The sequence below is a fragment of the Clostridium guangxiense genome (genome assembly GCF_021043395.1).
GTDB lineage: Bacteria > Bacillota > Clostridia > Clostridiales > Clostridiaceae > Clostridium_S > Clostridium_S guangxiense.
Genome location: NZ_JAJNKE010000037.1, coordinates 1 through 43303, shown reverse-complemented (window position 1 = coordinate 43303; position 43303 = coordinate 1). Strand labels below are relative to the sequence as shown.

The 43303-nt window shown below is 31.0% G+C and carries 40 protein-coding genes and 1 pseudogene; 34 read left to right on the top strand and 7 right to left on the bottom strand.

Translation table 11 applies throughout. From position 1 onward, the window contains the following. Positions 1–200: 200 nt before the first annotated feature. The 4 genes from LQK79_RS16825 (at position 201) to LQK79_RS16810 (ending at position 2977) form a co-directional block, all read left to right on the top strand. The gene (locus LQK79_RS16825; RefSeq protein ID WP_231017267.1) at positions 201–596 is read left to right on the top strand and encodes a pyridoxamine 5'-phosphate oxidase family protein; all 396 of its coding nucleotides are present in this window, start codon (positions 201–203) and stop codon (positions 594–596) included. 500 nt (positions 597–1096) lie between these two features. Continuing rightward, positions 1097–1471: a GntR family transcriptional regulator gene (locus LQK79_RS16820; RefSeq protein WP_231017266.1), complete on the top strand. Its 375-nt coding sequence runs from the start codon at positions 1097–1099 to the stop codon at positions 1469–1471. A 13-nt stretch (positions 1472–1484) separates the two neighbouring features. Continuing rightward, on the top strand, positions 1485–2357 hold the full coding sequence (locus tag LQK79_RS16815) for an ABC transporter ATP-binding protein (RefSeq protein ID WP_231017265.1): 873 nt from the start codon (positions 1485–1487) through the stop codon (positions 2355–2357). Continuing rightward, a complete protein-coding gene (locus LQK79_RS16810; protein ID WP_231017264.1) occupies positions 2345–2977 on the top strand; it encodes an ABC-2 transporter permease in 633 nt (210 codons plus the stop codon). The genes LQK79_RS16815 and LQK79_RS16810 overlap by 13 nt, the downstream gene beginning before the upstream one ends. Positions 2978–3050: 73 nt before the next feature. Here LQK79_RS16810 and LQK79_RS16805 read toward each other — a convergent pair whose 3' ends face one another. Beyond that, the gene (locus LQK79_RS16805; protein ID WP_331000764.1) at positions 3051–3839 is read right to left on the bottom strand and encodes an N-formylglutamate amidohydrolase; all 789 of its coding nucleotides are present in this window, start codon (positions 3837–3839) and stop codon (positions 3051–3053) included. Between the two features lie 201 nt (positions 3840–4040). Here LQK79_RS16805 and LQK79_RS16800 point away from each other — a divergent pair, with 201 nt between their 5' ends. The 6 genes from LQK79_RS16800 (at position 4041) to LQK79_RS16780 (ending at position 8640) form a co-directional block, all read left to right on the top strand. Next, a complete protein-coding gene (locus tag LQK79_RS16800; RefSeq protein WP_231017262.1) occupies positions 4041–4241 on the top strand; it encodes a hypothetical protein in 201 nt (66 codons plus the stop codon). 575 nt (positions 4242–4816) lie between these two features. Continuing rightward, entirely contained in the window at positions 4817–6607 is a 1791-nt protein-coding gene (locus LQK79_RS16795) for an endonuclease MutS2 (RefSeq protein ID WP_231017261.1), read from the top strand. A gap of 106 nt (positions 6608–6713) precedes the next feature. After that, complete coding sequence (locus LQK79_RS16790) at positions 6714–6893, top strand: GNAT family N-acetyltransferase (RefSeq protein ID WP_231017260.1); 180 nt, start codon at positions 6714–6716, stop codon at positions 6891–6893. A 9-nt stretch (positions 6894–6902) separates the two neighbouring features. Continuing rightward, positions 6903–7037 carry a hypothetical protein gene (locus tag LQK79_RS20950; protein ID WP_269144188.1) on the top strand — a complete coding sequence of 45 codons (135 nt, stop codon included), beginning with the start codon at positions 6903–6905 and terminating at the stop codon, positions 7035–7037. 109 nt (positions 7038–7146) lie between these two features. After that, entirely contained in the window at positions 7147–7803 is a 657-nt protein-coding gene (locus LQK79_RS16785) for a hypothetical protein (RefSeq protein ID WP_231017259.1), read from the top strand. Positions 7804–7944: 141 nt separating this feature from the next. Next, the gene (locus LQK79_RS16780) at positions 7945–8640 is read left to right on the top strand and encodes an aspartate/glutamate racemase family protein (RefSeq protein ID WP_231017258.1); all 696 of its coding nucleotides are present in this window, start codon (positions 7945–7947) and stop codon (positions 8638–8640) included. 458 nt (positions 8641–9098) lie between these two features. Here the strand turns inward: LQK79_RS16780 and LQK79_RS16775 are convergent, their stop codons facing one another. Next, on the bottom strand, positions 9099–10667 hold the full coding sequence (locus tag LQK79_RS16775; RefSeq protein WP_231017257.1) for a sensor histidine kinase: 1569 nt from the start codon (positions 10665–10667) through the stop codon (positions 9099–9101). A 5-nt stretch (positions 10668–10672) separates the two neighbouring features. After that, entirely contained in the window at positions 10673–11368 is a 696-nt protein-coding gene (locus tag LQK79_RS16770; protein WP_231017256.1) for a response regulator transcription factor, read from the bottom strand. A gap of 402 nt (positions 11369–11770) precedes the next feature. On the opposite strand from LQK79_RS16770, the gene LQK79_RS16765 reads away from it, so the two are divergent. The 20 genes from LQK79_RS16765 to LQK79_RS16670 all read left to right on the top strand — a co-directional run bounded on the left by LQK79_RS16765 (position 11771) and on the right by LQK79_RS16670 (position 37293). Then, positions 11771–12721: a glycosyltransferase family 2 protein gene (locus LQK79_RS16765; protein WP_231017255.1), complete on the top strand. Its 951-nt coding sequence runs from the start codon at positions 11771–11773 to the stop codon at positions 12719–12721. After that, the gene (locus LQK79_RS16760; protein WP_231017254.1) at positions 12711–13139 is read left to right on the top strand and encodes a GtrA family protein; all 429 of its coding nucleotides are present in this window, start codon (positions 12711–12713) and stop codon (positions 13137–13139) included. The genes LQK79_RS16765 and LQK79_RS16760 overlap by 11 nt, the downstream gene beginning before the upstream one ends. Positions 13140–13155: 16 nt before the next feature. Further along, the gene (locus LQK79_RS16755; RefSeq protein ID WP_231017253.1) at positions 13156–14853 is read left to right on the top strand and encodes a hypothetical protein; all 1698 of its coding nucleotides are present in this window, start codon (positions 13156–13158) and stop codon (positions 14851–14853) included. Then, positions 14849–17098, top strand: a complete 2250-nt coding sequence (locus LQK79_RS16750) for a glycosyltransferase family 39 protein (RefSeq protein ID WP_231017268.1) — start codon at positions 14849–14851, stop codon at positions 17096–17098. Before LQK79_RS16755 ends, LQK79_RS16750 begins: the two co-directional genes overlap by 5 nt. 439 nt (positions 17099–17537) lie before the next feature. Further along, entirely contained in the window at positions 17538–19166 is a 1629-nt protein-coding gene (locus LQK79_RS16745) for an ABC transporter substrate-binding protein (protein WP_053243240.1), read from the top strand. A gap of 250 nt (positions 19167–19416) precedes the next feature. Beyond that, positions 19417–20583 (top strand): M20 metallopeptidase family protein, encoded by a 1167-nt coding sequence (locus LQK79_RS16740; RefSeq protein WP_231017252.1) that lies wholly within the window; start codon positions 19417–19419, stop codon positions 20581–20583. 256 nt (positions 20584–20839) lie between these two features. Beyond that, entirely contained in the window at positions 20840–22462 is a 1623-nt protein-coding gene (locus LQK79_RS16735; RefSeq protein WP_231017251.1) for an ABC transporter substrate-binding protein, read from the top strand. A 222-nt stretch (positions 22463–22684) separates the two neighbouring features. Then, positions 22685–24301, top strand: coding sequence for an ABC transporter substrate-binding protein (locus LQK79_RS16730; RefSeq protein WP_231017250.1), 1617 nt, complete (start codon positions 22685–22687; stop codon positions 24299–24301). Between the two features lie 194 nt (positions 24302–24495). Beyond that, positions 24496–25122 carry a hypothetical protein gene (locus LQK79_RS16725; protein ID WP_053243104.1) on the top strand — a complete coding sequence of 209 codons (627 nt, stop codon included), beginning with the start codon at positions 24496–24498 and terminating at the stop codon, positions 25120–25122. Positions 25123–25306: 184 nt separating this feature from the next. After that, entirely contained in the window at positions 25307–26272 is a 966-nt protein-coding gene (locus tag LQK79_RS16720; protein ID WP_053243103.1) for a small ribosomal subunit Rsm22 family protein, read from the top strand. 588 nt (positions 26273–26860) lie between these two features. Continuing rightward, positions 26861–29611 carry a sigma 54-interacting transcriptional regulator gene (locus LQK79_RS16715; RefSeq protein ID WP_053243102.1) on the top strand — a complete coding sequence of 917 codons (2751 nt, stop codon included), beginning with the start codon at positions 26861–26863 and terminating at the stop codon, positions 29609–29611. An 81-nt stretch (positions 29612–29692) separates the two neighbouring features. Next, positions 29693–30163: a PTS galactosamine transporter subunit IIB gene (gene agaB, locus LQK79_RS16710; RefSeq protein WP_053243101.1), complete on the top strand. Its 471-nt coding sequence runs from the start codon at positions 29693–29695 to the stop codon at positions 30161–30163. Between the two features lie 15 nt (positions 30164–30178). Further along, positions 30179–30982 (top strand): PTS galactosamine transporter subunit IIC, encoded by an 804-nt coding sequence (gene agaC, locus LQK79_RS16705; protein ID WP_053243100.1) that lies wholly within the window; start codon positions 30179–30181, stop codon positions 30980–30982. Continuing rightward, positions 30969–31769, top strand: coding sequence for a PTS galactosamine transporter subunit IID (agaD, locus tag LQK79_RS16700; protein ID WP_053243099.1), 801 nt, complete (start codon positions 30969–30971; stop codon positions 31767–31769). Before agaC ends, agaD begins: the two co-directional genes overlap by 14 nt. 1 nt (position 31770) lies before the next feature. Continuing rightward, positions 31771–32208 (top strand): PTS sugar transporter subunit IIA, encoded by a 438-nt coding sequence (locus LQK79_RS16695; RefSeq protein WP_053243098.1) that lies wholly within the window; start codon positions 31771–31773, stop codon positions 32206–32208. A gap of 711 nt (positions 32209–32919) precedes the next feature. Continuing rightward, the gene (nagB, locus tag LQK79_RS16690; protein WP_053240755.1) at positions 32920–33645 is read left to right on the top strand and encodes a glucosamine-6-phosphate deaminase; all 726 of its coding nucleotides are present in this window, start codon (positions 32920–32922) and stop codon (positions 33643–33645) included. A 371-nt stretch (positions 33646–34016) separates the two neighbouring features. Next, the gene (locus LQK79_RS16685) at positions 34017–34433 is read left to right on the top strand and encodes a PTS sugar transporter subunit IIA (protein ID WP_053240756.1); all 417 of its coding nucleotides are present in this window, start codon (positions 34017–34019) and stop codon (positions 34431–34433) included. A 20-nt stretch (positions 34434–34453) separates the two neighbouring features. Next, positions 34454–34921: a PTS sugar transporter subunit IIB gene (locus tag LQK79_RS16680; protein ID WP_053240757.1), complete on the top strand. Its 468-nt coding sequence runs from the start codon at positions 34454–34456 to the stop codon at positions 34919–34921. A 17-nt stretch (positions 34922–34938) separates the two neighbouring features. Continuing rightward, positions 34939–36543, top strand: a complete 1605-nt coding sequence (locus LQK79_RS16675) for a PTS system mannose/fructose/sorbose family transporter subunit IID (RefSeq protein ID WP_231017249.1) — start codon at positions 34939–34941, stop codon at positions 36541–36543. A 27-nt stretch (positions 36544–36570) separates the two neighbouring features. Then, on the top strand, positions 36571–37293 hold the full coding sequence (locus LQK79_RS16670; protein ID WP_053240760.1) for a galactosamine-6-phosphate isomerase: 723 nt from the start codon (positions 36571–36573) through the stop codon (positions 37291–37293). Positions 37294–37450: 157 nt separating this feature from the next. Here the strand turns inward: LQK79_RS16670 and LQK79_RS16665 are convergent, their stop codons facing one another. Beyond that, complete coding sequence (locus LQK79_RS16665) at positions 37451–38029, bottom strand: TetR/AcrR family transcriptional regulator (RefSeq protein WP_231017248.1); 579 nt, start codon at positions 38027–38029, stop codon at positions 37451–37453. Positions 38030–38187: 158 nt separating this feature from the next. Here LQK79_RS16665 and LQK79_RS16660 point away from each other — a divergent pair, with 158 nt between their 5' ends. Further along, positions 38188–39378: a multidrug efflux MFS transporter gene (locus LQK79_RS16660; RefSeq protein WP_231017247.1), complete on the top strand. Its 1191-nt coding sequence runs from the start codon at positions 38188–38190 to the stop codon at positions 39376–39378. A gap of 15 nt (positions 39379–39393) precedes the next feature. After that, entirely contained in the window at positions 39394–39984 is a 591-nt protein-coding gene (locus LQK79_RS16655) for a hydrolase (protein WP_231017246.1), read from the top strand. Here LQK79_RS16655 and LQK79_RS16650 read toward each other — a convergent pair. Continuing rightward, a complete protein-coding gene (locus LQK79_RS16650; protein WP_231017245.1) occupies positions 39947–40213 on the bottom strand; it encodes an ABC transporter substrate-binding protein in 267 nt (88 codons plus the stop codon). The genes LQK79_RS16655 and LQK79_RS16650 overlap by 38 nt on opposite strands. Positions 40214–40215: 2 nt before the next feature. Continuing rightward, a pseudogene (locus tag LQK79_RS16645) lies at positions 40216–40335 on the bottom strand (iron-enterobactin transporter ATP-binding protein); the annotation flags it as partial. A gap of 854 nt (positions 40336–41189) precedes the next feature. On the opposite strand from LQK79_RS16645, the gene LQK79_RS16640 reads away from it, so the two are divergent. Then, entirely contained in the window at positions 41190–41576 is a 387-nt protein-coding gene (locus LQK79_RS16640) for a VOC family protein (protein ID WP_053240763.1), read from the top strand. A gap of 158 nt (positions 41577–41734) precedes the next feature. On the opposite strand, the gene LQK79_RS16635 is transcribed toward LQK79_RS16640, so the two are convergent. Next, a complete protein-coding gene (locus LQK79_RS16635; RefSeq protein ID WP_053240761.1) occupies positions 41735–42070 on the bottom strand; it encodes a rubredoxin-like domain-containing protein in 336 nt (111 codons plus the stop codon). A 367-nt stretch (positions 42071–42437) separates the two neighbouring features. Between LQK79_RS16635 and LQK79_RS16630 the strand changes: the two genes are divergently transcribed. Continuing rightward, positions 42438–42986: a GNAT family N-acetyltransferase gene (locus LQK79_RS16630; protein ID WP_053240764.1), complete on the top strand. Its 549-nt coding sequence runs from the start codon at positions 42438–42440 to the stop codon at positions 42984–42986. Positions 42987–43303: the final 317 nt, after the last annotated feature.

The following is a 43303-nucleotide window of genomic DNA, read 5'->3' as shown; positions in this document are numbered from 1 at the left end:
TTACAATTTTTAAGCCTTAGATTTATAGGATTTTTTTAACGCGACGAAGCATTATTACTTCACAACTTCCAGTTTGTTTATCTATAGTATTTCATAGGATACTAACTATTAAAAAAAATCGTACTTTTAAAAATTCATGTAACAAAATATAATATATATAGTTAAATTATATCATACATGAAAGAAAAGGAGTAAGTAAAGTGGAAGAAGTATTAAAATTTTTAAGGGAAAATCCAATATTTTATATTGCAACAGTAGAGGGAGATCAGCCACGAGTACGTCCTTTTGGAGCAGTAGCTGAATTTGAAGGAAAACTATATATTTGCACTAACAACACAAAAAATGTTTTTAAACAAATCGAAAAAAATTCTAAGGTTGAAATTTGTGCAATGGGCAAGAATGGAAGATGGCTTCGTATAGAAGCAAAATGTTTTGCTGACGAAAGAAAGGAAGCAAAGGAAAAAATGCTTTCTGATAATCCGGGTTTAAAAAACATGTATTCAGTAGATGACGGAATATTTGAAGTTCTTTATCTAAAGGATGCAACTGCAACCTTTGCAAGCATGAAAAGTGAACCAAAGACAGTTAAATTCTAAGGCTTAGCTAAAATTAAAGTTTTTGCGTGACTTATAAATAAGCTTGATGCAGGCGGCTTTCACACTAAATATAAAAAATTGCGAACTAATTAAGTGAAGTTAAAACCCTTCGCTATTATGATTACTTCGCAATTTTTTTAGTGCGACACCCCCCCTTTATTCATAGTAAAATATCTATATTTAGATTCTAATTTTCCATGGATTATAGTGAATATATAGTTTTTGTTAAGCTGGTTTTACTATAGGAGCTTGTAAAAAACATAGATATTCTTTTTTACGGGCCGCTCATAATGCTTTATGCGTGGTGTAGTAAAAAAACTATAGAATACATTTTTTCACAACCTCCTATATATAAATTAGGGCAATTATATTATTTTTCTATAGTTAAATAGAAGCACTTTACATAACATACATAAAATATATTGACAATACCACAGATACTGTATATACTGTTTATATACAGTATCTGTGGTATACTCGTTTGCAAAGGAGTACTAAAAATGAACATAATTATTTCAAACTCGTCTAATGAACCAATATATGAGCAAATTTCAAAGCAAATAAAAAATCTTATTTTTAATGGCGAACTTTCAGAGGGAGAATTACTCCCATCTATAAGAAGCTTAGCTAAGGAATTAAAGATAAGTGTAATAACTACTAAAAAGGCATACGAAAGGCTTGAAGGTGAGGGCTTTATAGACACTGTGCCAGGAAAAGGCTCATATATTGCAGGACAAAATAAGGAAATTTTAAGAGAAAAAAGAATAAAAGTAATTGAAGAAAAACTAATGGAAGCTGTTGAAGCAAGCAAAGTAATTAATTTGTCGCTTGAGGATTTAAAAGAAATTTTAGAAGTATTATATAAGAATCAGTAATTGGAGGATTAGAATGGAGAATATCTTAGAGATAAGCAATTTAAGTAAAGGATACAAAGAATTTTCACTGAAAGATATAAGTTTTAAGCTAAAACGAGGATATATAATGGGATTTATAGGTCCTAATGGAGCAGGTAAAAGTACAACTATAAAACTTATAATGAATTTAATAAAAAAAGATTCTGGAAATATAAAGATTTTTGGAATTGATAATATTAAAAATGAGAGAGAAATAAAGCAGAAAATTGGATTTGTTTATGATGAAAACTACTTTTATGAGAATTTAAATCTTATGGATATGAAGGATATAATAGCTTCGTTTTATAAGCATTGGGATGAAAAGATTTTTAAAAAGTATTTTTCAGATTTTGATTTGCCTAAGAAAAGAAAAATAAAAGAATTATCTAAAGGAATGAAGATGAAGTACTCTCTTGCACTGGCATTGTCTCATGGTGCTGAACTTATTATAATGGATGAACCTACTTCTGGATTAGACCCTATTTTTAGAAGCGAGATGCTGGAGATATTATGCTCTGTAATACAAGATGAGAATAAATCTATATTCTTTTCTACTCATATTACTTCTGATTTAGAAAAAGTTGCTGACTATATAACTTTTATAAATAAAGGGCAAATAGTGTTTTCAGAACAAAAGGATGATGTGCTGGAAAACTATAGCATTGTGAAAGGTAAAAAAGAGCTTTTAGACAAAGATACAAGAAAAGAATTCATTTCTATAAACGAGAATGCCTTTGGATTTGAGGCATTGACAAACAATACCAAGAATATAAAAAGATTATTTAGAAATGATGTTTTAATTGAAAAGGCAAATTTAGAGGATATTATGGTATATACAGTTAGAGGAGGAAGAGAATGTTTAACTTAATTTGTAAGGATGTGGTTATTCAGAAGAAGAGCATAGTTGGATGTATCTTATTTATAATTTTTTATAACATTCTAGCTCTTTTTTCAAAGGGGTATTCTGGAATATTTATATATGCTGGACTTCCCCTTGTTATTGAGTATTTGTTATTGACAAACACGTTTCTTTTTGATGATAAAAATAAATCTTATGTTATACTAAACAGCTTACCAATAGGCAGAAAAAATATAGTTATTTCAAGGTATTTATCTGTTTTTGTATTTTTTATAGTTGCAATAAGTTCTCAATTTATACTTTCAACTTTGGTGAATAGACATATTACTATGAAAATAGACTATGTGATAGCTGACTTCATCATTGTTAATATAATGAGTGCAGTTTGCTTACCTCTTTATTTTAAATATGGATATACGAAGTTAAAATATTTTTTTATGATGTTCTTTTTTGCTTTTTGGTTTGGAGTTCCATATGTTGTTGAAAAAATTGATATTGTTAAGCTAGTGGGGATTTTTAAAGGAATCTCATATCTAGGCTTATATACTATTAGTATATCTTGCGCTATTGCATTAATAATCATATCTTTAACTATTTCAATTGTCATTTATAATAACAGAGAATTTTAAAAAAGTAAAAAGAAAATTGATTATAAAGATTAAAATAACAAAAACCTGAGAAAAAATCTCGGGTTTTTGTTATTCAGTGTAGCTGATTTTTTATGGTGATAAAAACTTTATTTAAATGGTTTTTGGTGTCATTAAATAATTTATAATTTATTTTAGGCATAAATTCTTCATCAAAATACCTGTTTTCTATATATTTAGTATATCTTATTTCTATTTGTATGGCTTCAACATTTTCTATTGAACTGTAATGGTATGTAATATATCCACCTCTTAAGCCTATTTCATCGACCTTTACGCTGAAACCTTCATTTACAAAAGCGTTATATACAATATCTAAAAATTCTTTTGAACATGTTTTTCCATAGCGAGTTCCGAGTACTACATCTGCTGTAGAGTGAAGGTAAAAGCTGTGAAGATCAAATAGATATACTTTATTTTTACTATTTAAAGTATTATTTATTTCATTAAGCAAGCAAGAATGATATGGCTTGTATATTTTTTCTATCCTACTTTCTACTATATCGTTTTGTAATGGCTTGTCATAAATTTCTTTATTAAACGTGGTTTTAAAATAGACCAAGGATTCAGTATACTTTTCATGATTTTCTTTATATTCAGCTTTTCTATTAACATCTATTACATATCTACTGTAATTAGCGGATACTGCAGTTATATTTAGATTTGTTAAAAAATCATACAATTCATTTAAATACCAATCGTTATTTGCAAGTATTACACTTTGTTTCATGTTTTTTTTCATTTCTGAAGTTAATGTGTATGAGCTGTGAGGAAGGCTTGCAATTATATTACAACAACTTGTATATTTTTTTAACTTGAAGGGATTAATTGCCAATGGAATCACACCTTTTATATTTATAAATTTTTATAATAACTAAATTATACTTCCAATATAAAATTTTTACAAAGCTCACAATGTTTAAACCTTAAATAAATGGTTAAATTAATTAATGACGGTACAAATAATTGTAAATAGACCTCTTTTCCAAGTACCAAAATATGAGTGAATTGCAAAGCTAAATTCGGCAGGAAAAGAGGTGGTAGAATGAATTACACCTTTTTTGCATTAATAGTTCTATGTGTAACAGCTTTATCTATTGTTGCAATGCTCCTTGCTTTTTGCTATAAGCAGGAGAAAAGCATTGCTATGAGAAATAAAGCAAATGTTAATAAGGATGGAATTTCCACTGAATTAGCATTGTACGTAGATAATAAAAAAAGAAACAAAAAAGAAAATAACAAGTAGTTCTGCAAAACTACTTGTTAAGTAAACAATCTACAATTTACAATAATTAAGCCGATTACAAACTTTGCAATCCACTCACCTTATATTATGTCATACTTTAATAAGAAATATACAAAACACAATTATTTAAAACATAGTCTTGGTTTTAAAAGTTGCAATTTATAAAAAATTATTATAAAATCAAATTATAAATGAACCATTTTAAATTTAATGTGGTTTATATTTAAAAAAAGGAAGTGCATTTTTGTGAGTGTGGTTTTTAACTAAGTAAATTAAAATTAAATTCTTAAAAAATTTTAAAATACCTATTTAGTTAGGTTTATTTGTTGATGGATTTTTTAAGATGAACTTAGTTAAAAGAATTCACAATTAAATGCTCATATAAATTTGTAATTAAGGAAGTTATTTCATCTATTTTTTAGTTATAAATTTGTAGGTTTATTTTTGTTATAGTAAATTTAGGCTATAAGTGAAGAATTCTTTGCTTATGGCCTTTTTTAGTGCACAATGCACAGTGAATTTTAATGGGTTACTCTTAAAAGGTCCTTCAACCGGTGAATTGGAGGAGAAAAAAGTTGAATAATAAGTCAAAAGAAATATTAGAATTTTATAAAATAACAGAGGAATTAAAAAAGTTTGCTTTGTCGGATATTGCAAAGGAAAGGATTGAAAAGCTTGAGCCTAAGGTTCAGGAGGGAGTTATAAAACTTGCCTTAAAGGAAACTACTGAGGCTAGAAGGATAGTAGATATATCTTCAAGCATACCAATAAATAGTCTTAAGAATATGGGCAAAATTGTTTCTAAGATTGAAAAAGGGACCGTACTAGTCCCAGAGGAATTAGAAGCTGTAGCGAATTTGCTTCGTGATACAGCAAAGGTTAAAAGATTTATGAAGGATAAAGAATATGCAGCTCCAACTATATCTAGTTATGCTTATTCAATTTGTGAACTAGATAAAATAAAAGAAGAAATTGAAAGGTGTATAGTTCACGGTACAGTAGATAATAAAGCAAGCAGTAAATTGCAAAAAATAAGAAAGAAAATTTATATATTAGAAGATAGGATTAAGAGTAAGTTAGACAGTATTTTAAGAAGCGATAAATATAAGCCATACATTCAGGATACATTGGTAAGCCAAAGGGATGGAAGGTACATCATACCTGTAAAAAGCCAATACAAAAAATGTATCGATGGGGAAATTCATGATAAATCCCAAAGTGGTTCTACAGTGTTTATTGAACCTGCTGAAGTTAAAAGACTGCAAGATGAACTTAATGAAAATAAGCTTGAAGAGGAAAAAGAGGTTTACAGGATACTTTCAGAACTTACAGCGGCTGTTTATGACAATAAAAAGGAAGTTAAAATTAACATTGAAATTATGGCTAACTACGATTTTATTTTTGCCAAAGGAAAGTACAGTAAGGCTATATCTGGAACGAATGTGAGACTTAATACTAGAAATTATATAAATTTAAAACAAGGAAAACATCCTCTTTTAGATGATAATGCAGTGCCTTTGGATTTTACTATTGGTAGATCCTATAGAGGACTTGTTATAACAGGACCTAATACTGGTGGAAAGACCGTTACATTAAAAGCCATTGGGCTTCTTACAATGATGATTCAAGCGGGGCTTCACATACCTGCAGCAGAGGAAAGCGAAATGGCAATATTTCAAGATGTATTTGTTGATATTGGAGATGGTCAAAGCATAGAACAAAGCCTGAGCACATTTTCCTCTCACATAAATAATGTTATTTCTATTTTAGATTGCGCAGGAAGAAATGATTTGGTTATTGTAGATGAGATTGGACAGGGGACAGATCCAGGAGAGGGTATGGGAATAGCTATTGCAGTTCTTGAAGAATTGTATAACAAGGGAGCAACTATATGTGCTACAACTCATTATAGCGAAATAAAGAGATTTGCAGAGAAGCACGAGGGATTTATAAATGGTTCAATGGGTTTTGATATTAATACTTTAAAACCACTTTATAAATTAAGTATAGGAAAAGCAGGTGAAAGCAATGCTTTTCTTATAGCTCTAAGGCTTGGAATGAGCAAAAAAATAATTGAAAGAGCACATTTTGTAACTTATAAAGAAGAAAAAAGCTATGAGGATGTAAAATACGAAAAGCCTACGAAAAATGAAGAGGAAAAAGAAATGCATAAAAAGCAAGTTCGTGAATTTAAAGAAGGGATAAAAATAGAAGAGGAAAAACAGTTAGATAAGAAAGAATTGTACCCAGAGGATTATGATTTTGATATTATATTTAAAAGCAAGGAATACAGAAAAAAGAATAAGCTTATGAGCAAGCATCACGTAGAAGGAATGACGATAAGTGATAGTACTTCGGAACATTAAATAAAAACATTGTTGAAGTTTTGTGCATGGGACCGCTTGGAGTTTTGCCTTCTTATTAAGGTAAAGGAGTTGGGATACTTCTTATGAAACATTCGGAGGAAATATTATGATATTTAAAAGCATGGAAACAGAAAGATTAATTCTTAAAAATATATCTATGGAGGATAGAGAGTTTATATTTAGCCAGTTTTCAGACCCTGTAGTGACTAAATATTTATTTGATAGAGAGCCATTAACTGATATTGAGCGAGCAGATGAAATACTTGAGCTTTACTTGTCACAGTAGGAACCGCATTTGCATCACAGATGGATTTTAATCAGAAAAACTGATAAGATAAAAATAGGTACATGTGGAATTCACAGATGGGATGAAAAAGCTGGTACTGCTTTTAGAGAGGTAGTAACGTTAAGTTTAAAAGTGAAAAAATAGAATGACTATTATAAAAAAACAATTCACAAATTAATAGTGCAGTATCATATAAATGAATTGAGAAATTAAATTTATTTCTAAAGATAAAATTTGCAAAGGAGTAATTGCCGTGGCTATAATTGTTCCTTCTATAATCCACAGAGGAGAGCCTGTTGGGGTTTTATATAGAAATCCCAATTTAGGTCATAATGCATGTAATCAAAGTGATAGATGTTTGTATTCAAACAATCAAGGTGCTTGCTATTGCGTGCATAATGGAGTTCTTTATTTAGCTTTATATATAAGGAATGGAGTGTACAATTATTACCGTAATATAAATCCAGCTCATGGTACGCTTGTTCAAGTAGTTTTAAGGCATTGGAGATTTAAAACAGGCACGACGACACCTTGTCTTGAAAATCTGGCAATTGGCAGGATTGCAGAAATAAGAAGAACGCAGCCTATACCACCACCTTCTCAGCTAGGTTGTACTGCACATCCAGTTGCCGGTTTATTTATTGCTAGGACTGGTACTCCAGTAGGCGTTTTCTTTAATGAGGGGGGACGCAATATTAAAAATGGAGTATTCCTTTACTGGACAGATGGGAGTAATAAATACTGTAGGCTTTATAGCAATGATAAGCCAGTTACTGTTAGATATGCACATTGGATTGTGGTTACAAGTGGTAATGGAGTAGCTATGCATCTTGATGGGAAAACGAGAACAGGAATCATAAGAGTTCTTAGAGTTTCTATAGCTCAAAATATTCCAGTACCATGTAGTTAAAATAATATTGTAGAGAGTAGAGTAAACAGATACCTACTCTTTATTTTTTATTTCTTCAAGTTTATACTTGTAAATATCAAGCATTTAGAGGTAAGTGGTTTATCTATATATGAAGATTAGAGTTAAAAGGAGATGTTTTAATTGAAAACAATTGGATTAATTGGAGGAATGAGCTGGGAGTCGTCACTGGAATATTATAAAATCATAAATGAAACTGTTAAGTCAAAATTAGGAGATCTTCATTCTGCAAAGTGTATAATGTATTCTGTAGATTTTCAAGAAATAGAACTTTTGCAGCATCAAGGTAAGTGGAAGGAATTAACCGATATTATGGTTGCTGCGGCTAAAGCTCTTAAAGGTGCAGGAGCTGATTTTATTGTAATATGCACTAACACCATGCATAAAATGGCAGAGGATATAGAAATGGAAGCTGGAGTAAAGGTTTTGCATATAGCAGAGGTTACTGGAGAAAAATTAACTGAAAAGGGACTTAAAAAGGTTGGCCTTCTTGGAACTAAATTTACCATGGAGCAGGATTTTTACAAGAAAGTATTAAAAGATAAGTTTAATATTGATGTGATTATTCCAGAGGAAGCTGACAGAGAGGTTGTCCATAAAATTATTTATGAAGAACTTTGCAAAGGCATATTAAAGGATACTTCAAGAGAGAAATATAAAGAAATAATAAGCAAGCTGCAAGCAAAGGGTGCTGAAGGAGTAGTGCTTGGATGTACAGAAATACCGCTATTAATAAAGCAGAAGGATGTTTCTGTTCCGGTTTTTGATACAACAACAATACATGGAGTTTCTGCAGTAGAATTTGCGATTGCAGAGTAATAGTGTTTCGGAATGTTAAATAAGATTTATTAACTTTTATTTAAATCATTCCTTAAACACTATTACTCCACATGGGGTGGACTTTAGTTTTTAAAGTGACTGTATGTTTTGTGGGTTTGCTATTGGAGTCTATAGGTCATCTGAAAGGACAATGCATTATGCACCATCGGAAATAAAAAAAGTCATTGATGTAAAGAATGGTAAAGTGTTTTTGGATATGTAAATGATATATATCTTAGTGTTTTTAACACTGTACTTTTGGGATTATACAGCCCTAAGCATTGTAAACATTATTATTTTTATAATTTTATATATAATTGCACACTTGTTATTTTTAGCTGCAGAAAAAGAGAAGAGGAAAAATTAGGACATATTTCTAATCTCTCATGTAGATTAAAATTAAAGACCTTTGATGTATTATAAAATACACCAAAAGTCTTGTTTCATATTTTGTGATGTTAATTAGAATTGCATTTTATTGGAATTTCTATTGAAAATAATGCTCCTGTTTCTCCATTCCCAGCGGTAATAGTACCATGAAGTTTTTTAATAATGTTTTTGCTTATAGATAAACCAAGACCAAATTTACCTTTCTTACCTTTATAGAACCTATCAAATATATGAGGTAGGTCTTTTTCATCAAATCCTGGACCATCATCAGAAATTGTTATGTCAAGTTTATTATCAAAATTGATGTTTGAAACTACAGTAATAGTTGAACTTGCGTACCTTATGGAGTTACTTATTATATTAGTAAGTGCTCTTGAAAGTTTTTCTTCATCAGAATATATAATAATATCCTTATTTAGATTATTGACCGAAATTTTTACGTTGCTTTTAAGGGCGATAGCATTTAAACGTTCTGCACAGCTGTTTATGAGCTCTATAAAATCAATTTCAGTATAATTGTAATTTTCTTCTATAGAGTCAAGTCTTGACAGATAAAGCAAATCCTCAACAAGATGAGTTAGGCGCTTTGATTCACCTATTATAATATCTGCAGCAGAATTTCCATCAACTACCTCATATTTTATTCCTTCAGCATAGCTTTGGATAGACATGAGAGGCGTTCTAAATTCATGAGACACATTTTGAAGAAAAGTTTTTTGAGCTTTATCATAAATTTCTAGTTTTTCGGACATTATATTTATACCGTTAACAAGTTCACTAAGTTCATAATCTACAGGTAAATCAATTTTTTCACCAAAGTTTCTTTCTGCAATAGAGCGTATATGTTCATTTAAAGAAGAAAATGGCTCTGATATTTTTTTTGCTATACGAGAAGAAAATATAACTGTAATTAAGGCTGAAATAATTAAAATGATTAAAAGTATAATATTTATCCAAAATTGAAGCTGATTTATCTTTTGAACGCTTGAATAAATAATTATCCATCCAAGACCAAAGGTATTTTTATCGGACACTGGTCTTACTATAGCAACATAGTCTGTTCCAGATACAGAAAATCTTATTGAGCTTTTGTAGCTTTTACTTGATGAAGTGTCAATTTCACTTTTAAGCTTAGAAAGTAAATCGCTAGGTATTTTATTACTTTCCTCGGTAGATGGATTTATTGCATTTTTATTTTTGTCAATCAGTATAAAGTCAGCGCTTAAAACAGAAAGAGGTTTTCTTAAAGATCTGTCAAGCATAAAATAATATCTAAAAAGATCATTATTTTTGGTAGAGGTAGAATTTTTAGTGACTTCAGAAGAAGTTTCTGGTATAGTAGCATGCCTAGGTAAAAGGTTTGGTGGTGTGTGATTGTTATCATCTGGTTTAAAAAAATCTGGACCATGTTCAAGAGCTGCTCCTTCTACACTGGTTGCTAATTTGTTTAATTGACCAATAATTTCTTTTTGAATATACAAACGAATAGCAACGTTAAAGGTTATAGTTGTAATGGTAATTAGAAGTAATATTACAGCAAGGTTGTATTTGAAAATTCTTCCCTTTATTGTATTTCTGCTTATTCTTGCTAGAAGATTATAATCACAAATTTTTTTATTAATTGTACGTCTTTTCATTTGTATCACCCCTTGTCTTGAATTTTAAAGCCAAATCCCCAAACTGTTTCAATTTTTAAATTGGATCCTGCATCAGAAAGTTTCTTTCTTATTCTCTTTATAGCATCATCGGTGGCTCTAGTTTCAACTTCATTTTCAAATCCCCATATTTTGTCTAAAAGTTCACTTCTGCTCACGGCTCTGTTTTTATTGATTGTAAGATAGTATACAACCTCAAACTCCATTTTTGTAAGACCGATATCAGCACCGTTAAATTCAACTTGTTTTAAGTCTGGATTTATCGTAACATCTGAAATACTTAAATTTTTAGTTTCGGTACTGTTAGAATTGTCAAGTTCTATTCTTCTAAAAATACTTTTAATTCTTGCTATGAGTTCCATTGGGCTAAATGGTTTTGTAAGATAGTCATCGCTTCCAAGAGTAAGTCCTGCTATTTTGTCTGGTTCAGTATCTTTTGCAGATACTATTATTATTGGTACCGAACTTTTTTGACGTACAAGTGAACAAAGAGAATATCCATCCATATTGGGCATCATTATATCTATTACAAGCATATCTGCTGGTTTCCTATTGAAAGCTTCAAATAAAGCACTTCCATCATCAAAGGTTTCTACTTCAAAGCCTTCTTTTAAGAGAAAGGACTTTATAATATTTCGAATGTTAGTTTCATCATCAGCAATATAAATTAGTTTCTTATCCACATTAACACTCCCTAAAATTAGAGTAGAGAGTAAAGAGCAGAGAGTAGAGTGAAGGTTAATTTTCTACTGTGGCAGAAAATTTTAGAATTTAAGGCTGACGCTAAATCTTTAAAAATTATCATTCACTCTATTCTGTACTTTATACTCTGTACTCTTAGTTTTTTTTATTACTTGTAAACCTACAAAAAAATTGTAGATTAAAAAATTCAGCTGGTTTTGTACTACTAGTTATAGTTTACCATGAACAAATTAAACTATCATTTAAAAACTGATTATACCTCAATTTTGCCACAATTCTGCGGAGATTTGTAGAGAGCGTTTATTATAGAATAAAAGCATGAAAGAGATGCAGACATAAATTATGGCATAGCCAGTTCAATATAGGTATAGGAGGTTATGAAAATGAGTAAGTCAGAAATTCAGTATTCAATAGTAGTTCCGGTTTATAATGAAGAACTTGTAATAGGAGAAACCTACAAAAGGCTTAAAAAAGTTATGGATTCTACAAAGGAAGCCTACGAAATAATTTTTGTAAATGATGGAAGTAAAGATGGAACAGTAGAAATAGCAAAAACCATTTGCAGTATGGATAAAAATATAAAATTACTTAGCTTTTCGAGAAACTTTGGGCATCAGTTAGCAATTTCAGCAGGAATGGATTATTCAAGTGGAAATGCAGTAGTTGTTATAGATGCTGACCTTCAGGATCCACCAGAGGTTATATTAAAGATGATTGAAAAATGGAAGGAAGGTTATGATGTAGTTTATGGAAAGAGGGCTAAAAGAGAGGGAGAAACCTTCTTTAAAAAATTTACAGCAAAAGCTTTCTACAGAACTTTAAAAAGTATGACAGATATTGATATCCCTGTAGACACAGGAGACTTTAGATTAATAGATAGAAAGGTATGCGATAAGTTAAAGTCAATTCCAGAACATAACAGGTATGTACGTGGACTTGTTAGCTGGATTGGATATAAGCAGACAGGAGTTCAGTTTGTAAGGCATGAAAGATTTGCTGGTGAAACAAAGTATCCACTTAAAAAAATGCTTAAATTTGCTTCAGATGGTATAGCCTCATTTTCATACAAGCCATTGAAATTTCCTTTATACATTGGAGGAGTAGTTAGTGCAATTAGTTTTTTATACTTTATATTTGAATTATTAAAAGATGTTTTCACAAGCAATAGTGTTTCAGGATTAAGTTTAGCTATTGCAACGATTTTCTTTTTAATAGGGATTATATTTGTAGTGTTGGGAGTGATGGGTGAGTATATAAGTCGTATGAGTGATGAAGCTAAAGGAAGACCTCTTTATATTATAGGTGAGAAGGAGGGCTTCAAAGATGAAGATTAAGCAGCTGTATAAGAAATATAAGTCAATTATAAAGTTTGGAATTGTGGGATGTATTAATACAGGAGTGGATTTTTTCACTTTTACGCTTCTCTTAAGCATATTTGGCATTGATAAACTTGTATGTCAAGTTGGTGGCTACAGCATGGGTGTAATCAATAGTTTTGTGCTTAATAAATTATGGACTTTTAATGATAAGAAAGAAAAAGTAAATCCTATAGTGCAGTTTGCAAAGTTTGTAATTACCAACATAATTTCACTTGGAATTTCCCTTGTTGGACTTAATATTTTAAGCAACAAGTTTTATATAAATGTATATGTTTCAAAGGTTATTGTCACCTTGTTTCTGCAAGTATTTAATTATGTGGTATACAAATTGTTTATATTTAAGGGAAAAGCTAATAAGCAGTTGGCGGCATAAAGTAAGGAGAGGAAAAATGAATAACTATAAAAGAAGTATACTAATTAAAGCAAGTTTAATACTTGTCCTTGTGTTATTAATGTTTTCAAGTGGGTATGAAATATATAAGCTAAAAGGCAGTTCATCGTCTAATCAGTCAAGAGTTGGTTTTCAAGGAATGATGCCAAATAGCTCAGGGCAAAATAAAAACTTTAATGGTGGAATGTCGCAAGGGCAAAGTAATAATTCACAAAAACAGATGTCAAATGGAAATTCATCTAGCATGCCTAATGGAAAGAGCAGTAGTTCAAGTACACAGTCCACTAAGGCGCCCTCAAATTGGAATGGTAATAAACAAAGGACACCTAATTTTGGAGGAAATCAAAGTGGAAATAGGATGCCTTCAAATATGAGAAGAGGTGGAAATTCACAATCTAATAGCTACTCTGTAGAAGTCATTATATATTCAATCATATTTATAGTTTCTGCTATTTCATTATTTGTCATGGTAATTCGTAATCAAATAAAGGACTTTGAAGTTAGCACTAAATTTTTGGTTCCAGTTTTAGTTTTGATAGCATTGTTTTTAAGATTATTTATAGCAGTATTGTTACCAGAATACTCATCAGATTTAAATCTCTTTAAAAGCTGGGCAGTATCGGCTGCTAATGATTTGACAAAGGTGTATTCAAGTGCAAGAAATGCAGATTATCCACCATTGTATATGTATGTACTGGCAATTATAGGTAAGATAGGTGGTACATCGGTTTTTAGTTCATATTTTAATCTGTTTTTAAAGTTACCTTCAATATTTGCTGATATTTTAACATCGCTCATTATATATAAGTTAGCAAATAAGCGTTTATCTAGAGCTATGAGTATTATACTTGCAGCATTTTACTTATTTAACCCAGCTGTTTTGGTTAATTCAAGCGTTTGGGGTCAAGTAGATTCCTTCTTTACATTGCTTCTTGTTCTAGCAGTTTTTATGCTCTCAGAAGGAAAGGTAGGAATTGCATCGGTATTCTTTACAGCAGCGGTCCTTATGAAGCCTCAGGGAATAATCTTTTTCCCAATATTATTATTTGAACTCGTGAGACTTAAAAGTGTAAAGGAATTTGTAAAGGCAGCTTTCATTAGTTTATGTACGGCAGTATTGATAGCACTTCCATTTGTGATTACTAATGGATTTACATGGATATTTAAGTTATACTCTAGTACCGTGGGAGAGTATCCATATGCATCAGTTAATGGTTTTAATTTCTTTAGTTTAATAGGAAAAAATTATGTGAAAGATACTGGAACAATACTTGGAATAAGTTATCATAATCTAGGCATGGCGGCTATCGTATTAATAACAATATTAGCCTTTGTTATTTATCTCAAAGGAAATAGTAAAGAGTTAGCTCCAGCAGTTGCAATGCTTGAAATTTCAGGTGTATTTACATTTGCTAGTAGCATGCACGAAAGATATTTATTTCCAGCCGCTGCATTATCAATTTTAGCTTATATATATCTTAAGGATAAGAGAATATTAACACTTATAATAGGCTTTAACATTACAATTTTCTCAAATACGTATTATGTTTTAATGCAGGGGATAGGTCGTTCTAACTCCACAGGATACACACCAGTTTTAGCAGTTACATCTGCATTAAATATTTTATTATTTGTATATTGTGTCAAAATATTAGTAAACATTTCGAGAAATAGAGGAGGCGTCAAAGTTGATTGAAAAAATAAAATTTACCAAGGAAAGAATTGCAATAACCTTGATTTTAATATTGTCAGCAGTACTTAATTTTGTAAATATAGGAATAGAGGGATACGGAAATTCATACTATGCAGCAGGTGTAAAAAGCATGACCATGAGCTTAAAGAACTTCTTCTTTGTAGCTTTTGATCCAACAGGATATGTAACCATAGATAAACCTCCTTTAGGCTTTTGGCTTCAGGCAATTTCGGCTAAGATCTTTGGTTTTAGTGGCTGGAGTATATTGCTTCCACAAGCTGTTGCAGGAGTAGTTTCAGTTTGGGTTTTATATAGAATTGTAAAGAGATCCTTTGGAAGTCCAGCAGCATTAATTTCAGCTCTATGCCTTTCAATAACACCTGTTTTCGTTGCAGTAAGCAGAAACAATACAATAGACAATACGTTAGTTATGACATTATTATTTGCATGCTGGGCACTTTCTATAGCAGCTGAAAAAGGAAAAATGAAATATATAATAATAAGTCTAGCTTTGGTTGGTGTTGGTTTTAACATAAAAATGCTTGAAGCTTATATGGTGATTCCAGCAATATATATAGTTTATCTTTTATGCAGCACAGTTTCATTTAAGAAAAGAATAGTACATTTGTTTATAGGAACTTTAGTTTTGGTTTTAGTTTCATTTTCTTGGGCAACAGTTGTAGACTTAGTACCAGCTTCAAGCAGACCATACGTAGGAAGTAGTACTAATAATAGTGAGATAGAGTTAATAATTGGGCATAATGGAGTAGAAAGATTGAGCAGCAGCGCTTCTGGAATGGGCGGTGGCGGTGGAATGCCAAATAGTGCACGAGGTGAAAGATCAAGCGGGATGTCTGGTGGTAAATTTAATGGAAAACAAGGGCAATTATCAAATGGTCAAGCGAGTGGAGCATCAAGTGGAACACAAGGTCAATCGCCAAGTGGGCAGCCAGGTCAAGGACCAAACGGAAATCAAGGTCAGATGTCAGGTAATCAGAGTAGTTCAAGTTCGTCCAAGTCTGCATCAGGAAGCAGCAGTAAAGGAATGAATGGAGCGCCTCAAGGCTTTAATGGTGAAATGCCAAGTGGTGCACGTAATGGAAGTCAAAACGGTGGTGGCGGTGGATTCGGAGGTTCATCAGGACTTACAGGTACGTTTGGAGGTCAAACAACTGCAGGACTTCAAAGATTATTTTCTAAAAATATATTGTCTGATCAAATAATGTGGTTTTTACCTATAGCATTTATAGGATTTATAGTAGCAGCATTTAAGGAAAAATTAAAAATTAAACTTGATAATAGTAAAAAAGCATCTATAGTAATGTGGTTTATGTGGTTATTTCCTGAATTTATATACTTCAGCTTCACAAAGGGTTTGTTTCATAATTATTACTTGACTATGATGGCAGCACCAGCAGCAGCTTTAACAGGTATAGGTATTTGTTCTATGTGGAAGCTTTATAATGAAGTTGGATGGAAGCGCTGGATTTTACCTGCTGCTCTTATGATAAATAGTGCAGCTCAAGCGCTTGAATTATCATATTTTACAAGCAGTCTTTCAACTACAGTAAAAGTTATTGCAGAAGCTTCAATTGTTTTAACCTTTGTATTTTCAATAGGGCTTTGTGTATTAAGGCTTATTAAAAATCAAAGCATACAATTGAAAAAAGGAGCCGCAGCTCTTGCATTTATAGGAATTCTCATTATACCATTTATGGGCTCAGCAGCAACTTTAAAATATGCGGTATCAAACAATATGCCAGCTGCAGGATTAGAATTGTTGATGAATACTAGCAGCAGTAACGGTGGTAATAAACAAATGGGAGGCATGGGTCAAGGAAAAGAAGGAAATAGCAGTAGTAATTCAAAGTTAGTAACTTTCCTTAAAAAGAATATTACTGATGAGAAATATGCGCTTGTAGTTTCATCTTCTCAAAGTGCTGACAGTCTCATAATAAATAATAACTTAAAGGTAATGACCCTTGGAGGTTTCTCTGGTAGCGATAAAACAATAACTTTAGCTCAGTTTAAAGAACTAGTAAAAAAAGGTGAAGTAAGATATGTATTAAGTGGAGGCATGGGAGGCAGCAGCAATAACGAAATAATGCAGTGGGTTCAGAAAAATGGTAAAGTTGTAAGCTCAAGTGAATGGAGTAATTCAACTTCAAATAGCAGTAGTGGACGTATGCAGGGAATGGGTGGTTCAAGCAGTGAACAATTGTATGATTTGAAAGGAGTAGTTAAATAAAAACATTGCGAAGTAACAGTGTCTTGTAACATTAAAAAGTAATCCATAAATCTAAGGTGAAAAAATCGTAAAATTTTAAGATATTTCAATAACTAGCTGAATGCTCAGACAGCTTGAAATATCTAAATATTTTACGATTTTTTTATCAAGATTTATTGTAGGCTACCATTTCATAATGTTAATTTTAATGGTGAAAGTTATGTATTTATTTTACATAGGAGTGTGTTTTTGCTTCGCAATAATGCAAATTTATGAATATCAACCATAATAAAAAATAAATTTATCAATAAAATACAAAATATATTGACAATATTATTTTTATAAAGTAATATTATTATAAAATATTAACGAAATAGATTAAAAAAATATAAAATTTATTTTTGTGCACTTGGGGCTCTGTGCATTTAAAAATATCTTAAAAAAATAGGGGGGGCTAATAATGAAATCAAGAATTTTAAAAACGCTGGTAATTGCAATAACTTGCACAGCTACTATTGGATTATCAGCATGTGGAAGCAGCGGAGGAAGTAGTGAAAGTAAAAAAACTACTAGTTCAGCAAAAAAAATAATAAACGTTGGCATAATGAATGCTCCAAGTGGATTTAATGCCATTGATTCTTCTGACGTAGCACAGAATGACATGACACAAATTCTATTTAAACCTCTTGTAGAGCTTGACAGCAGCTTTAAATTTGTATCATCACTTGCAGATTCTATTGAAACGACTGATAACAAGACTTTTACTGTAAAATTGAATAAGAAGGCGAAATGGACAGACGGAAAGCCAGTAACAGCAGATGACACCATGTTTACACTAGCACTTATAACAAATCCTAAAGTATCATCTACTATTGCATCTAAATTTAATATACTAGCAGGATTAAATGATGCAGGAAAAAATACAAATGGTACAGATAACTTTGACGGAGCAAAAAAAGTGGACGACCATACAATACAGATTATTACAAAAGATCACGTTGATAAGACAGTATTTGAAGATTTAGTTGGACAATATTTAAAAACTGTTCCCAAACATATACTTAAAGATGTACCAGTTGATCAAGTATTCAAAGCATCCTTCTTCCAGAATCCTACTGTAACAGATGGACCATTTAAACTTGTTACATATAAGAAAGATCAATATGTTCAAATGGCAGCAAACAAAGATTACTTTAGAGGAGCACCTAAACTTACTCAGCTTAATTTCAAAATAATGCAAGGAACTGAAATAACTGTACAGCTTCAAAGCGGCGAAATTGATATGAATGATCCTCAAATAGGTTTAATTCCTAACGATGATGTTGATAAGGTTAAAGCAATGAAAAATATTAAGGTTGAAATAGATAAGGTGTCAAGTGGTGTTCAAACATTACAGATAAATGTAAAGAGTATACCTGATGCAAAAGTAAGAAGAGCCATTTCTTACGCAATAAACAGGAAACAGATAATAAAGAACTTGCTAAAAGGAGCAGGAGAAGAGTTTATTGGAGCATACGCACCATCAAGCCAGTTCTTTGACAAGGATATCGATTATGCAAGCTATGATCCAGCGAAGGCAAAGGCTTTGTTAAAAGAAGCAAATTGGGATTCAAGCAAAGTATTAAAATTTAATGTTCCTGTTGGAAACACAGCTCGTGAGCAAGCAGCTAACGTTATAGCTCAAAACCTTCAAGATGTCGGAATAAAGGTTCAGATTCAAAAATATGACTTTGTTACAAGTTTAGCGCTTGGTAAGAAACATCAATTTGATTTATATATAGTTGGACTTACATCAGATCCAGTTAATCCTGATATTTCAGCATATATAGGTACTGGTCAGGCTTTAGACCTAAGTGGATATAGCAATCCAGAATTAGATGCTCTCCTTCAACAAGGAAAGACAACTGTAGATAAAACAAAACGTACTGAAATTTATAATAAAGTTCAAGAAATATATTCTACTGATTCACCAAGTCCAGGTGTTTATGCACCTCTTGGCGTAGGAGCTGTTAACAAGAGAGTAACATATGGCTCTCCAAAAGGAATAGGAATGTATGTAGATATTGAAAAATGGGATGTTTCAAAGTAACAGTATTTTGGAGTATTAAATAAAATCAATAAATCTAAGGGTGATATCTTTAAAATTCTAAGAAGTTTCAATAACTCACTATCGTTTAGCTAGATTAGAATTCCAAAGCCTTTTAAAGATATTATCCTGAGGTTTCTAAGATTTTATTTAAATGTTCCTTCAATACTGTTAATTTGCTTCAACGGATAAGATAAGAGAAAAATTGCTATACATAATTTTAATTAATTGTTAAATAAGGAGATATATTTATATGAACACATTAGATGAAGCAAAAAAGATTGAAAAATGGATAGTTGAAATAAGAAGAGATTTTCATATGAATCCAGAACCATCATTTAAGGAAATACGAACATGTAAAATTGTTAAAGAGAAGTTGATAGAGCTCGGAATAGAAGTAAGTTCAATTGGAAAGACAGGAATTTCGGGGATTCTCAAAGGAAAAAATCCTGGAAAAACAATAGCTCTTCGTGCAGATATGGATGCGCTTTCGGTTGCGGAAGAAACTAATCTTTCATTTAAATCTAAAAATCTAGGGTTTATGCATGCATGTGGGCATGATGCACATATGGCTATGCTTCTTGGGGCAGCTAAGATATTAACGAATATGAAAGATGAAATTGATGGAAATGTTAAATTTATTTTTCAGCCAGCAGAAGAAGCAAGTGGAGGGTCGACAACAATGATTGAAAATGGAGTGCTTGAAAACCCTAAGGTAGACATGATTTATGGAATGCATATATTTTCGCTTTTGGAATGTGGAAAAGCGGCAGTTATGGAAGGAAGTGTAATGTCTGCAGTGGATGCATGGGAACTTACTATAAAAGGTAAGTCTTGTCATGGATCAACTCCTTGGGATGGTCACGATGCAGTAATGTGTGCTGTGGCAGTAATAAGTGGACTTCAAACCATTGTAAGCAGGGTTAATGATGCTAGAAATCCCATAGGAATTAATGTTGGAACAATAAATGGCGGTGAAAGATCAAATGTAATTCCAGGTAAGGTTAAAATTACAGGCAGCAACAGAGCGTTTACACAAGAATCCCATGATATGCTTCCAACATGGATGGAAAAAATAATTAAAAGCACTTGTGAGGCATATGATTGCGAATATGATTTTATGTATAAAGTTGGGTGTGATGCAGTTACTAACCATAAGAATGCAGTTGAATTTGTAAGGGAATCTGTAAAAAAGGTTATGGGAGATGAAAATGTAGTAAAAATTCCACAAAGAATGTCTTCTGATGATTTTGGAATGTACCTTAAGAAAGTTCCTGGTATGTACATGTTTCTTGGAGCAGGAAATCAGAAAAAAGGTTGCTGCCATCCTCATCACTCAAATAATTTTATGATAGATGAAGACAGTCTTATAAAAGGAGCTGCATGTCATGCGCAGGTTGCTATTGATTTCCTTAAATAATAATATTTAAAATTGATAAAAATACAGCATATATAACTAAAAATTGTTAATTAATTGCGTTTGCTAATTTTTTATAAAAATCCACTTTAAAACGAAAAAGTTTTACATTTAACACTATAAAGTATAAAAAACAATAAAAATACGACAATTAAATTGACAAATGTGTTATATTAATATATTATTGTTAATATGATAATTAATAAGTGATTTATTAATTATATTAAAATATTGCAAATTATACAACGGGGGGCTAATAATGAGATCAAGAATTTTAAAAACATTAGTAATTGCAGTAACCTGCACTGCTACTATTGGGTTGTCAGCATGTGGAAGCAGTGGTGGGACAGGCAATAGTAAATCTGCTGGTTCAGCGAAAAAAATAGTAAATGTGGGGATAATGAATGCGCCAAGCGGATTTAACGCATTGGATTCTTCCGATGTAGCACAAAATGATATGACACAAATTTTATTTAAACCACTTGTAGAGCTTGATGGGGATTTTAAATTTCAGCCATCATTAGCTGATTCTATTGATACAACGGATAACAAGACTTTTACTGTAAAACTAAATAAAAAGGCAAAGTGGACGGACGGAAAGCCAGTAACAGCAGATGATACTATGTTTACACTTGGGCTTATAACAAATCCCAAAGTTGCTTCTACAATTGCATCTAAGTTCAATATATTAAAAGGCTTAGATGATTCTGGTAAAAACACTTCAGGACAGAATAGTTTTGAAGGAGCTAAAAAAATAGATGATCATACTATACAACTTGTTACAAAAGACAATGTTAATAAAGCAATATTTGAAGATATGGTTGGTCAATATTTAAAAACTGTTCCACAGCATGCGCTTAAGGATGTACCGTTAGATCAAATGTTTAAGGCATCATTCTTCCAGAATCCTACTGTGACAGATGGTCAATTTAAATTAGTTACATATAAAAAAGATCAATATGTTCAAATGGCAGCTAATAAAGATTATTTTAGAGGAGCACCTAAGCTTACACAACTTAACTTTAAAATAATGCAGGGAACTGAATTAACTGTACAACTTCAAAGTGGCGAAATTGATATGAACGATCCTCTTATAGGTACAATACCTAACGATGATATCGAAAAAGTTAAAGATATGAAAAATATTGATGTTATAAAAGAAAAGGCATCAGTTAATGCTCAAACTTTACAAATGAACGTAAAAACTATACCTGATGCTAAAGTAAGAAGAGCTATTTCTTATGCAATAAATAGAAAGCAAATAATAAAGAATATAATAAAGGGTGCGGCAGAAGAAATTATTGGAGTATATCCACCATCAAGTCAGTTCTTTGATAAGGATATAGATTATGCTAGCTATGACCCAGCAAAAGCAAAAGCTTTATTAAAAGAAGCAAATTGGGATTCAAACAAGGTATTGAAATTTAATGTTCCTATTGGAAATACCGGTCGTGAGCAGGCTGCAAATGTTATAGCTCAAAATCTTCAAGATGTAGGAATAAAAGTTCAAATTCAAAAATATGATTTTGTTACAAGTTTGTCTCTTGGTAAAAAGCATCAATTTGATTTATATATAGTTGGACTTCAAGTAGATCCTGTTAACCCAGATGTATCGGCATATATAGGTACAGGTCAAACTTTAGACTTAAGCGGATACAGTAATCCAACAGTAGATGCACTTTTACAACAAGGAAAAACAACTGTAGATTCTGCGAAGGTTACAGATATTTACAACAAAGTTCAAGAAGCATATAGTAATGATGCACCATCAATTGGGGTGTATGCACCACTTGGTATGGGAGCTGTTAATAAAAGAGTAGTAGGCGTAACTCCAAAATCAGTTGGAATGTACGTGGACATTGAAAAATGGGACGTAAAATAAAAAAATTAGAAACATTAAAAATAAGGTGTTAATAGTTTAAAAGGCTATTAATGCCTTATTTTTTTAAAATTAAATTTATTGGATGTAATATTCAATTTGTCGAAAATTTACCTAGAAAATTGACATATCTATCAAATTACAGTATTATAAGCAATAAGGTAGTTAACAAATAGTTAATTTTATTAAAAAATTTTTACAAATGAAACATTAGGGGGCAAAAAAATGAAAAAGAAACTTGTTAGAGCCGTAATTTTAGCTTTAGTATGTACTACTAGTTTGACTTTGTCAGCTTGTGGAAGTTCAAATGGTAGTGCTTCAAAAAGTGGAAATGCAAAGAAAGTCGTAAATATTGGTATAGTTAATGCACCAAGTGGATTTAATGCACTTGATTCATCAGACCAAAGCCAAAACAACATGACAGAAGTTTTATTTAAACCGCTTGTTGAGCTTTCAAATGATTTGAAATTCGTTCCAGGGCTTGCAGATTCAATAACTACAACAGATAACAAGACGTTTGCTGTAAAATTGAACAAAAATGCAAAGTGGACAGACGGAAAACCTGTAACAGCAGATGATGTTCTATTTACCTTAAACCTCATAACAAATCCTAAAGTTGCAGCTACAATTGCATCTAAATTCAATATGCTTGCTGGATTAAATGATGCAGGAAAGAACACAAATGGTACAGATGCTTTTGATGGGGCTAAAAAAGTGGACGACCATACTGTAAATTTGATAACTAAGCAGCCTGTTGATATAGTTGTATTTGAGGATTTAATAGGACAATATTTAAAAACAGTGCCAAAGCACATTTTAAAGGATACTCCACTTGACCAGATGTTTAAAGCAGCATTTTTTCAAAATCCTAATGTAACAGATGGGGCATTTAAACTTGTTACATATAAAAAAGATCAATATGTTCAAATGGCAGCTAATAAAGATTATTTTAGAGGAACACCTAAACTTTCACAACTTAACTTTAAAATAATGCAGGGAACTGAATTAACTGTACAACTTCAAAGTGGTGAAATTGATACAAATGATCCTTTGGTAGGTCAACTTCCAAATGACGATATTTCAAAGCTTAAAAGCTTGAAAAATATAGCAGTTACAAAAGGCGATCCTAGCGGAATACAGGTTATGGAAGTCAATGTTAATAGAATTTCTAACGCTAATGTAAGAAAAGCTATTTCATATGCGATAAATAGAAAACAAATAGTTGATAATTTACTTAAAGGTGCTGGAGAAGAAATTGTAGGACCTTATCCTAAATCAAGCAGTTTCTTTAATAAGGATTTAGATTATCCAACTTACGACCCAGCAAAAGCTAAAGAATTATTAAAAGCAGCAAATTGGGATTCAAGTAAGGTTTTAAAGCTTAACGTTCCTACTGGCAACACTGTTCGTGAACAATCTGCTAACGTAATAGCACAAAATCTTCAAGAAGTTGGTATTAAAACTCAAATTCAAAAATATGATTTTGTTACAGCTTTAAATCTTGCTAAAAAGCATGACTATGATTTATTCTTAGCTGGTTTTACTTTTGATCCTGTTAATCCAGATATAACAGCCTATATAGCAAGTGGTCAAATTCTTGACTTAAGTGCATACAGCAACAGTCAAATGGATTCAATTCTTGCACAAGGTAAAGTTACTGTAGATAAAGCAAAACGTACAGAAATTTATAACAAGGTTCAAGAGCTTTATGTGAATGATTCACCGGTAATTGGAACTTATGCACCAAGCAGCATGACTGCTGTTAATAAAAGATTAACATATGGTGGAGCAACAGCATTTGGAATGTATGCTAATCTTGAGAAGTGGGATGTTTCTAAGTAAGAGCCTTACTGAAACGATAAATAAATTTATAAATCTAAAAAGCCTAGTTGTTAGCCTTTTAACAACTAGGCTTTAAAGTTTTATTTAATATAATTTATTTTTGTAACTAAGGATACCGAATGAAAAAAAGGCTAATTATATAATTAGATTATGTTTTAAAAGAATATTGATAAAAATTTAAGGAGGCTAATCAAATGAGTGCATTTTTAGGTAAGATTCATTATTGGTTGTTTAATAAAATTCAGCTGCATGAAAAATTAATAGAAAATATAACAGAACTAGCTGAAAGAAATGGTTATAATAGCAAGGCTATGCTAAATGAGAGCTATTCTAAATATGGAACTCCTGTAACAGGTTCACTTGAGGACAATATAGAGCATGATAATATTCATGGATGGCTTCAGCAAAGAATAATAAGTGTAGAAAGCCGATTAGCATATATAGTAACTGAATTGTTAAGGAATAATGCTGTTAAAAAAGAAGATATTGCTGATATCTTTTATCAAAGTGGAGTAGATACGATGAAAAAACTTGAAATAAGCGGTGGCTCACCACAAGAACTTTTCAATTTAGTTTTTGATTATATGCTTGAAGGAATGCCATGCGATAGGGTAAATGAAATAATTGAAGATAATGAAAATGTTATCGCATGGAAAACTACAAGAGATCTCCATAAGGAATATTGGGATGAGGCTCATGGAGATGTTAATAATTTTAATTATTTTGTAGATTCGTGGATTAATGGATTTTTAAGTGCCAGTGATACAGGATACAAGTACTTTAGAGAAGAAAATGACATAAGTACAATAAAAAAACTGTAATTTTATAGATGAAATTATTTTAATAATTAAAAAATATGTAAGGAAAAATAACTCATATTAAAGCTGCATTAAATATGAGCTATTTTTGTTTTCAAAGAAAAGTTTTTGGCATTGTAGTTCACACAATCTAATTTCAAATGATATAATTATAAATATTTAAAAGCAAAGAAAGAGGTTAAAATAAATGGAATTACCTATTGAGCTTAAGCTAGCTATAGAAAATCAGCTTGTTGGCATTAAACATTCAAAGCTAGCGCAAGATGCACAAACACTTAGTAAAAAATATAGAACTGAAAGTGGTCATGGAAAGCGCCTTCTTACAGAAAGTAATGAAGCAGTAGCCTATTCAGTTGTAAGAATGCCAGCAACATATGGAGCAGTTTATTCGGCGCTTAAGTATACTTTAGATTTAGCTGATTGCAATATAGAATCATTATTAGATGTTGGAGCAGGAACAGGAGCTGCTTCGTGGGCTGCAGATTCTCTTATTGATTTAAAAAGTATTGTATGCTTAGAAAGAGAAAATGCAATGCGCGAGGTTGGTCAAAAAATGATGTCAGAAGGAAGCCAGTTTTTAAGAAGAGCAAAATGGATAGAGTATGATTTGACAAAGGCTGATATCACTGAAAAGGCTGATTTAGTTATTGCATCTTATGTACTAAATGAGCTAGATGACGATGAAAGAATGAAGGCAGCCTACAAGCTGTGGAAGGCAACTAATAAAATAACTTTGATTATAGAACCAGGAACTCCTGTAGGGTATTCACATTTAAAAAAGATACGTGAATATTTATTAGGAGAAGGAGCACATATAGTAGCACCATGTTCACATGAAAATAATTGTCCACTTGAACAGGATGATTGGTGCCATTTTACCTGTAGAGTACAAAGAAGTAAATTACATCGCCAATTAAAAGAAGGAGAAGTTCCTTATGAAGACGAAAAATTTGCATATTTGGCTATATCACGTGAGCCGTATAGAACTGCAGATGCACGTATCTTGAGGCATCCTATTACTGGAAAAGGTAGAATAACTCTTGATATTTGCAGCATAGATGGAATAAAAAAAGTAAACATTTTTAAAAGAGATGGTGATTTATATAAAAAGGCGCGAAAAGCACAGTGCGGAGATGAAATACTAATTAAATAAGTCTTTAAAGGGGCTGTCGCACTAAAAATTGTTAAATTATGATTTATAAATATTGAGAACAAATTTAAGTGAAGGGTTTTAACTTCACTTCGCTTGTTAAAAGACTAAGGTTTTCGTTATGCGAAAAGTGAAGGGTTTGACTTTGTTCTACTTGTCAAAGGTGAAGGGTTTTGCCACGGCAAAAGGTTAAGGAATATTTTTCTCCGTTTCTCTACGAAAAATAAATAATTTAAATAAGTTAAAGATTTTTCGTAGTAAAACGGAGGAAAATCAACCTTAATCTTTTACAGAAGGTAAAACCCTTCACTTTTTACGTGCACGGCATCGTAAAACCCTTAACTTACTATTATAGTTAGTTTGCGATATTTAACAATTGCGACTAAATATATTTTAGTGCGACATCCCCTTTATAAGCTTTTATACTTCTCATCAGTTATTTTCTGTGGATTACCTATTTATATTATTGAATAATAAGATTAGTAATGTTATTATGGTATAAATGATAAACTGAAAAATATAGAACGTTTTCATAATGATGATAGTAAAATTGAACCACGTATGAAAAAGTAACTGGAAGGTTGAAATGCAATGACTAATAAAGAAAATATTGTGAGAAGGTTAAGAGAATGTTCTCTTAAAATTGATGGACAAAAGGAATATGGAGTTACAGCAAAAAATATTGCTGATAGTTTAGGTATTCAAAGAAATATGGTTAGTCATCTTTTAAATGTCTTAAATAAAGAAGGAAAGGCAATAAAAATAAATACTAGACCTGTTTATTTTATAGATGCGGATGTATACAATAAGAGGAAAGGAGACTTAAAGTTAGTATCAAATTATTTAGATAATAAGAAAAGTGACTTTAAAGAAGGAAATACTAATGAAGTATTTAAAAAATTAATAGGATATAATGGAAGCTTAAAGTATGTGGTGGATCAGTGTAAATCAGCAGTTTTATATCCCCCAATGGGTCTTCCTATACTTCTTATTGGCAGTTCTGGGGTTGGAAAAAGCTTTCTTGCACAAATAATATATGAATTTGCAAAAGCATCAAACTCTATAGAAAACCCTGAAAGGTTTGTTATATTTAACTGTGCAGAATATGCCAATAATCCAGAACTTCTTTCAGCAACTCTATTTGGCTCAGTAAAAGGCGCTTATACTGGAGCTGAAAGGGATAGACCGGGACTTATAGAAGGAGCAGATGGAGGAGTACTATTTTTAGACGAGATACACAGACTGCCACCTGAAGGGCAAGAAAAATTATTTCTATTTCTGGATAAAGGTATTTTTAGAAGACTCGGAGAAGCAGGAAGATGGAGAAATGCCAAGGTAAGGATGATTTTTGCCACTACTGAAAGTCCAAAAGATAATTTTCTTCAAACCTTTTTAAGAAGAATACCTCTTATAGTTAATATACCTAATTTTCAAGAAAGACCTCTTAGTGAAAAACTTGAAATTATTCAAAGTATTTATAAAAAAGAAGCTATAAATATAAAGAAAGACATACTTGTAAGCAATAAAGTTGTAAACATTCTTCTAAAAAGCAAGAGTGGGGGAAATATAGGAGGGCTTATAAATGCAATAAAGCTAAGCTGTGCCAGTGCTCTTGAAAGCTCAAATTATAAAAGCATAAAGGTTCTTAAAATAAAAATAAATAATTTGCCAATTGATTTCATGGAAAACTTTGATGGAATTTTAAGTAATGTGAATTTTGCGGATATGTTTATATCCTGTTCTGGTACGGAGGATACCAATTATTTTAATAAAAGTTCCGGCAGCATATCAGATTTAACCTCAGAAATTTTAAAATTTGTAGAGGAGCTTAAAGAAAATGAAACTACGCAGGAAGAATTTTTTAGAAAGTGTTTAGATAACTTTAATAAGTTAGTTGATGAAATAATATTTAATGAAATTGATAAGAAGAGAAATGCAGTTATGTTCAATTCTATGAAAAAAATTACTGAAAATATTTTAATGTACATAGAATGTGAATATGGAATAAAATGTTTTGCCAATAGCTCAGAAATAATAACTTACATAATAATATATTTTATGGAATATTATAATGAAGATGAAGAAAATGTAGATGAACTAATAGATTATATGAGTATAAAATATCCAAAGGAATATAAAATAATAATAAAAATAATTGAAACTATTGAAGCGAACTTAGATATAGCCTTAAATAAAATATTAAATTTATATATGCTAGTTTATATTAAGTCTTTTAACCAAAAAAGAAGAAGTGACAGGACAAATGCAGTATTAATTGCACATGGATATTCAACAGCAAGCAGTATTGCAAGTGTTGCAAATAGAATGCTTGGGGAATATATTTTTGAGGCTTTTGATATGCCATTAGAGCTATCTAGTCCTGAAATTGTGGCTAAACTAAATTCTTACATAAGAGAAACCAATATTTCAAATGGTTTAATAATTTTAGTGGATATGGGCTCCCTAGAAGGAATACATAAAGGTATAACCAAGGAGTTTTATGGCGATCTTGCTATAATTAATAACATATCTACGCAGCTTGCACTAGACGTTGGAAATAGAATATTAAATTCAGAATCTGTTGAACAAATTGCAAAAGAGGCAGTTAAGGGTAATGTATCAAAATATAATTACATACCTTTAAGTAAAACTAGAAAAAATGCTATAATAACTACATGTCTTACAGGTATAGGAGCGGCTAAAAAAATTAAAGATTTGATGGATAAATGTCTTGCAAATAATGAAGTTGAAGTTATTGCCTATGACTATGAAAGTCTTAAGGGAAATGGAAAAGAAGGAAATATATTTAAGCAGTATGATGTGAGGCTTATAATTGGAACAAGCGATCCTAAAATAGAAGAAGTTCCATATATATCTATAGAAAATTTTATAATGAAAAAAGGAGAAGCTTTGCTGAAAAACGCCTTAAGAGATGTAGTGGATATTAAAATAATAGATAAGATTAATAGAGAAGTAGTAAAGCTATTTACACTTGAAAATGTAATTAATTATTTAACCATATTAAACCCTTCTAAGATAATAGATCAAGTGGAATGTGCCCTTTATAATCTTGAAATAGGAGTTTGTTTTAAGTTTCCTAATGATCTCAAGATAAGTTTATATATACACATATCTTGTATGATTGAAAGATTAGTAATAAAAGATCCTATTATGAATTACAATAAATCAGAAGAATTTCAAAAGTATCATATACACTTTATAGAATTAGTAAAAAAAGCCTTTAGTGTAATAGAACAGTTTTATAAAGTTGAGATACCAATATCGGAAATAGGATTTATTTATGACAGTATAAAAAACAAAGTCAATGATTTCAATCTCTAAACCATGCCAAATAGTTATGTACACTATTTGGCATGGTTTTTGCTTTTATTATTTATATAAAAAAATAAAGGGGGATAAATTATGAAACCAAATATCTTATTAGTTCGTATCGACAATAGACTTGTACATGGTCAGGTTGGAGTTACATGGACATCTTCACTTGGAGCTAACCTACTAGTTGTAGTGGATGATGAAGCTGCAAACCAGCCAGTTCAGCAGCAGTTAATGACAATGACAGCAGAAAGCTCTGGAGTAGGAATCAGATTTTTTACAGTAGAAAAAACTATAAATGTAATAGGAAAAGCAGCACCATCACAAAAAATATTTATAGTTTGTAAGACACCAGAAACAGTTAAAAAGCTTGTGGACGGCGGCGTTCCAATTGAAAAGGTTAACGTAGGAAATATGCACTTCTCAGAAGGAAAAAGAGCAATCACTAAAAAGGTATATGTAGATGACAAGGACTTAGAAAATTTAAAGTATATAAAATCAAAGGGCATAGATGTATATATACAAGATACACCTGGAGATATAAAGCACGATATTGAATAAAAGGGAGGAAAGGCAATGCATAGTATTACACTAATTCAAGGTATTTTACTATCTATTATGGCTATCATATGTGGATTTGATTTTTGGCTTGAAGGTTTATATATATTCAGACCAATAATAGTTTGTACATTATCAGGACTTATTTTAGGAGATCTCCATACAGGACTTCTTGCAGGTGCATTAACAGAATTAGCATTTGCAGGTTTAACACCAGTAGGAGGAACTCAGCCTCCAAACCCTATTTTGGCAGGTGTTATGACTACAGTTATAGCATATACAGCTAAACTGGATGTCAAAGCAGCAATTGGACTTGCGCTTCCATTTAGTTTTCTTATGCAGTATATAATATTATTCTACTATTCAGCTTTTTCAGTATTTATGGGAAAAGCACAAAAATATGCTGAAGATGCAGATACAAAAGCTTTTGCAAGGCTTAATATTTTAACTACTTTAATAGTTGGAATAACTTATGGAGTTTTGGTTTTTTTATGCGCATATGTTGCCCAAGAACCAATGAAAGCTTTAGTAGCTAGTATGCCTACATGGTTATCTCATGGTTTTGAAATAGCAGGAAACATTTTGCCAGCTGTTGGATTTGGTCTTTTATTAAAAGTAATGTTAAAAGTAGAATTTATTCCTTATTTAATAGTAGGTTTTGTAACAGCATCCTTTTTAAACTTTACAAATTTACTTCCAGTAGCACTTATTGGAATAGCTTTAGCACTATATCATTTCTTTAATGAAAAAAATGCTAGAGATAGAGATGAAGAATTAAAGAAAAACATGAAAGTTGGTGAAGATTACAGTGAAGGAATCTAATAAAAAATTAACTAAACAAGATATTACCAAACTGGGATTGAGAACAGTTTTACTTCAGGCAAGCTTCAACTATGAAAGAATGCAGGCCGGTGGTTGGACTTATGCACTGCTTCCATTTCTTAAAAAAATCTATGGAAATGACAAAGAAAAATTATCTCAAGCTATGAAAGATAACTTAGAATTTATAAATACTACACCTACTACAGTTGGCTTCTTAATGGGACTTATAATATCCCTAGAAGAAAATAATGAAGAAAGAAGTCTTATAAAGGGCTTAAGAGTAGCTTTATTTGGACCACTAGCTGGTATTGGAGATGCTATATTTTGGTTTACAGTACTTCCTATAGTGGCAGGTATTTCAGCATCGTTTGCAAGTCAAGGAAGTGTACTTGGCCCAATAATATTTTTCGCTTCATATGTATGTATTTTTGCATCACGTATTTTATGGACACGCCTTGGCTATAATTTAGGAGTTAAAGCAATTGATACCATACAGAAAAATTCAAAACTTATTTCTAAATCTGCTACAATACTTGGTGTAACAGTAATAGGAGCATTAATAGCTTCATATGTTCACATAGATGTTGTATATAAGGTGGCAATAAGTTCGGGACATTCAATTTCAATACAAAAGGATTTTCTTGATAAGATATTTCCTAATCTTCTTCCAATGGGATATACACTTTTAATGTTTTTCTTCTTAAAGAAAAAGAATATAAATCCAACAATACTTATTTTATTTACATTCATATGTGCAATTTTATTATCAGCTTTAGGGGTGCTATAAAATGGAAAATATCTTAGTTATAACAGGTCACGGTAGATATGCAACTATGGTAAGAGGGTCAATAGAATTTTTGGCTGGAGGAAATGAGGGAATAGAATATATAGATTTCACAGAAGATGATAACGATGTTACATTAAAGGAGAAAATGAAAAAAACCATGGATAGGCATAAAGAAGATACAGCTTTATTCATATGTGATATTTTAGGTGGAACTCCTTTTAAATGTGCAGCTGAACTCTCTATTGAAAATAAAAATATAGAAGTAATAGCAGGCTGTAATGTGGGCTCTATTATAGAAGCTATATTTCAAAAGGATAACATGAGTATATCAGAGCTTGCTGATTTCGTGGTGAATTCTAGCAAAAATTCTACAGGAAGATTCATTAAGAATTTAACTAGTAACAATTCTAATGATGAAGAAGATACCATAGGTATTTAAAAAATATTGCGAAGCAATACTGCTTTGCAACATTAAAAAAATTCTATAAATCTAATGTAAAAAAATCATAAAATACTAAGATATTTCAATAACTCGCTATAGCTCAGACAGATTGAAATATCTAAGTATTTTATGATTCTTTTACCAAGATTTATTAGAATTTTTTTAAATCGTTTCTTCAGCAGTATTGCTTCGCCTTCACAGTAGTACAAGGAAAAAATTCCTCCGTACCTACGGAATTTTAGGCATTAATCTTTGTAATTAATTAAATTTTTATACAATATATTGCCATTAATTTCTATTGATTAACCATGTTTACAGTAAATTTTTCGTAGGGAAACGGAGAAAAAGTTACCTTGTATTTCCTGGTTAGCGAAGTAACAGTATTGAAGAGATGATTTAAATGAAAGCTAATAAATCTTAGGTGATGATTGTTAAAAGGCTTAGAAATTTCAATCTGTTTGAGCCACAGGCGAGTAAACATACACGAGGTTTGGGCTAATATATATATGCGTAATACAAGTTAAAGAAGGATAATGGGATTACATCCCAAACTCCGTATATGATCGTTATCCTTCTAGAGCCTAAAGCAAGCACTCTCTTAAAATTTTTATAGCTTTAATTTAACATCTCAAGATATTGTTACTTCGCAATATTTATATAATCCGGCAGTCCTGTACTTTGCAATTAATATATTAGGAGGTGTGCTTAATGAGAATAGTTATAGTTAAGGATTATGATGAGATGAGTAGTAAAGCTGCAAGGAGTTTATCAAGTCAAGTTACTTTAAAACCAGATAGTGTTTTAGGGCTCGCGACTGGCAGCACCCCTATAGGGACATATAAAGAATTAATTAACTTATATAATAAAAGGGAAATTGACTTTAAAAGCATTAAGACTTTTAATTTAGACGAATATTACGGAATAGATAAAAATAATGAGCAAAGTTATCATTATTTTATGATGAATAATTTATTTAAACACATAAATGTACCTCTAGAAAATGTGAATATTGCTAATGGAAATGCAAAGAATATAGAGGAGGAATGTGTTAGATACGAAAGTGCAATTAAAAAAGAGGGAGGAATAGATATCCAAATTCTTGGAATAGGAGCCAATGGTCATATCGGTTTTAATGAGCCAAATGTAAACTTTGAAACTAGAACTCATCTTGTTACACTAGATGAGAGGACAATAGAGGCAAATTCGAGGTTTTTTAAAGGTAAAGATAGTGTACCTAAAAAAGCAATAAGTATGGGAATAAAAACTATCATGGATTCAAGAAGAATTTTGCTTATAGCAAGTGGAGAGGAAAAAGCTGAAGCAGTGGAAAAAACTATTAAAGGAAAAGTAGATCCGAAGGTACCGGCTTCAATTCTTCAGCTTCATAAAGATGTTACATTTATTATTGATAAGGCAGCGGCAAGTAGACTTTAGATTATGAGTGATTAGGCATGTGGAATACTAAAAAGATTTACAATTATTCATAGTAGATTTAATATATATACAGTGAAATTAATATATGAATTGGTTTCACTATGACAGTTTACTTATAATTTATATAGTGAAACTAGCTAACTACAAACTATATATGCACCATAATGCCTTGAAAATTGGTATTTTGGTACATATATAGTTTAAGTTTCGCAGTAGTTTCACTATAGATAAACCGTTTCAACTATTGAAATTCATGTGCACCATAATGACCAGAAGACGGCATTTTGGTACAAATAAATTTCAAGTCTCAGGGTGGTTTATCTTTATTAATTGACTTAATTTAAACTCGATAAATAGGAGTGTATTAAAATATGATTGGAATAATTGCAATATCTCACGGTCCATATGCAAAGTCACTGATAGAATCAGTAGAAATGGTTTATGGAAAGCAGGAAAAAGTTAAGGCTATTTGTCTTGGACAAGATGAAAGCTTAGAAAGCTTGCAAATTAAAATAAATGATGCGGTTAAATCTTTAGGTTTAGAAAAAATACTTATCATTGTAGATTTATTAGGAGGTACACCTTACAATGCGACCTCAATGCAGCTAAATGATCCCAATATAAATGTTATCACAGGCTTAAATATGCCTATGCTTTTACACGTTTTACCGCATATAAATGAAAGTTTAGAGGAAGTTTCTAAAATAGCTATAGAAAGTGGTAAAAACGGTATTGTAAATGTAAGTGAGAAATTTAGATCCTTGAATGAAGCTAAAGGCAAAATTTAAGGAATAGGGAGAGGATAAGTTTGCTAAAAATAGTAAGACTAGATGATAGATTAGTGCACGGACTTATTATAAATAATTGGTGTACTATTGAGAATATAACTGAAATAATGGTAGTTGATAAAGAAGCAGCTAATAATGAAATGAGGAAAACTGTCATTGAAATGTCTACACCTGAAAATATAAAGGTGCTATTTTGCGATGCTGATAGTGCACTTGAAATTTATGAAGAAGAAGCTGAATATGAGGATTTAATGATGATTTTTGGAAATCCTTTTGAATTACTTCAATTTATAGATAAAGGTGGCGTATTAAAAAGTGTGAATATAGGAGGAATGTCTTTCAAAAAAGGAAGTAGGCGATTAAGTACTTCAGTCTATGCAGATGAAATGGAAATTGATGCCCTAAAAAAGATAACAGACAAGAATATCTTGCTTGAAATAAGAATATTACCTACGGATCTAAGTACAAATTTACTAAAGTATATTTAGTCAGAGGAGAGGGTGTAATGTCTACCTTACAAGCGATTCTTTTATTTATATTTTCCTCTATTTCTGGCATCGATTCTTCATGCGAAGAGTTTCAAACGCATAGACCATTAATCGCAGGTACATTAACAGGAATTGCTCTTGGAAATTTAAAGGTAGGGGTTATGGCTGGTGCCTCTATGGAATTTATTGCCTTAGGATGGATGACCATAGGTGCTGCAGTACCTCCAGATCCAGCTCTTGCAGGAATAACTATTGCAATACTTGAAATACTAGGAAAACAAAATGCAGGAGTGGCAATAAGCATAGCAATTCCATTAGCAGTAGCAGGCCAGTTTTTACAGATAATTGAGAAGGGTACCATTGATATTGCTCTAATGCATTTTGCGGAAATAGGAGTAGAAAAGGGAAAATTCTCAAGAGTCACAACAGCACATCTTTTAGCAGCAATTCCAAGTGCTTTAAGAGTAGCTATTCCAGCCTTAATTATAGGATATTTTGCAGACGCATCTTTGGTACAGCAGCTTTTAAATGCAATTCCAAAACAAATTACTTTAGGTTTACAAATTTCATCGGGATTTTTAGTTATTGTTGGATATGCCATGATTTTAAATCTCTTAAATGTCAAAGAATTGCTTCCATTCTTTTTTATAGGTTTCATAATAATAACTTTTTCAGATGTAACTATATTTGCATTAACACTAATAGCAATAAGTTTTGCTGTAATTTACTATCATATAACCTCTTTAATTCTAAAAGAAGATAAGAGAAGAATAAAAAAAACCGAAATTTCAAACCAAATTAGTGAAAACAGTATTAAAGTATCCAAAAAGGATTTAATAAAGGTATTTTTAAGAACTCAAGTTTTTCAAATATCTTGGAATTATGAAAGGCTTCAAAACTTGTGTTATTGTTTTTGCATTATGCCTGTATTAAAAAAATTATATAAAAAAGAAGAGGAGCTTAAACCTGCAGTAATGGCTAATATGGAATATTACAATTCGCATCCATTTTTTGTTTCTATTATATTGGGTGTGAATATTGCAATGGAAGAGGTAAGAGCTAGAGGGGAAAAGTTAGATGAAAGAGACATAGCACAGGTTAAGATTGCTTTAATGGGACCACTTGCCGGTATTGGTGATCCTATATTTTGGGGTACCATAAGACCAATTTTAGCAGCAATTGGGGCTGGAATATCAATTAAAGGAGATGTGTCTGGAGCTATAATATTTTTTTTGTCAATAAATGTAATTAGATTATTTATAAGATATAATTTTTTGATGTTTTCCTATAAAAAAGGTGTAAACACTATAACAAATATAAAGAGTTTTATGCCGAGGCTTAAAAATATAATGACTGTATTAGCCTATACAATTATAGGTGGACTTGTGGCTAAGCTTACTAAGATTAATATTATAGTTACAATGTATAGTTATTTAAAGGATGGAAAATTCATAAAGGTTACGGCTCAGCAGCAGTTAGATGCTATAATGCCTAATCTTGTGCCTTTAATTATGACTTTTATAATATGTTGGCTTCTAAAGAAAAAGGTTTCTCCATTAGTCTGCATGCTTATACTTATGATACTTGGAATAGCAGGATATAGTTTCGGTATGTTAGGGTAATAAAAATAATTATTAGGGGGAATTAATTTGAAAAAAGGTATTGAAGTTGTTGAAGCAGAAAATTACAAAAAACTTAGTGAGATAAGTGCAGAAGCTATGCTTGAGTGCTTAAAAGAGAAGCCAGATGCGTTATTTTGCATAGCATCTGGGGGATCTCCTACTCTTGCTTACAAGCTTTTTGTAGAAAAAGCTCATAAAAAAAATGTTGATGTTACAAAATTAAGAATAATAAAACTAGATGATTGGTTTGGAGTAAGAGGAGAGGACCCTTGTACCAGTGAAGCTTATGTAAGAAAGAATTTTTTAGAACCGCTAAATATTCCTGCTGAGAACTATATAGGCTTTAATAGCGGCGCAGAAGATGGAGAAAAAGAGTGCCAAAGAATTAATGAATTTCTAAAAGAATATGGTCCTATTGATTTATGCATACTTGGTCTGGGTAAAAATGGACATCTTGGTTTAAATGAACCAGGGGGATATCTTGAACCTTTTTCTCACATAGTAAAGCTAGATAAGAAAACAAAAACTCACGATATGTTAAAGGCTACTAAGGCATCAATAAATTATGGGATTACTATTGGTCTTTCTCAAATTATGGCTTCTGAAAAGATTTTATTTATAGTAGCAGGAGATGAAAAAACTGAAGCTTTTAATGGATTCTTAGAAAAGAAGGTAAGATGCAGTTTACCAGCTTCGATTTTATGGCTTCATCCAAATACTTTATGTGTTTTTGAAAGTAGATGCAAGTAGTGGTAGACATTATAAGATGTATGAAAGATTAAAAATATTATTACTAAGAACTTAAAGTGTTTGTTTCAATAAAATATATTTATGCTTCAAAAAATTAAAAAATAATCTGTACTGTTTATAAAGGTAATACAGTAAATTATCTTTGCAGCGGTACAGGCTATTTCTTTTTTTTGTCGCTGTTTTTTGAAATTAATAAAATAAAATCTTCAATCATCAATTTAAAACTGTCTTCTAAATCTGCTTTACCTTGAAAATACCCAAAAGAACTTAGGGAAACAAAACCGTGCAAAAGACTCCTTAATGCGCGATTTTTATGGATTAATTCGGTTTTATCTTTGACATAAAAGTTTAGAATTTGATTAATAATATCAGTAGTTTGTTTTGCTAAAAGATAGATTTCTTCATTTTTTGTACTTTTTATATTTAAAAATAATTCGTAAGCAGTTTTGTTTTCAAAGGCAAAATCTCTATAGGCAAAAGCGAATTCTCTTATGGCAGCTTCACCACTTTTACCAATTAATCTTTGCATTATTTGTAAATTTAACTTATTCAAAAAGTATATTGTCATTTTGATTTTAAGATCATCCATATTGTTGAAATGATTATATAAAGATGGGTACTTTATGCCAAGTTTTTCTGCGATTTTTTGGAAGGTGACTTGATCAAGACCTATTTCATCAGCCAATGAAAAAGTAACTTGTATAATTTTTTCTTTAGTTAGATTTCTTTTTTGCATTCGTATATCACTCCTTGCAACCTTGCTTTAAAGATAGTTTAACATTATAAGACGTGTTTATCAAACTATAATTTGTAGTTTACAAACTATAGTTTGTAGTTTATAATTATATTATGAAATATATTGCAATATAATTTATATAAGAAAGGAGACAGCTTATGAATTTGTGGAAAAGAAATCTAATAGTTTGTTGGTTTGGAATGTTTGTAACTGGCATCGGAATGAGTCAGCTTGCACCAATATTACCGCTTTATATAAAGCAGCTGGGAGTTAATAATACGGCTTCAATTGCTCAATATTCTGGAATTGCTTTTGGCATCACATATGTTATTTCTGCTATTTTTTCACCAATTTGGGGTCAGGCTGCTGATAAATTTGGAAGAAAGCCAATGCTGCTTAGGGCAAGTCTGGGGATGGCAGTAGTTGTAGGAGCCATGGGTTTTGCACATAATGTATATGTACTTATAGGCCTGAGATTATTGCAAGGGACTATTACTGGCTACAGTACAGCTTGCACAACATTGATTGCAACTCAAACGGATGTGGAACATGCAGGGTATGCGTTAGGTACGCTTTCAACTGCAAATATTGCAGGCTCTTTACTTGGACCAACCATTGGTGGTTTTATAGAGGAGAGATTAGGGTTACAAAGTGTATTTTTTATAACAGGAGGATTGCTTTTGATTGCATTTATTACAACAGCTTTATTTGTGAAGGAACATTTTAAAAGAGAAGATAAAAAAACACTTAGCATTAAAGAAGTATGGAATGATGTTCCTGAAAAAAGTTTAACTCTTACAATGTTTGTCACTTTCTTTATATTGATGGTAGCATTATATTCAGTTGAACCAATAGTTACAGTATATGTAAAACAATTATCATTAAATAGTAGTCATATTGCTTTACTAGCTGGAATAACTTTTTCAGCTTCGGGATTAGCAAATATTATTGCTGCTCCAAGGCTTGGTAGGTTATCTGATAAAATAGGAGCTCATAAAGTTATATTGGCTGCTCTTGTAGTAGCAGGAATTGTTTTTATACCTCAAGCTTTTGTAAAAAATGTCTGGCAACTAATGATACTTCGATTTATATTAGGATTAACAACTGGTGGACTAAATCCTTCTGTTAATATTATTGTAAAAAAAATTACACCACCTTCTCTTACAGGTAGAATTTTTGGCTTTAATATGTCAGCAGGATATTTAGGTGCGTTTGGAGGTGCTGTATTAGGGGGACAAATAGCTGCTTATTTTGGAATTAGATATGTATTTTTTATTACCAGTGCATTGCTGATAATAAATGCTGTATGGGTTTATTTTAAAGTATACAAAAGATTAATAATCAATTGATGAGGAGGAGAAAAAATGGAAAATTCAAAATTAATAGGAACCGAATTTATTAAGGCAGAAAGGACAGCACTTGTAGTTATAGATTTGCAGAATGGAATTGTAAATAGTGAACGTTCACCTTATACTAGTGCTGAAGTAATTAAAAACGCTAGCAGGTTAGTTGATGCATTTTCAGATAAGGGAGCTTTTGTGGTTCTTGTAAGAGTTTCTTCTGCAGATGGAAAGGATATGCTAAGACCAAGTGTAGATTTGAAACGCAATTTAATAAAATTTTTAAAAGGCTGGGATGATTATGTGCCAGAAATAGCAAGTGGAAAAAAGTTTTATGCTATTACAAAAAGGCAGTGGGGAGCTTTCTATGGAACTGATCTTGATCTGCAGCTTAGACGCAGAGGAATTGATACTATTGCATTATGTGGTATTTCTACAGGAATTGGTGTTGATACTACAGCAAGAGAAGCTTATGAGAGAGGTTATAATCAAATTTTTATTGAAGATGCAATGACAGCTTCAACGAAGGAAGAGCATGATTATGTTTGTAAATACATTTTCCCTAGAATAGGTAAGATCAGAACAAGCGAAGAAGTAATTTCATCATTAAAATAGTTGACACACCAACAATGTTACCTACAAGAGCCATAACATGCCCTGATATAGCAGAATTTAAAACGACAATACGTTTTGGCTTGGACGGTACTTTGACAGGACCATTTTCGGCTTGATATGCAATTGTTTGAACTTTATCATCTATATTGACTGATTTGCCTTCTTGTTTGCCACAAGCGCTAGTAATTATTATAAGTATTAGGACACTTGGAATTAATATTTTTTTCATTGCTTCTCTACATTTAGTTTTTGTAAAAGTTCTAAGACTTCTAATTGATGAGCCATATCTAAGTAAGTAGTAGGCTCATCAAGAAAAATAATATCTGTCTCTTGAGCTAAGGCCATTACAATCTATTATTGTAGTGATTTTTTTATCAGGAAGTTCTGCACTAAGATTTTTAACAATTAAATTATTATTATCAATAAATAAAAATAATTAAGGACTTACCCCATAAATTAAATATAGTATAATTATAATAGGTTATTTAGTATAACATGTATATTAGAATATCTTGATAATGGAGAAAAAGTTATAATACACAAAAGACTTATTGTTATTCTTTAAAACTATATTTTGAATATCTAAATGAAATTGATGTAGATTATAGGAAAGTTAATATAAACATTCTTTCTGACCTTGTTGGATGGCTTAGAAATCAGTTTGGGAATATTAAAACTATTGGAATAACTCCTACTAAGGCTAAAAGAACTGAGAAAACAGTAGATCTAACAATAACAGTTGTAACTAATTTTTATGACTACTTATTTAGAATAGAAGAAATAGATAACGATATGATTGAAAAACTTATGAAGCAAGTATTTACAGGTGGTCATACTTCATATAAAGATTTTTTATATCATGTTAATAAAGACAAGCCTTCAAATAGAAATATTTTAAAAATTAAAGAACCTCGAAGAAAAATAAAAGTTTTAGATTACAATAATCCAAAGTTCCTACGCCATTTCAAGTTAAAAGAGAAATGGATGAAAATAATAAAGATGCTATTATCGCAAGTTTAAAGAGAAGAATTAAAAAATTAGAAGAAGAAAATAAAGAACTTAAAGAACAAGTTAAGATAAATTATGCAGATATATAAACAAATATAATTTTATAGAAAATAATGGTATAATTTATACATGAATTGTTTCGTACTCGTAAATTAAAGCGAATTATATGTTAAATTAAGAAAGGGGAAGAATATATGATGAAAGCACAGATTAATCTTATTACGATTTGGACAAATAATATAGATAAAATGAAAAATTTCTATAATCAAGTTCTAGGATTTAGAATTGAAAATGACCTTGGTAATTATGTTGAATTTGAAAACGATGGAGCAAGGTTTGCTATTTGTATGAGAGATGTTATGTATGTGTATAGTAGCGAATATAGGAAAGAGTCATTTGGACAGGGCTTTGAACTTGCTTTCCCATGTGAAAATCCTAATGATGTTGATGAATCATTTAAGGAGCTAATCTCTAAAGGAGCAGCTTCTGTTCATGAACCACAAGATATGCCTTGGAATCAAAGAACAGCACTATTTGCTGATCCAGATGGAAATATACATGAAATTTTTGCGGAAATTAAATAATACGTAGTTTTCTTTTATTACGAAACAAAACCAGCAAATTATTTGCTGGTTTTTATATTGCTTACAAATTATACATATATAGTTTGTATAAAAAAAGTAATATTAATATTTTTTTAAATTAGGTCTTGATAAACATAAAAGTAAGTCTTTAATTATTATCACCATTTACCTAATTTCATATGTCCAGCTAACTCTGTTTTTGATCTTTGCTTTATTATCCAAGCCTCATCCTTTGCTTGCTTAAAGGCAGCTACACATTTTGGATCTAAATTGTCTTTAATGCCTTCTTGGCTTAAAGCTATTATTTTTGCAGCTAAAGCTATAATTTCCATGTGTATATCATTTGTTCTGTCAGAACGATATATCTTTTCTGCATCTTCACTGCTAAGTTCTTCAAATTTGTCTGCGCCAACTCCACATTTTGGGCACTTTTCTGGAGCGGCATCTCCTTCATATATATAACCACAAACACTACATTTAAATAATTTTTTCATATTCTTTCACTCCTATTTAATTTAGTAAGTAATTTTTCTTTATATTCAATATCTAGGGGGATATATTTTTCATTTGTGTTCTTTATGTTTATATTATAATACAGTATAAATAAATAATCAATACTATTTATTAAATAATAATTACTATTTAATAGGCAAATGAAAATATAAAGTATTTTCATTTATAAATTAGGCTATATTTTAAAAGAAGGCTGATAAAAATTTAGGTTATTAACAGAAAATAAGGAATTGCTAGTTTATGATTTACTATTTGTTTAAGATAAAGCTATAAATTAAAAATGAGGTTGTCTTTAGTAGATTCCTAATGATATTATTAATGAATAACGTTGACGGAGTTGATATAAATATGAATTTAATTATTGAATTAGGAAAAGTAAGTGATATTGATGAATTAGAACAGCTTTATAATGATTTGAATGATCATTTAGCAAGAGAGATAAATTATCCTGGGTGGATGAAAGGGGTATATCCTGTTAGGCAAAATGCGATTGATGGAATTGAAGCTGGCAATCTTTATGTAGCAAAGGATAATGGAAAAATAGTTGGTTCTCTTATTTTAAGCCATAAACCTGAACCTGCATATTATAACGCCAAATGGGGTTTTGAAACTGACTATTCCGATGTTTTTGTTGTTTACACATTTGCAGTGCATCCAAGCTTTTTAAAATGCGGTGTAGGAAAAGCTTTAATGGATTTTTCTTTTGAACACGGTATTAAATTTCACGCTAAATCTATTCGATTGGATGTTTATGAAAAAAATATGCCTGCCATTAAATTATATGAAAAGTGTGGTTTTAAATATGTTGACACAGTTGATTTAGGGCTTGGAAACTACGGACTTGATTGGTTTAAATTATATGAAAAGAAGCTGAGTAATGAATTCTTGGAACATTAAATAAGAGGGTCTGTCTGTTGAATTAACAATCATCACCTAAGATTTATTAGCTTTCATTTGAATCATCTCTTCAATACTGTTACTTCGCTAAACCGGAAATACAAGGTGAATTTTTCTCCGGTTTCCTACGAAAAATGCGCTGTAAGTATGGTTAATCAATAGAAATTAATGGCAATATAATATATTGTACAAAAATTTAATTAATTACAAAGATTAATGCCTAAAATTCCGTAGGTACGAAGGAATTTTTTCCTTGTACTACTGTGAAGGCGAAGCAATACTGCTGAAGAAACGATTTAAAAAAATTCTAATAAATC

Coding starts and splice junctions, on each gene's coding strand:
- LQK79_RS16820 (WP_231017266.1), top strand. CDS start 1,097: ATGAACATAATTATTTCAAACTCGTCTAATGAACCAATATATGAGCAA.
- LQK79_RS16815 (WP_231017265.1), top strand. CDS start 1,485: ATGGAGAATATCTTAGAGATAAGCAATTTAAGTAAAGGATACAAAGAA.
- LQK79_RS16810 (WP_231017264.1), top strand. CDS start 2,345: ATGTTTAACTTAATTTGTAAGGATGTGGTTATTCAGAAGAAGAGCATA.
- LQK79_RS16800 (WP_231017262.1), top strand. CDS start 4,041: ATGAATTACACCTTTTTTGCATTAATAGTTCTATGTGTAACAGCTTTA.
- LQK79_RS16790 (WP_231017260.1), top strand. CDS start 6,714: ATGATATTTAAAAGCATGGAAACAGAAAGATTAATTCTTAAAAATATA.
- LQK79_RS16775 (WP_231017257.1), bottom strand. CDS start 10,667: ATGAAAAGACGTACAATTAATAAAAAAATTTGTGATTATAATCTTCTA.
- LQK79_RS16765 (WP_231017255.1), top strand. CDS start 11,771: ATGAGTAAGTCAGAAATTCAGTATTCAATAGTAGTTCCGGTTTATAAT.
- LQK79_RS16760 (WP_231017254.1), top strand. CDS start 12,711: ATGAAGATTAAGCAGCTGTATAAGAAATATAAGTCAATTATAAAGTTT.
- LQK79_RS16755 (WP_231017253.1), top strand. CDS start 13,156: ATGAATAACTATAAAAGAAGTATACTAATTAAAGCAAGTTTAATACTT.
- LQK79_RS16745 (WP_053243240.1), top strand. CDS start 17,538: ATGAAATCAAGAATTTTAAAAACGCTGGTAATTGCAATAACTTGCACA.
- LQK79_RS16740 (WP_231017252.1), top strand. CDS start 19,417: ATGAACACATTAGATGAAGCAAAAAAGATTGAAAAATGGATAGTTGAA.
- LQK79_RS16735 (WP_231017251.1), top strand. CDS start 20,840: ATGAGATCAAGAATTTTAAAAACATTAGTAATTGCAGTAACCTGCACT.
- LQK79_RS16730 (WP_231017250.1), top strand. CDS start 22,685: ATGAAAAAGAAACTTGTTAGAGCCGTAATTTTAGCTTTAGTATGTACT.
- LQK79_RS16725 (WP_053243104.1), top strand. CDS start 24,496: ATGAGTGCATTTTTAGGTAAGATTCATTATTGGTTGTTTAATAAAATT.
- LQK79_RS16720 (WP_053243103.1), top strand. CDS start 25,307: ATGGAATTACCTATTGAGCTTAAGCTAGCTATAGAAAATCAGCTTGTT.
- LQK79_RS16715 (WP_053243102.1), top strand. CDS start 26,861: ATGACTAATAAAGAAAATATTGTGAGAAGGTTAAGAGAATGTTCTCTT.
- agaB (WP_053243101.1), top strand. CDS start 29,693: ATGAAACCAAATATCTTATTAGTTCGTATCGACAATAGACTTGTACAT.
- agaC (WP_053243100.1), top strand. CDS start 30,179: ATGCATAGTATTACACTAATTCAAGGTATTTTACTATCTATTATGGCT.
- LQK79_RS16695 (WP_053243098.1), top strand. CDS start 31,771: ATGGAAAATATCTTAGTTATAACAGGTCACGGTAGATATGCAACTATG.
- nagB (WP_053240755.1), top strand. CDS start 32,920: ATGAGAATAGTTATAGTTAAGGATTATGATGAGATGAGTAGTAAAGCT.
- LQK79_RS16685 (WP_053240756.1), top strand. CDS start 34,017: ATGATTGGAATAATTGCAATATCTCACGGTCCATATGCAAAGTCACTG.
- LQK79_RS16675 (WP_231017249.1), top strand. CDS start 34,939: ATGTCTACCTTACAAGCGATTCTTTTATTTATATTTTCCTCTATTTCT.
- LQK79_RS16665 (WP_231017248.1), bottom strand. CDS start 38,029: ATGCAAAAAAGAAATCTAACTAAAGAAAAAATTATACAAGTTACTTTT.
- LQK79_RS16660 (WP_231017247.1), top strand. CDS start 38,188: ATGAATTTGTGGAAAAGAAATCTAATAGTTTGTTGGTTTGGAATGTTT.
- LQK79_RS16655 (WP_231017246.1), top strand. CDS start 39,394: ATGGAAAATTCAAAATTAATAGGAACCGAATTTATTAAGGCAGAAAGG.
- LQK79_RS16650 (WP_231017245.1), bottom strand. CDS start 40,213: ATGAAAAAAATATTAATTCCAAGTGTCCTAATACTTATAATAATTACT.
- LQK79_RS16640 (WP_053240763.1), top strand. CDS start 41,190: ATGAAAGCACAGATTAATCTTATTACGATTTGGACAAATAATATAGAT.
- LQK79_RS16635 (WP_053240761.1), bottom strand. CDS start 42,070: ATGAAAAAATTATTTAAATGTAGTGTTTGTGGTTATATATATGAAGGA.
- LQK79_RS16630 (WP_053240764.1), top strand. CDS start 42,438: ATGAATTTAATTATTGAATTAGGAAAAGTAAGTGATATTGATGAATTA.